This window comes from Pseudarthrobacter sp. NIBRBAC000502772 (genome assembly GCF_006517235.1).
Taxonomy (GTDB): domain Bacteria; phylum Actinomycetota; class Actinomycetes; order Actinomycetales; family Micrococcaceae; genus Arthrobacter.
Map to the genome: position 1 here is coordinate 3,475,108 of NZ_CP041188.1, position 56,541 is coordinate 3,531,648.

The 56,541-nt window shown below is 65.3% G+C and carries 54 protein-coding genes and 1 tRNA gene (1 of these 55 only partly in view); 12 read left to right on the forward strand and 43 right to left on the reverse strand.

Translation table 11 applies throughout. The annotated features are described in order from the left end of the window. On the reverse strand, positions 1-912 hold the 5' portion of the coding sequence (locus NIBR502772_RS16070) for an exonuclease domain-containing protein (protein WP_141140945.1). The gene continues 81 nt to the left of window position 1, outside the view; the window shows 912 of its 993 coding nt (coding positions 1-912); its start codon is at positions 910-912; its stop codon lies beyond the left edge, outside the window. A gap of 127 nt (positions 913-1,039) precedes the next feature. Here NIBR502772_RS16070 and NIBR502772_RS16075 point away from each other — a divergent pair, with 127 nt between their 5' ends. Next, positions 1,040-1,816 (forward strand): DedA family protein, encoded by a 777-nt coding sequence (locus NIBR502772_RS16075; protein WP_141142108.1) that lies wholly within the window; start codon positions 1,040-1,042, stop codon positions 1,814-1,816. Positions 1,817-1,872: 56 nt separating this feature from the next. Here the strand turns inward: NIBR502772_RS16075 and NIBR502772_RS16080 are convergent, their stop codons facing one another. The 7 genes from NIBR502772_RS16080 to clpS form a co-directional block, all read right to left on the reverse strand. Then, positions 1,873-2,553: a VOC family protein gene (locus tag NIBR502772_RS16080; protein WP_141140946.1), complete on the reverse strand. Its 681-nt coding sequence runs from the start codon at positions 2,551-2,553 to the stop codon at positions 1,873-1,875. A gap of 154 nt (positions 2,554-2,707) precedes the next feature. After that, positions 2,708-3,364 carry an RdgB/HAM1 family non-canonical purine NTP pyrophosphatase gene (gene rdgB, locus NIBR502772_RS16085; protein WP_141140947.1) on the reverse strand — a complete coding sequence of 219 codons (657 nt, stop codon included), beginning with the start codon at positions 3,362-3,364 and terminating at the stop codon, positions 2,708-2,710. Between the two features lie 26 nt (positions 3,365-3,390). After that, a complete protein-coding gene (gene rph / locus NIBR502772_RS16090) occupies positions 3,391-4,149 on the reverse strand; it encodes a ribonuclease PH (protein WP_058932038.1) in 759 nt (252 codons plus the stop codon). 101 nt (positions 4,150-4,250) lie between these two features. Next, complete coding sequence (locus NIBR502772_RS16095; protein ID WP_141140948.1) at positions 4,251-5,048, reverse strand: MBL fold metallo-hydrolase; 798 nt, start codon at positions 5,046-5,048, stop codon at positions 4,251-4,253. Next, a complete protein-coding gene (murI, locus tag NIBR502772_RS16100) occupies positions 5,045-6,112 on the reverse strand; it encodes a glutamate racemase (RefSeq protein ID WP_141140949.1) in 1,068 nt (355 codons plus the stop codon). Before murI ends, NIBR502772_RS16095 begins: the two co-directional genes overlap by 4 nt. Positions 6,113-6,181: 69 nt before the next feature. Next, the gene (locus NIBR502772_RS16105) at positions 6,182-6,748 is read right to left on the reverse strand and encodes a DUF2017 domain-containing protein (protein WP_141140950.1); all 567 of its coding nucleotides are present in this window, start codon (positions 6,746-6,748) and stop codon (positions 6,182-6,184) included. Next, positions 6,741-7,133 carry an ATP-dependent Clp protease adapter ClpS gene (gene clpS, locus NIBR502772_RS16110; RefSeq protein WP_141140951.1) on the reverse strand — a complete coding sequence of 131 codons (393 nt, stop codon included), beginning with the start codon at positions 7,131-7,133 and terminating at the stop codon, positions 6,741-6,743. The genes NIBR502772_RS16105 and clpS overlap by 8 nt, the downstream gene beginning before the upstream one ends. A gap of 110 nt (positions 7,134-7,243) precedes the next feature. Here clpS and NIBR502772_RS16115 point away from each other — a divergent pair, with 110 nt between their 5' ends. After that, positions 7,244-8,572, forward strand: a complete 1,329-nt coding sequence (locus tag NIBR502772_RS16115; protein ID WP_141140952.1) for a nicotinate phosphoribosyltransferase — start codon at positions 7,244-7,246, stop codon at positions 8,570-8,572. Then, positions 8,572-9,204, forward strand: coding sequence for an isochorismatase family protein (locus tag NIBR502772_RS16120; protein WP_141140953.1), 633 nt, complete (start codon positions 8,572-8,574; stop codon positions 9,202-9,204). Before NIBR502772_RS16115 ends, NIBR502772_RS16120 begins: the two co-directional genes overlap by 1 nt. Before the next feature lie 3 nt (positions 9,205-9,207). On the opposite strand, the gene NIBR502772_RS16125 is transcribed toward NIBR502772_RS16120, so the two are convergent. The 8 genes from NIBR502772_RS16125 to NIBR502772_RS16160 form a co-directional block, all read right to left on the reverse strand. Further along, positions 9,208-10,992 (reverse strand): DEAD/DEAH box helicase, encoded by a 1,785-nt coding sequence (locus NIBR502772_RS16125; RefSeq protein ID WP_141140954.1) that lies wholly within the window; start codon positions 10,990-10,992, stop codon positions 9,208-9,210. Continuing rightward, positions 10,992-11,333: a DUF3039 domain-containing protein gene (locus tag NIBR502772_RS16130; protein WP_056349372.1), complete on the reverse strand. Its 342-nt coding sequence runs from the start codon at positions 11,331-11,333 to the stop codon at positions 10,992-10,994. The genes NIBR502772_RS16125 and NIBR502772_RS16130 overlap by 1 nt, the downstream gene beginning before the upstream one ends. Before the next feature lie 120 nt (positions 11,334-11,453). After that, a complete protein-coding gene (gene nagB, locus NIBR502772_RS16135; RefSeq protein WP_141140955.1) occupies positions 11,454-12,236 on the reverse strand; it encodes a glucosamine-6-phosphate deaminase in 783 nt (260 codons plus the stop codon). A 44-nt stretch (positions 12,237-12,280) separates the two neighbouring features. After that, the gene (locus NIBR502772_RS16140; RefSeq protein ID WP_141140956.1) at positions 12,281-13,852 is read right to left on the reverse strand and encodes a transporter; all 1,572 of its coding nucleotides are present in this window, start codon (positions 13,850-13,852) and stop codon (positions 12,281-12,283) included. Beyond that, complete coding sequence (locus NIBR502772_RS16145) at positions 13,834-14,640, reverse strand: ABC transporter ATP-binding protein (protein WP_141140957.1); 807 nt, start codon at positions 14,638-14,640, stop codon at positions 13,834-13,836. Before NIBR502772_RS16145 ends, NIBR502772_RS16140 begins: the two co-directional genes overlap by 19 nt. A 72-nt stretch (positions 14,641-14,712) precedes the next feature. Continuing rightward, complete coding sequence (locus NIBR502772_RS16150) at positions 14,713-15,810, reverse strand: NADH:flavin oxidoreductase/NADH oxidase (RefSeq protein ID WP_141140958.1); 1,098 nt, start codon at positions 15,808-15,810, stop codon at positions 14,713-14,715. Further along, positions 15,810-16,817, reverse strand: a complete 1,008-nt coding sequence (locus NIBR502772_RS16155; protein WP_141140959.1) for a tetratricopeptide repeat protein — start codon at positions 16,815-16,817, stop codon at positions 15,810-15,812. The genes NIBR502772_RS16150 and NIBR502772_RS16155 overlap by 1 nt, the downstream gene beginning before the upstream one ends. A 65-nt stretch (positions 16,818-16,882) precedes the next feature. Further along, positions 16,883-18,577 carry a hypothetical protein gene (locus NIBR502772_RS16160; protein WP_246848557.1) on the reverse strand — a complete coding sequence of 565 codons (1,695 nt, stop codon included), beginning with the start codon at positions 18,575-18,577 and terminating at the stop codon, positions 16,883-16,885. Positions 18,578-18,793: 216 nt separating this feature from the next. Between NIBR502772_RS16160 and NIBR502772_RS16165 the strand changes: the two genes are divergently transcribed. After that, positions 18,794-20,113: an AI-2E family transporter gene (locus NIBR502772_RS16165; protein ID WP_141140960.1), complete on the forward strand. Its 1,320-nt coding sequence runs from the start codon at positions 18,794-18,796 to the stop codon at positions 20,111-20,113. Positions 20,114-20,153: 40 nt separating this feature from the next. Here NIBR502772_RS16165 and NIBR502772_RS16170 read toward each other — a convergent pair whose 3' ends face one another. Both NIBR502772_RS16170 and NIBR502772_RS16175 read right to left on the reverse strand, forming a co-directional pair. Further along, positions 20,154-20,954: an alpha/beta hydrolase gene (locus tag NIBR502772_RS16170; protein WP_141140961.1), complete on the reverse strand. Its 801-nt coding sequence runs from the start codon at positions 20,952-20,954 to the stop codon at positions 20,154-20,156. Positions 20,955-21,052: 98 nt separating this feature from the next. Continuing rightward, positions 21,053-21,409 carry a hypothetical protein gene (locus NIBR502772_RS16175; RefSeq protein ID WP_058932022.1) on the reverse strand — a complete coding sequence of 119 codons (357 nt, stop codon included), beginning with the start codon at positions 21,407-21,409 and terminating at the stop codon, positions 21,053-21,055. Positions 21,410-21,446: 37 nt separating this feature from the next. On the opposite strand from NIBR502772_RS16175, the gene nucS reads away from it, so the two are divergent. Both nucS and NIBR502772_RS16185 read left to right on the forward strand, forming a co-directional pair. After that, the gene (gene nucS / locus NIBR502772_RS16180; protein WP_141140962.1) at positions 21,447-22,142 is read left to right on the forward strand and encodes an endonuclease NucS; all 696 of its coding nucleotides are present in this window, start codon (positions 21,447-21,449) and stop codon (positions 22,140-22,142) included. 337 nt (positions 22,143-22,479) lie between these two features. After that, a complete protein-coding gene (locus tag NIBR502772_RS16185) occupies positions 22,480-22,683 on the forward strand; it encodes a cold-shock protein (RefSeq protein WP_011692441.1) in 204 nt (67 codons plus the stop codon). A gap of 141 nt (positions 22,684-22,824) precedes the next feature. On the opposite strand, the gene NIBR502772_RS16190 is transcribed toward NIBR502772_RS16185, so the two are convergent. The 14 genes from NIBR502772_RS16190 to NIBR502772_RS16255 form a co-directional block, all read right to left on the reverse strand. Next, complete coding sequence (locus tag NIBR502772_RS16190) at positions 22,825-25,374, reverse strand: bifunctional lysylphosphatidylglycerol flippase/synthetase MprF (RefSeq protein ID WP_141140963.1); 2,550 nt, start codon at positions 25,372-25,374, stop codon at positions 22,825-22,827. After that, entirely contained in the window at positions 25,371-26,675 is a 1,305-nt protein-coding gene (locus NIBR502772_RS16195; protein WP_141140964.1) for an alpha/beta hydrolase family protein, read from the reverse strand. Before NIBR502772_RS16195 ends, NIBR502772_RS16190 begins: the two co-directional genes overlap by 4 nt. 4 nt (positions 26,676-26,679) lie before the next feature. Continuing rightward, entirely contained in the window at positions 26,680-27,111 is a 432-nt protein-coding gene (locus NIBR502772_RS16200; protein ID WP_056349397.1) for a DUF2550 domain-containing protein, read from the reverse strand. Positions 27,112-27,121: 10 nt separating this feature from the next. Continuing rightward, positions 27,122-27,406, reverse strand: a complete 285-nt coding sequence (locus tag NIBR502772_RS16205) for a F0F1 ATP synthase subunit epsilon (protein WP_056349400.1) — start codon at positions 27,404-27,406, stop codon at positions 27,122-27,124. A gap of 1 nt (position 27,407) precedes the next feature. Further along, positions 27,408-28,862, reverse strand: coding sequence for a F0F1 ATP synthase subunit beta (atpD, locus tag NIBR502772_RS16210; protein ID WP_141140965.1), 1,455 nt, complete (start codon positions 28,860-28,862; stop codon positions 27,408-27,410). An 80-nt stretch (positions 28,863-28,942) separates the two neighbouring features. Continuing rightward, positions 28,943-29,836 carry a F0F1 ATP synthase subunit gamma gene (locus tag NIBR502772_RS16215; protein WP_141140966.1) on the reverse strand — a complete coding sequence of 298 codons (894 nt, stop codon included), beginning with the start codon at positions 29,834-29,836 and terminating at the stop codon, positions 28,943-28,945. Between the two features lie 74 nt (positions 29,837-29,910). Continuing rightward, the gene (gene atpA / locus NIBR502772_RS16220; RefSeq protein WP_141142110.1) at positions 29,911-31,548 is read right to left on the reverse strand and encodes a F0F1 ATP synthase subunit alpha; all 1,638 of its coding nucleotides are present in this window, start codon (positions 31,546-31,548) and stop codon (positions 29,911-29,913) included. Between the two features lie 83 nt (positions 31,549-31,631). Further along, positions 31,632-32,459 (reverse strand): F0F1 ATP synthase subunit delta, encoded by an 828-nt coding sequence (locus tag NIBR502772_RS16225; protein ID WP_104061170.1) that lies wholly within the window; start codon positions 32,457-32,459, stop codon positions 31,632-31,634. Continuing rightward, positions 32,459-33,010, reverse strand: a complete 552-nt coding sequence (locus tag NIBR502772_RS16230) for a F0F1 ATP synthase subunit B (RefSeq protein ID WP_056349412.1) — start codon at positions 33,008-33,010, stop codon at positions 32,459-32,461. The genes NIBR502772_RS16225 and NIBR502772_RS16230 overlap by 1 nt, the downstream gene beginning before the upstream one ends. A 52-nt stretch (positions 33,011-33,062) precedes the next feature. Further along, positions 33,063-33,281 carry an ATP synthase F0 subunit C gene (gene atpE, locus NIBR502772_RS16235; protein ID WP_011775261.1) on the reverse strand — a complete coding sequence of 73 codons (219 nt, stop codon included), beginning with the start codon at positions 33,279-33,281 and terminating at the stop codon, positions 33,063-33,065. Between the two features lie 79 nt (positions 33,282-33,360). Beyond that, the gene (gene atpB, locus NIBR502772_RS16240) at positions 33,361-34,161 is read right to left on the reverse strand and encodes a F0F1 ATP synthase subunit A (protein ID WP_141140967.1); all 801 of its coding nucleotides are present in this window, start codon (positions 34,159-34,161) and stop codon (positions 33,361-33,363) included. A gap of 81 nt (positions 34,162-34,242) precedes the next feature. Further along, positions 34,243-34,581: a hypothetical protein gene (locus NIBR502772_RS16245; protein ID WP_227008120.1), complete on the reverse strand. Its 339-nt coding sequence runs from the start codon at positions 34,579-34,581 to the stop codon at positions 34,243-34,245. Then, on the reverse strand, positions 34,574-35,056 hold the full coding sequence (locus tag NIBR502772_RS16250) for a hypothetical protein (protein WP_141140968.1): 483 nt from the start codon (positions 35,054-35,056) through the stop codon (positions 34,574-34,576). The genes NIBR502772_RS16245 and NIBR502772_RS16250 overlap by 8 nt, the downstream gene beginning before the upstream one ends. A 93-nt stretch (positions 35,057-35,149) precedes the next feature. Next, positions 35,150-36,262, reverse strand: coding sequence for an MraY family glycosyltransferase (locus NIBR502772_RS16255; RefSeq protein ID WP_141140969.1), 1,113 nt, complete (start codon positions 36,260-36,262; stop codon positions 35,150-35,152). A 293-nt stretch (positions 36,263-36,555) separates the two neighbouring features. On the opposite strand from NIBR502772_RS16255, the gene NIBR502772_RS16260 reads away from it, so the two are divergent. After that, on the forward strand, positions 36,556-37,452 hold the full coding sequence (locus NIBR502772_RS16260) for a glycosyltransferase (RefSeq protein WP_141140970.1): 897 nt from the start codon (positions 36,556-36,558) through the stop codon (positions 37,450-37,452). On the opposite strand, the gene NIBR502772_RS16265 is transcribed toward NIBR502772_RS16260, so the two are convergent. From NIBR502772_RS16265 to argS, 10 genes are all read right to left on the reverse strand, one after another. Beyond that, positions 37,449-38,207, reverse strand: coding sequence for a WecB/TagA/CpsF family glycosyltransferase (locus tag NIBR502772_RS16265; protein ID WP_141140971.1), 759 nt, complete (start codon positions 38,205-38,207; stop codon positions 37,449-37,451). The genes NIBR502772_RS16260 and NIBR502772_RS16265 overlap by 4 nt on opposite strands. After that, complete coding sequence (locus tag NIBR502772_RS16270; protein WP_141140972.1) at positions 38,204-39,007, reverse strand: L-threonylcarbamoyladenylate synthase; 804 nt, start codon at positions 39,005-39,007, stop codon at positions 38,204-38,206. Before NIBR502772_RS16270 ends, NIBR502772_RS16265 begins: the two co-directional genes overlap by 4 nt. A gap of 15 nt (positions 39,008-39,022) precedes the next feature. Next, positions 39,023-39,892 carry a peptide chain release factor N(5)-glutamine methyltransferase gene (gene prmC / locus NIBR502772_RS16275; protein ID WP_141140973.1) on the reverse strand — a complete coding sequence of 290 codons (870 nt, stop codon included), beginning with the start codon at positions 39,890-39,892 and terminating at the stop codon, positions 39,023-39,025. Between the two features lie 12 nt (positions 39,893-39,904). After that, the gene (gene prfA, locus NIBR502772_RS16280; RefSeq protein WP_058932004.1) at positions 39,905-40,978 is read right to left on the reverse strand and encodes a peptide chain release factor 1; all 1,074 of its coding nucleotides are present in this window, start codon (positions 40,976-40,978) and stop codon (positions 39,905-39,907) included. A 107-nt stretch (positions 40,979-41,085) separates the two neighbouring features. Further along, complete coding sequence (gene rho / locus NIBR502772_RS16285; RefSeq protein WP_141140974.1) at positions 41,086-43,368, reverse strand: transcription termination factor Rho; 2,283 nt, start codon at positions 43,366-43,368, stop codon at positions 41,086-41,088. Positions 43,369-43,664: 296 nt separating this feature from the next. Continuing rightward, entirely contained in the window at positions 43,665-44,639 is a 975-nt protein-coding gene (gene thrB / locus NIBR502772_RS16290; protein WP_141140975.1) for a homoserine kinase, read from the reverse strand. Positions 44,640-44,641: 2 nt separating this feature from the next. Beyond that, positions 44,642-45,748, reverse strand: a complete 1,107-nt coding sequence (gene thrC / locus NIBR502772_RS16295) for a threonine synthase (protein ID WP_141140976.1) — start codon at positions 45,746-45,748, stop codon at positions 44,642-44,644. Then, positions 45,749-47,065: a homoserine dehydrogenase gene (locus NIBR502772_RS16300; RefSeq protein ID WP_141140977.1), complete on the reverse strand. Its 1,317-nt coding sequence runs from the start codon at positions 47,063-47,065 to the stop codon at positions 45,749-45,751. Next, positions 47,058-48,563 (reverse strand): diaminopimelate decarboxylase, encoded by a 1,506-nt coding sequence (gene lysA / locus NIBR502772_RS16305; RefSeq protein WP_141140978.1) that lies wholly within the window; start codon positions 48,561-48,563, stop codon positions 47,058-47,060. The genes NIBR502772_RS16300 and lysA overlap by 8 nt, the downstream gene beginning before the upstream one ends. Before the next feature lie 5 nt (positions 48,564-48,568). After that, positions 48,569-50,218, reverse strand: a complete 1,650-nt coding sequence (argS, locus tag NIBR502772_RS16310; RefSeq protein WP_141140979.1) for an arginine--tRNA ligase — start codon at positions 50,216-50,218, stop codon at positions 48,569-48,571. Between the two features lie 169 nt (positions 50,219-50,387). Here argS and NIBR502772_RS16315 point away from each other — a divergent pair, with 169 nt between their 5' ends. The 4 genes from NIBR502772_RS16315 (at position 50,388) to NIBR502772_RS16330 (ending at position 53,441) form a co-directional block, all read left to right on the forward strand. Continuing rightward, positions 50,388-50,861 (forward strand): hypothetical protein, encoded by a 474-nt coding sequence (locus NIBR502772_RS16315; RefSeq protein ID WP_058931999.1) that lies wholly within the window; start codon positions 50,388-50,390, stop codon positions 50,859-50,861. A gap of 3 nt (positions 50,862-50,864) precedes the next feature. Further along, positions 50,865-51,731: an FAD:protein FMN transferase gene (locus tag NIBR502772_RS16320; RefSeq protein ID WP_141140980.1), complete on the forward strand. Its 867-nt coding sequence runs from the start codon at positions 50,865-50,867 to the stop codon at positions 51,729-51,731. After that, complete coding sequence (locus NIBR502772_RS16325) at positions 51,728-53,290, forward strand: ferredoxin--NADP reductase (RefSeq protein WP_141140981.1); 1,563 nt, start codon at positions 51,728-51,730, stop codon at positions 53,288-53,290. Before NIBR502772_RS16320 ends, NIBR502772_RS16325 begins: the two co-directional genes overlap by 4 nt. Positions 53,291-53,368: 78 nt before the next feature. After that, positions 53,369-53,441 (forward strand) — tRNA-Arg (locus NIBR502772_RS16330). A gap of 383 nt (positions 53,442-53,824) precedes the next feature. Here NIBR502772_RS16330 and NIBR502772_RS16335 read toward each other — a convergent pair. Next, on the reverse strand, positions 53,825-55,228 hold the full coding sequence (locus NIBR502772_RS16335; RefSeq protein ID WP_141140982.1) for an HNH endonuclease signature motif containing protein: 1,404 nt from the start codon (positions 55,226-55,228) through the stop codon (positions 53,825-53,827). 234 nt (positions 55,229-55,462) lie between these two features. On the opposite strand from NIBR502772_RS16335, the gene NIBR502772_RS16340 reads away from it, so the two are divergent. Further along, complete coding sequence (locus NIBR502772_RS16340; RefSeq protein ID WP_141140983.1) at positions 55,463-56,521, forward strand: M4 family metallopeptidase; 1,059 nt, start codon at positions 55,463-55,465, stop codon at positions 56,519-56,521. Positions 56,522-56,541: the final 20 nt, after the last annotated feature.

Consider the following 56,541-nt stretch of genomic DNA (forward strand, 5'->3'; position numbering starts at 1 on the left):
CCGGGCCTTGCCGGTCAGCCTGCCGGACCGCAGGTCCGCGGCCACAAAACCGTCACCCACCACCAGCACCGTGGTGCGGGCGGTTACCCGGCTTTCCGGCCGGGCACCCAGCTCGGCCGAACGCACCTTCGCTTCCGGCCGGGCCATGGAGAGCTCGCCGGTGAAGACGACGGTCTGGCCGTACAGCGGGTGGGAGGGTTCGGCGTCGGCGTTGGGGACGGGGTTGTCGCCCTCCTCCGGCCATCCGGACAGGAACGGGCGCACCAGCGTGGCGCTGTTTCCGCCAGCGGCGCCGGCAAGGGCGGTAAGGCTGGCTTTGGACAGGACGTCGCGCGCAGGGTCAAACGCCTCCTGATGCGGCAGGACCAGGCCCAGCGACAGGTAGAGCTCGGCAATGCTGTTGGCGTTGTTCCGGGCCGCGATGTCGATCAGGATGCCGGCGCAGGCGCGGGCGTCTTCTGCGGCGTCGTGGTGGTTGACCAGCGGCACGCCGGCTTCCTCCGCGGCGAACGGCAAGGAATTGGAGACCAGTGCGTAGCAGCGCCGGGCCAGCATCACGGTGCAGACGTAGTCGTAGGCAGGGCCGGGCAGGCCGGAGACCTCAAGCCCTGACCGGATCACTCCCAGGTCAAAGGCCGCGTTGTGCGCCGCCAGGATGTCGTCCCCGATGAAGGCGCCAATCTCCGGGAACAGTTCACCGAAGCGCGGGCGGCCAGCCACGTCCGTGGCCTTTATGCCGTGAACCCTGACGTTGTGGTACTCGAAGTGGTCGTGGTTGACCGGAGGCCGCATCAGCCACGACGCCTCATCCACCACGCGCCCGCCGCGCACTTTCGTCAGGCCAACCGCGCATGGTGAACCCCGGAAGCCATTGGCCGTCTCGAAGTCGATCGCCGTAAAGTCCAAACCCACGGCCCATACTTTACCGCCGGACAGGCCCGTTCCGGTGTCACCGGGGCGGCCCTGTCGTGGAAATCACCCGTCCGACGCCGGGCAGCGAGAGTGCGTCAAGTACCCTGAGTAGGTGAACTTTCTTGCGATCAGCGACCTTGCCGTGCCCATGCTGGGTGGTGCAGGACCGGTCCAGCCCCAGCTGGCATCCTTCCTGCCCGACTGGCTGAACCCCCAGATTTTCTTGGCCGATCCAGCACTTGCGCCCTGGGTGGTGCTGCTCGTCTGCGGAATTGTCTTCGCCGAAACGGGCCTGCTGGTGGGATTCTTCCTTCCCGGCGATTCGATGCTGTTCACGGCGGGGCTGCTGGTTGCAACGGACACCATCCACTTCAATGTCTGGCTCCTGGCGCTCCTGATCACCATATCCGCCATCATCGGCAACCAAACCGGCTACCTGATCGGTTCCAAGGCCGGCCCCGCCATCTTCAATAAGCCGAACTCCCGCCTCTTCAAGCGCGAAAACGTGGAGAACGCACACGCTTTCTTCGAAAAGCACGGCGGCAAGGCACTGATCCTCGCCCGCTTCGTGCCGATCATCCGGACCTTCGTGCCCGTAATCGTTGGCGTGGCCCAGATGGACAAGAAGAAGTTCTTCCTCTTCAACGTGATCGGCGCGGTCCTGTGGGGCAGTGGTGTCACATTGTTGGGCTACTTACTGGGTGACAGGGTCCCGTGGGTCCGGGAGAACCTGGACATCATCTTCATCGTCATCGTGCTGGTTTCCGTGATTCCGATCGGCATCGAAGTACTCCGCGGATTCTCGGCCAAGCGCCAGGCTGCCAAGTTCGGCACGGACGCCGTCGAGGAATTCATTGAGGAACACGAACCCGAGGCCGAGCGGAAGACCCACCGGGACCACTGAGCCCTCACCGCGCAGCCTGTCACTACTCCCCGGCCACTCCGTTGCCCGCCGACGGTTCAGTCCTCGGCGTGCCAGGCATCGATTATCACGGTGCCGCGCGGCGAGTTCAGTGTGGCGCTGAGCGGCGCGGCGTGGGCAAGCCCCATGGGGGTCGCTCGCACTTCTGGCAGCTTCAACACGTCAAGCGCCTCCTGCGGCACCCCATGCAATACCAGCTCCTGCAACGCCAAGGGCGTCGGCGGGAGGTGATCACAGGGATGTGCTCCCGTCCATTCGATCAAAGTCGGCAACGCGCCAGCGCATTGGGTGCGGCCATCGTCGCGTACTGTAATGCGCCACTTCAACAGGCCCTGCGGCGTATCGCGCTGCGCTGCCAGTGGTACGCCGGGGTCGAGGTCGACGTTGACCAGGCGCTGCCGCAGCATTTCCATCATGTCCGTCCGCGCGACTGCGTGCACCAGTAGGGGACATTGGCGCACCGCCTCGCGCAACGTTGGCTGGTCCAGCCCGAACCAACGCGGCCGACTCGGGGCCGGCGCTTCAGGGTCAATCGCGATGATCTCCAGATAGCACTGCGGGAAGCGCACCGTGCTGATGTCCAACACTCGATTGTGCGTGCCCATCAAGGCGTGTTTGCCTCCACCGGAGGGCTGAACGCCGAATGTGGCCTCGCACCAGGCGACGCCCTGTTCGAGCGAATCTGCGGCGATGACCAAGTGATCTATGCGCGCGTTCACAGCAACATTGTATCGGCCCGCCCCAAAATGCTGCCTCCGCGGCCCTGCGGGGAATGCCGGCGGAAATGACGAATGTCTCCCCAGGCGTTTTTGTCCAGATATCGCCCGTTCGAGCCTCATTTGGTCGCGATATCTGGACAAATCTCCCGTACGGTCACGGGCCGGCGAGTGCCTCGACAATGGCCGGCAGGAGTGCCCGGAAGGCCTTCGCCCGGTGGCTGATCGCGTTCTTTTCCGCCTCTGACAATTCAGCACAGCTGCGGTCCTCGCCGGCCGGTTGCAGCACGGGGTCGTAGCCGAAGCCGCCATTGCCGCGGGGTTCGCGCAGGAGGGTCCCCTCAAGCTGGCCGTACTCCACCACGTCGCGGCTCCCAGCGCCCGGTCCCGGGACAGCCAGGGCCGCAGCGCAGACAAACGCGGCTCCACGGTGCCCGTCAGGGACATCGGAGAGTTGGTCCAGCAGAAGCTTCAGGTTGGCGGCATCGTCACCGTGCCGGCCGGACCAGCGCGCGGAAAAGATTCCAGGCGCCCCGCCCAGTACGTCCACGGCCAGCCCCGAATCGTCGGCGATGGCCACGAGCCCAGTGGCCTCCGCAACGGCCCGCGCCTTCAACAGCGAGTTTTCAGCGAACGTCACGCCGGTTTCGACGACGTCTGGCGCACCCACCGCCGCGGCGTCCACCAGCTGCGTGTCGACGTCGAGCCCGGGGACCTGTCCGCGCAGCAGCTCCCGGAGCTCCCTGAGCTTGCCCTTGTTGTGCGTGGCCAGGACGAGGCGCGGTACGGGCGCGCTACCGGATTCAGCGTTCACGGCGTTCGGGTTCCCTGCGCTGGTGTTCACAGAGCGTCGGCGAGGGTTTCGCGCTGGATCGCCGCCAGGGCGGTGGTGCCCAGGAGGGCCAGGTCCAGCAGCTGGTTCAGCTCGTCCCGGTCGAAGGGAGCACCCTCTGCGGTGCCCTGGACTTCCACGAACTTCCCGGATCCGGTGACCACCACGTTCATGTCGGTTTCGGCGCGGACGTCCTCAACGTAGGGCAGGTCCAGCATTGGCACCCCGTCGATGATGCCCACCGAAACGGCAGCGATCGTGTCGATCAGGGGCTGGGCGTTCTTGGCGATCAGCTTGTTGTCGCGGGCGAAACGGATGGCGTCGGCCAGCGCCACGTAGGCGCCGGTGATGGCCGCGGTGCGGGTTCCGCCGTCGGCCTGGAGGACATCGCAGTCCAGGACGATCGTGTTTTCGCCCAGGGCCTTGGTGTCAATGATGGAACGCAGCGAGCGTCCGATCAGCCGGGAAATCTCGTGGGTCCGCCCGCCGATTTTCCCCTTGACAGATTCGCGGTCGGAACGGGTGTTCGTGGCCCGGGGAAGCATGGCGTACTCCGCCGTGACCCAGCCGCGGCCTTCGCCCTTGAGCCAGCGCGGCACGCCCGCCGTCAGAGACGCCGTGCACAGGACCCTGGTGTTGCCGAACTCGATGAGGGCCGATCCCTCGGCCTGCTTGGACCATCCGCGGGTGATGCTGATGGGGCGGAGCTGGTCGGGGGCGCGGCCATCGGCGCGCACTACGGGCACTGCGGTTGCTTCAGAAGTCATACCTTTAGCTTATCGACTCACGGCGAGCCGTCCCGCCGGGCGTTCAGTGGACGAGGCGGCCCAGCTGACCCGGCCGGCCATGAGCAGACGAGGGAACCGGCTTAGACGGTGTAGTGCACACCGGCCACGGCAACGGCCACGTCGCCGCCGAACACCGGGCGCGCTTCGGCCATAACGGTAGTGGGCGATGTCCAGACGGGGATGTGCGTGAGCAACAGCCGGCGTGCGCCCGCGCTCTCCGCGGCCTCGCCGGCACGCTTTCCGGTCAGGTGGACATCCTTGATGTCGTCGTCGCGGCCTTCCTCAAAGGCGGCCTCGCACAGGAACAGGTCAGCGTCCTTTGCCGCTTCCTCCAGCCCGGCGCAGGAATCGGTGTCCCCGGAATACGTCAGGATCCGGCTGACATCGTTGCCCTGCTTGTCCGGTTCGGTCACTTCCACCCGCAGGGCGTAGGCCTCTTCCACGGGGTGGTTCACCGCGAACGGCGTCACCGTGAACGGCCCCACCGTGACGGATTCCCGTTCGGTCCAGTTCGTGAAGTCGAATTCCTCGTGCATCCCCGGATCGAGTTCCAGGCCGTAGGCGGTGGCCATCCGGTCCGCCGTCGCGGCGGGGCCCCACACTGGAATCCTGCCGCGCCCCCAGCCGCCGGGCTTCCAGCGGACGGCCACGTGCAGGCCGCACAAGTCCATGCAGTGGTCCGGGTGCAGGTGGGTGAGGAAGATCGCGTCGATGTCCTCAAGGTCCGTGTAGCGCTGGATGGCGCCCAGGGCTCCGCTGCCAAGGTCCATCACGATCTTCCACGTCCGCTCGCCGTCGCTGGCGGTCAGGAGGTAGCAGGACGCCGGGGAGCTCGGGCCGGGAAACGAGCCGGTGCAGCCGACGATGGTGAGCTTCACAGGGCAGGTCCTCCGGCCCGGTGGGCGCCCACAAAGTTCGAAGTCCGAGGTCCCGACGACGACTGCCGGGCGCTGGCGGTCTGCGCAGCCGCGATCATCTCGGGCGTGATCCGCGCCAGGCTGCCGGTGGGGTACTGGGCCGCCACATGGTCCACGTGCCGGACGGACAGGACCTCCGGCCCCAGGAAACGGCGGGCCAGCGTTTCGAACTGGCCGGCGTCACCGGTGGCGATGAAGTGGTGTTCCGGCGGTGCTACAGCAGTGCGCTGAAGGTCGTGGGTGACGAGGGCCCGGTACACGTCCTTCGCCGTTTCCTCCGCGCTGGACACGAGCGTCACGGCGTCGCCCATCACGAACGAGATGACGCCGGTCAGCAGCGGATAGTGCGTGCAGCCCAGCACCACGGTGTCCACGCCTGCCGCCTTCAGCGGCGCCAGGTACTCTTCGGCAATAGCCAGCAGGGCGGGTCCGGTGGTGATCCCGGCCTCCACGTAGCTTACGAACTCGGGGCAGGCCACGGACGTGATCGCCAGGTCCGGCGCGGCGGCGAACGTGTCTTCGTAAGCCCGTGAACCAACGGTGGCGGAGGTTCCGATGACGCCGATACGCCCGCTGCGGGTGGCAGCGACAGCCCGCCGGACGGCCGGCTGGATCACCTCGATGACAGGGATGCCGTATTTCGCCGTGTACCGCTCACGGGCGTCCCTCAGGACAGCGGCCGACGCCGAGTTGCAGGCAATGGTCAGCAGCTTGACGCCGGAGTCCACCAGTTCGTCCATCACGCCCAGGGCGTTGGCGCGGACTTCGGCAATGGGCAATGGCCCGTAGGGCCCGTTGGCGGTATCCCCCACATAGAGGATGGACTCGTTGGGGAGCTGGTCGATGATGGACCGCGCCACGGTCAGTCCGCCGACACCGGAATCAAAGATGCCGATGGGGCGGGAACCCACCTGGGCCGTGGTGCTGCTGGCTGGGGAGTCCGATGCGGCTGCGCCTGACGGATCCATGCTCGAGGCTGTAGTCATGATTATTCGAGGATAGGTCTTCCCCGGGGCCGCAGCCATCACATTGTGGCGCCCGACTCATGTCAAATTTGTCACATTGGCGGTCGAATCCCGGAACAGGACAGCAGTTCAGGCCCGTGAGTCCAGGGACTGGAGCATCGCCTGGACCAGTGATTCCTGCAGCCACGTGGTGAAGTTGTACACCAGGGCGAGGTAACTTTCCACGTCCTCGGCCTGGGACCAGTCCTGCATCAGGTGCACGTGTTCGGCGTCCTCTTCATCCCGGATATCCAGGCGTTCCGCCAGCACCAGGCGCACATCGTTCAGGGCCATGGACCAAAACCTTGCCCCTTCGGCGGTGAGGACCACTTCGTCCCTGTCCAGGTCCAGCGCGGCGGCGCGCAGCGCGCCGATCTTGGTTTCCCGCAGCGAGCGCTCGGTGAGCTGGCGGAACTCCAGGGACGCGCCGTCGTCGTTCTTCATCACGTTGGGCAGCAACCGCTTAACGGCACGGTCCGTCGGTTCCTGGACGTCCATATCCAGTCCGATCAGGGCGGCCAGCGGATCCTGGCTGGTGTGTTCGGCCGGCTGGAGCATGGAGATGACGTCATCGATCAGGCTGCGGAGCAGTTCCCGTTCGGCGGGTTCCAGGAACCCGGTGATGCCCTTGAGCCCGTATTTGAATGCCTTAGCCACGTTTCCCCTTGCCCTGCCCGGACCCTCCGGATTTTCCTGAGTTTTTGGAGCTTCCACCATTCCCGCCGGAGGCCCTCTCCACCGTGGCCCAGAGGCCGAAGCCGTGCATGGCCACGGCATGCCGCTCAACCTGTTCCTTGCTGCCGTGGGCAACGATGGACCGGCCCTTTTTGTGGACTTCCATCATCAGCTTGTTGGCTTTGGACTCGGTGTAGCCGAAGTAGCTTTGGAAGACGTAGCTGACGTAACTCATCAGGTTGACGGGATCGTTCCAGATCACCAGGTTCCAAGGGATGTCCGGGGCGGTCAGGGAGTCGGTGGACGCCTCTGTCCCGGTCCGGGTGCCCTCCTGTGTATCGGGGCCGAGCGCAACGCTTAAGGTCATCTGTCCATTCTATGGGGAGCATGGGCCCACGCTGGCGAGGGCCCCGCGGCGAGGGCCCCGCGGCGAAGCGAAGCGAGACGGGGGAGCCGGTGGGGACTAGAGTAAATTTTGTGAGTACCTCCGCCAGCTGGGACCATCCCCGCACGTCCTTTTACACAGACCACTACGAGCTGACCATGCTGCAGGCGTCCCTGCACTCGGGCGCCGCACACCGCAGGTCGGTCTTCGAGGCTTTTGCCCGGCGCCTGCCGGACGGCCGGCGGTACGGGATTGTGGCGGGAACGGGCCGCCTGCTGGAGGGCATCGCCGACTTCCGGTTCGGTGAAGCCGAGCTGGACTTCCTGGGGCGGACCGGCGTGGTCAACCAGGACACCCTGGACTACCTGGCGAGCTACCGCTTTTCCGGTGACATCTGGGGCTACCCGGAAGGCGAGGCGTACTTCCCCAACTCCCCCATCCTGATTGTCGAATCAACGTTTGCCGAAGCCTGCATGCTGGAGACCTACCTGCTCTCGGTCCTGAACCATGACAGTGCCATCGCCTCCGCCGCGTCCCGCATGATCACCGCGGCCGGCAACCGGCCCTGCATCGAAATGGGATCCCGGCGCACGCACGAGGAATCGGCAGTCGCGGCAGCCCGCGCCGCCGTCATTGCCGGGTTCGCCAGCACCTCCAACCTCGAGGCCGGCTTCCGGTACGGAATCAAAACGGTAGGGACCGCCGCGCACTCCTTCACGCTCCTCCACGACACCGAGCGCGAAGCCTTTGAGGCGCAGATCGCCTCCCTCGGACCCGGCACCTCGCTGCTCGTGGACACGTACGACGTCGAAGCAGCGGTGCGTGCCGCCGTCGAGTTGGCGGGGCCCAAACTGGGGGGCGTCCGGCTGGACTCCGGCGACCTCGTGGCCCAGGCCCAGTGGGTCCGGCGCCTCCTGGACGAGCTCGGCAACGTGAACACCAAGATCGTGGTCACCTCGGACCTGGACGAGTTCGCCATCGCCGCGCTGCAGTCCGCCCCGGTGGATTCCTACGGTGTGGGCACCTCGCTGGTCACCGGTTCCGGTGCACCCACAGCGAGCATGGTCTACAAGCTCGTCAGCCGCACCGACGACGCCGGCAATTTCGTCTCCGTGGCGAAGACCGCCAAGAACAAAACCAGCATGGGCGGCCGGAAGTACGCGCTGCGCAAGCTCAACGAGCGGGGGATGGCCACCCAGGAGATTGTGGGCATCGGCCACCGCCCCGAAGACGACGGCAACGACCGGCCGCTGCTTCAGCAGTTTATGAAGAACGGCGAGGTGCTGCCGGGCTGGACCGGACACGAGGGTGTGGTCCGCGCCCGCCAACGGCACGCGGACACCATGGCCGAACTGCCCGGCGTCGTCAACCGCCTGCAGCGCGGCGAGCCTGCCATCCCCACCATCTACGAGGAGAACTGATGTCCCGCGCCCTGATCATCGTTGACGTCCAGAACGACTTCTGCGAGGGCGGCTCCCTTGCCGTGGCCGGCGGGGCGGACGTAGCAGCAGCCATCAGCGAATACGTTGATGCCCACCACCTCGAGTTTGACCACATCGTTGCCACCCAGGACTGGCACATCGATCCCGGCGCGCATTTTTCCGACACTCCCGATCACAAGGACAGCTGGCCGCGGCACTGCGTGGCCGGCACTCGCGGCGCAGAACTCCATCCGGACCTGGACAGCGAATACATCCAGGCCTACTTCCAGAAGGGACAGTTCGCCGCGGCGTACTCCGGCTTTGAGGGCCTGCTGGCACCTGAGGATGCCGTCCCCACCGGGGAACGCCAGCCGGGCGCCATGCCCGCTGACGCAGAAGCCTACGCACCCGCGGACAACGCCATCGGACTGGACGACTGGCTGCAAAGCCACGACGTGGAGGACGTTGTAGTGGTGGGGATCGCCACGGACTACTGCGTGATGGCCACCTCGCTGGACGCGGTCCAGGCAGGCTACTCCGTCACGGTCATCCGCTCACTCACCGCCGGCATCGCCGAGGACCTGGAGGACGCTGTGGCCGAAATGGAGCTGGGCGGCGTCGAAGTCGCCTGAGCCTTACTTCCGGCCGATGAACCAGTCCTGGAGCTTGCGCAGCCTGGACTGAAGCTGTTCCTCGTTCGCCTGCGCCACTGGAGGGCCGCCGCAGACGGTCCGCAGCTTCGTGTGCACCACGCCGTGCGGGGTTCCGGTCCGCGCCGACCAGGCCGCCACGTTCTTGGCCAGTTCGTTGCGCAGGTCCATCAGCATCCGGTGGTCCGGTATGGCCGGCGCCGCGGCGGCCGGCTCGGCTGCCGGTGCGCGCCGGTTCTTGCGGTTGAGCTGTTCGTGCTGGCGCTGCCGCAGCAGCGTCCCCACCTGCTCGGCATCCAGCAGTCCGGGGATGCCCAGGAAGTCCAGTTCGTCCTCCGAGCCCACTTCTCCCCCGGTGCCGAACTCGCCGCCGTCGAACAATACGCGGTCGAAGGACGCCTGTGAGTCGAGGGCCTCGAACTTGCCCTTGGTGAGGCTGTCGGACGCCTTGTCCTCCCGGTTGGCCTCTTCCATCAGCGAGTCCTCGGGATTGAACAGGCCGTCGCTGTCCTCTTTCTCGGGGCGGTCCAGCGCGTGGTCGCGTTCGGCCTCCATCGAGTTGGCCAGGGCCATCAGCATCGGCACGGACGGCAGGAAGACCGAGGCCGTTTCGCCGCGTTTCCGGGCGCGCACAAAGCGGCCCACAGCCTGGGCGAAGAACAGCGGCGTCGAGGTGGACGTCGCATAGACGCCGACGGAGAGCCGGGGCACGTCCACGCCTTCTGACACCATGCGGACGGCCACCATCCACCGTTTCTCGCTCACGGTGAATTCCTCGATCTTGCTGGAGGCCTTGGCGTCGTCGGAAAGGATCACCGTGGGCGATTCGCCGGTGATCCTTTTTAGCTGCCCGGCATAGGCCCTGGCATCCTCGTGGTCCGTGGCGATGACCAGCCCGCCGGCGTCCGGAACCGTGCGGCGCACTTCGCTGAGGCGTTTGTCCGCCCCCGCCAGGACAGCGGGAATCCATTCCCCGGCCGGGTTCAGCGCCGTCCGCCACGCCTGCGACGTGATGTCCTTGGTGACCGCGGACTCGCCCAGGGAGGCCGCCATTTCCTCGCCGGCGCTGGTGCGCCACCGCATCTGGCCTGAGTAGGCCATGAACATGACCGGGCGCACCACGTGGTCACGCAGGGCATTGCCGTAGCCGTAGGTGTAGTCCGCTTTCGAGCGCCGGATGCCGTCCTTGTCCTGCGCGTATTCAACGAACGGGATGGGCGAGGTGTCGGAGCGGAACGGCGTACCGGTCAGGGAGAGCCGCCGTGCCGCAGGGTCAAACGCTTCGCGGAGGCCGTCGCCCCAGGACAGGGCTTCGCCGCCGTGGTGGATCTCGTCAAGGATCACCAGGGTGCGGGCTGCCTCGGTTTTGGCGCGGTGCAGCATGGGTTTGCTGGCCACCTGCGCGTAGGTGACAGCGACGCCAACGAAACCGCGGCCGTGCTGGCCGTCGGAGTTCTTGAAGTTGGGGTCGATGGCGATGCCCACCTTGGCAGCGGCGTCCGCCCACTGCCGTTTCAGGTGGTCCGTGGGTGCCACGATGGTGACGCGGTTGACCGCCCCTGATTCGATGAGCATGGAGGCCACGCGCAACGCGAAGGTGGTCTTGCCGGCGCCGGGAGTTGCTACGGCCAGGAAGTCGCGGGGATCGGTCCTGAAGTAGAGGTCAAGTGCTTGCTGCTGCCAGGCACGGAGTTTTTGGGCGGTTCCCCAGGCTGCGCGTTCCGGATAAGCCGGTGGCAGGGTGGGGCCGCCAAAGAGCGTCTCCGTCACTACTTGTTGTTGCCCGAGTCCCCTCCGGGACCCTTGCCGCCGTCGTTGCCCGGGCGGAGGCCGTCATAAACCTCTTTGCACATGGGGCACACCGGGAACTTCTGCGGATCCCGGCCCGGCGTCCACACTTTGCCGCAGAGGGCAATGACAGGATCACCCGTCAGCGCGGATTCCATGATTTTTTCCTTGCGCACGTAGTGCGAGAAGCGTTCCCGGTCACCGGGCTCCACTTCCTGGCGCAGCTCTTCGCGCTCGATGGTTGCCGTGGACGTTCCAGCCCCGGAAAGCTCACGCATCGGGTCGTTTTCGAGAGGGTCCGTCATGCTAGTCATGGCATCCATCTTAGCGTCCCGGGACGGAGGACGTTCGACGGCGGGAGGACCGTTTTGCACACACCGCACCCGCCGCCGTCGGCCGTTCCGCGCAACGCCGCTACGCACCCGCGTGGTGTGTGGCCGGAATTACAGCGCCTGCCAGGCAGGCTTGTGATCGTACGTGTGCCGGTAGAAGTCGGCGAGCTTCAGCGACGATGCCGCGGCCTCATCCACCAGGATGGTGGCGTGCGGGTGGAACTGGAGGACCGAGGCCGGGCAGATGGCGGCGACGGGCCCTTCCACGAAGTCGCGGACGGCCGGTGCCTTCTGTGCCCCGGTAGCGATGAGGACAACGTGCCGGGCCTCGAGGATAGTGCCCAGCCCCTGGGTCACCACATGGTGCGGCACCTCTGCCAGGCTGCCAAAGAATCTGGCGTTGTCCCGGCGCGTCTGCTCGATCAGCGTTTTGATGCGCGTCCGGGATGCGAGCGAGGAACCGGGTTCGTTGAAGCCGATGTGGCCATCCGTACCCACGCCCAGGAGCTGCAGGTCCACGCCGCCCGCTACCCGCATGGCCTCCTCGTAGGCGGAACAGGCCGCAGGCAGGTCCGCGGCCGCCCCGTCAGGCGTATGGACGTTGCCTTCGGCGATGTTGACCCGGCTGGTGAATTCCCGCCGGATGACTTCCCGGTAGGACTCCGGATGACCATGGTCCAGCCCCACGTATTCATCCAGGGCAAAGGCATGGGCCTTGCTGAAGTCCAGCCCGTCACGCTGGTGGCGCGCTGCCAGCTCGTCGTACACCGGCAGCGGCGATGACCCGGTGGCAAGGCCCAGTACAGCGGTGGGCTTGCGCCGGAGCAGGGCCTCGATGGCATCGGCGACGAGCTGTCCGATCAGCTTGCTGCCCTGGAGGATCACAACTTCCATGTCCGGCCGCCTTTCTGGTGCATTACGTCTGGTCCTTTACGGAGTCAGCGGTTGACGGTCAGTTGGGCCAGCAGTTCGGGTCCGCGGGCATCAAGCCACTTTCCACCCAGCCGAATGCCCGCACCAAACAGCGCCAGTCCCAGCATCAGGCCGACGGCCAGGTTGGCCCACCCGAACATGGCATTCCCCGTGACCAGCTGCGCGATGAGCAGGCCCACTTCGGGCAGGACCAGCAGGCTCAGGACGCCCATGCCGGCAAACTGCACCACCAGGGTCTGCCCTACGTTGCCCGGGGGCTTCTTGAACGGGCTGTCCCCGGGCAACGGGACGGCCACCGTGTAGCGTGCCGACACCACGGACGACAAGCCAAGCCCGGTGAAAAGGATGCCCAGGCTCAAGCCCAGCTGGCCGGGCAGTTCTGACCAGCTGCCGGTAAAGAAGTACTGGCCCACTGCAAAGATCAGCACCACGGGCAGGGCAAAAGCCAGGCAGGCCAACGCCCTGCCCAGCCGGTCGTCCACACCGCGGACGCCCGTGGCCACATGCAGTGCGAATGCCGTGTTGTCATAGGAGACGTCCGCTGAGATGGACCAGGCAAGAAGGAAGGCAGCCAGCGGTGCAGCCACCGCCAGTACTCCGTAGTCACCGGACTGGCTGCCCTGGAACACCAGCAGGATGGGGAGCAGCGGGACCACCACCAGGGATCCGGAATAGCGGGGATCGCGCAGCCAGTAGGTCAGCGCGCGCGCTGTTACTGCCCCGGCCGGTGTGGCCGGCAGAAGATCGAACAGCCCCAGTTTGCCACCCTTGCGGCTGCCGCTGCCGGCGTAGGGCGGGTTGACCAGGGCCCGTTCAAGGAGCAGTTTCCAGCACCAGGACAGGACTGCGAGGGATGCAGCGGCGATCACGAGCTTCAGTGCGGCCGCTCCCGGGCGGCCAGCCGCAACATCACCACCGAGGGACCACGCGGCACCAAGCGGTGTCCACGACAAGGTGCCGGCCAACTCCGGCAGGAAACCCGTCGAGGCGGAAACACCCCGGCCCACACCGGCGACGATCGGGCCCATCAGGACCAGCGGGACCATAAATGCGATGGCGCTGACATCCTTGAACCGGCGCGACGACGCCAGGCTCGCGGTTGCCGTGGTCACCACCCGGGAGAGCACGATGCAGCTCAGGACTCCCACGGCGGCACCCACCAGGGCCGCAATGGCCGGAAGGGGGCCACGGGCCCAGGTCCACACGGTGGCGAGCGCCACGAGCGCCGTAGCGATGCCGGGAATGCCGATCAGCCCGCCAAGGGCCAGCCCCGTCAGGAGCTGCCGCATGGGAATGGCGGAGGTGGTGAAACGCGCAGGGTCCAATGTCAGGTCCACAGCGGATGCTGCCACGGGGACGATGCCCCAGCCCAGGAGGGCCGCAGAACCGCCGAGCACCACCGCCGTCTGCGCCAGTTCAGGGTCCGCGCGGCGCAAGAGGACCAGGGCCACGACCAGTGCCCCCACGACGCCAAGCGCGTACAGCCCGCCGAACGCCAGGCCGACGAGCTGCCAGGGGCTGCGGCGAAGGCCGTTCCGCAGCAGGGTCAGTTTGAGCCTTAGGAGGTGCGCAACCATTCCAGGCCTTCCGTGTGGTTGCGCCCGCCGACCAGCTGGACAAACCTTTGTTCCAGCGTTGCGCCCGCCCGGACTTCGTCCACGGTCCCGGTGGCGAGGAGCCTGCCGGCCGCCACCACGGCGACGTGGTCACACATGCGCTGGACCAGGTCCATAACGTGGCTCGAGACGATCACCGTCCCGCCGGAGGCTACATAACTGTCCAGGATGGACCGGATGTTGGCCGCCGAGACGGGATCCACGGACTCGAAGGGTTCATCGAGCACCAGCAGCCGCGGGGCGTGGATCAGGGCGGAGGCGAGGGCGATCTTTTTTGTCATGCCGGCCGAATAGTCCACCACGAGGGTCCCGGCGTCCTCGTAGAGGTCCAGGGCAGACAACAGCTCCCCCACGCGGGAGGCCACCACGTCTTTGTCCATGCCACGCAACAGCCCCGCGTACGTGACCAGCTGTTCGCCGGTCAGGCGGTCAAAGAGGCGGACACCGTCAGGGAGGATGCCCATCAGCTTCTTGGCCTCCAGCGGCCGGGCCCAGACGTCCACCCCATGGACAACGGCTGTGCCGAAGTCGGGCCGCAGCAGGCCGGTGGCCATGGACAGCGTGGTGGTCTTGCCGGCGCCGTTGGGGCCCACGATGCCAAAGAATGAACCTGCCGGGACGTCGAGGCTGATGCCGTCCACGGCGATTTTTCCGCCGAAACGCTTGGCGAGGCCGCGGATGGAGAGGGCAGGAACGGGCCCGGCGTGCACCACCGGATCGGGGTGGGGATCAGGATGCGCAGCAGTCATGATGCCAGCCTAGACCCAGGGCCCTGCCGAGGGGGTCCTCCCGCGGGAGTAGTGCCAAAGGCGTAGGGAACCCTAGAACGAATGCCGCGGCATGGCCCGTTCGTACTGCGGTGCCCAGGGGAGGTCGTGCCCCAATTCAAATGCCGCCCGGAGCCACCAGTGCGGATCCCGGAGCGCGGCCCGGGCAATAAACACGCCGTCGGCCTGCCCGGTGGCCACGGCATGCTCGGCCTGGCCTGCGGAAGTCAGCAGGCCCACGGTGCCTGTGTGGACACCGGCTTCCCGGCGGATGCGTGCGGAGAACTCCGTCTGGTAGCCCGGACCCGGCCTGATGTCCTGATGGGCCACGGCCCCGCCGCTGGAGACGTCGATGAGGTCCACTCCGTGCTCCGCCGCCTGGGCGGCCAGCCGGACCGAAGCCTGGACATCGACGCCTCCCGGCGCCCAGTCGGTGGCTGAAATCCGCAGCAGCAGGGGCATGGATTCGGGGATGACGTTGCGGACGGCATCAACGACGGCGAGCATCAGCCGGTTCCGTCCGGCCTCATCCCCGCCCCAGGAATCGGTCCGGGTATTGATCAGCGGGCTTTGGAACTGGTGCAGGAGGTAGCCGTGCGCGCCATGGATCTCCACGGTGTCGAAGCCGGCGTCCACGGCACGCGTTGCGGCGGCCGCGAAATCGGAAATGACGTCCTGGATCTGCGCCCCGGTCATCGCGGCGGGTTCGGCAAGACCGTCGAAGGCAAGCAGTGACGGCCCCACCGTGGGCCAGCCGCCGTCGGACTCCGGGACGCTCCCCCGCTGCCCGGCGAACGGCCAGTAGGTGGACGCTTTCCGGCCGGCGTGGGCAAGCTGGGCGCCGATCTTCGCTTCCGCGGCACCGTGCCGGTGCACAAAGGACGTGATCCGCTGCCAGGCCTCTGCCTGTTCGTCGTTGTACAGCCCGGCGTCGCGGGGGCTGATCCTGCCGGCCGCGTTCACGGCAGCCGCCTCGGTGAGGATCAACGCCGCGCCGCCCGCGGCGAAGGAGCCCAGGTGCATCAGATGCCAGTCGTTCGGAACCCCCGGGGCGCCGTCGGGACCGCAACTGTACTGGCACATGGGTGATACCCAGCCGCGGTGCGTGAGCTCCAGGGAGCGGAGCTTGAGCGGCTGGAACAGGGCCGGCACTAGAACAGGACCCTGGCGAGTCCTTGGCGTGCCTTGGCAACACGGGGGTCGGACGTGCCCACCACGTCAAAGAGCTCCAGGAGGCGTACGCGGGCGGTCTCCCGTTCCGGGCCGAAGTTCCGGCCGATGAAGCTGACCACGCGGTTCAGCGCGTCCTCCACGTGGCCACCGGACACGTCCAGGTCCGCCACGCCCAGCTGGGCGGCCAGATTGTCAGGTTCGTTGGCGGCGAGGGTACGCAAGGCTTCCGAGTCCTCGGCGGAGAGCGGATGGAGCCGGGCCATCAGCTCCACCTGGGCCAGGCCGGCCTTGGCCTCGGCGTCGGCGGGCATTTCCAGCAGGGCCTGCCGGTAGGCCACGGCCGCGGCCTCAAAGTCGCCCGCCTCAATGGCGTCGAACGCGGCCTGGTGCAGCGGCGGAAGAGGTGCTGGTTCAGTCTCCATGGGCGCACTGCCCCCGCCGAGGCTGCCCGTAACCCCATTGGCGGCCGCGACTTTCAGCAGCTCATCCAAGAGGGGCCGGATCTGGGATTCGTCGGCGCCGCCTTGGAAGAGCGGTACGGGCTGGCCTTTGAGGACGGCAACGGCCGTGGGTACGGCCTGGACCTGGAAGGCCTGTGCCAGCTGCGGGAAGGCTTCGATGTCCGCCGCCCCCAAGACCAGGCGGCCGCCGTAGCTGTTGATGACACGCTCCAGCGAGTCGAGCATCGCGGCGGATTCCGGCGAGTACGCGGCCCACAGCGCGAAGACCACCGGAACCTGGGCGGAAAGCTCCACGAGTTCCTGGAAATTGCCTTCGGTGACAGTGACCCGCAGCGGTGCCGCGCCGTCGTCGGGCGTTACCGCACCGGCTTCTGCGCTGGCACCCGCATCCCCGGAAACAGGGGGAATGCCGGGAGCCGCAGGCGGCGCCTGGCGCTGTTTCAGGGATGAAAGGTCGACGGCGCCACGCAGGTTAAGCAGGCTGGCAGCGGCTGGAGGGACTGGGCGGGAAGCTGGCGAACTCATGCTTTCCACTCTAGCCACTCCGGCCGCTGCCGGGGGTACTGCATCTGGGACTGGACCCTGCGGGCCTATTTGAAGCTTGCGCCTACCAGCCCGCGCGTTGCGGCCACCAGCTTGATGGGATCCGTAGAACCTGCCGGCGGAACGTAGACCGCCATTGATTCAGCAAAGTCCAGGACCATGCCGGTGGTGGTTTCCTTGCCGCCGGCGAGCGCGGCTGCGTCGTCGCCGATGGTGAGCTTGTCACCGGAGGCCTTGGGCGTGCCATCAAAGCCGAAGTTGATCCGGCCCAGCACCAGCGCCCCGCCGTCGGCCGTCCGGAACACCACAGTGCTTTCCGGTACTACCTTGTGGGTGAAGGTGAAGTTGCCGTTTTCGCCGGACTTGACTACCTCGGCCTGGTAGGAGAGCGTATCGGCGATGTACGGCGAGGATGCGCCTTCCACCAGCTTGTCCTTGAAGCTCGACTCCGAATTCGTCAGGCGGTCGGCCAGCCCGGCCAGGGCTTCTTCGCCGCTGTACAGCAGGCCGGATTTGTCGTTGGCGGCCAGCGTGTCGGTGCCGTTCCGGCCGATGGCGGGGAACGTGGTTCCCGGCTGCAGCGGGGTGGTCTCGGTCAGCTTGTAGTTCTCCCGCGGGGAGGGCTGGACCAGGGTGAGCAGCTGCGGGACGACGTTGCCGTCACCCTGCGTAACGGCGAGGACTGAACGCGGCCAGCTGCGGTCGGTGGTGACCACCGTGGTGAGGAGCTTGGTGGAACGGACGGGCATCCGGGCTTCATAAGTGCCCACCTGGGAACGGATCTTGTAGTTCTGCGTACGGACCTCAAGCTCCGTTCCGGCTACGCGCTCTGCGAGCTTGGCCGCGTCCTTTGCGGCGTCACCGGCGTCGGCGGTGCTGGAGACCTGCTCCAGGATCCTGCGGAACTGGGCGTCCAGGAGGACCGGCGCGGCCGCCTGGGCGGCCTCCGGCGATGCCGATCCGGGAGCCGGCGCGGGCGTGGTGGCAGCGTTCGCAGCAACACCAGTTCCGGCCACAACGAGGGCGGTCACTGCGGCGGTGACCATGCCGCCGGACACCATGCCGAGCCGTGAGGCGGACCTTGCCTCGGCCTTGGCCCGGGCGCGCCGGGCGAACAGGCTTCCCGTGCCGTTGCCTTCGCCGTCCCGCTTGCGTGCGGACAGGACAACCAGGGCAATGCCGGCGAAGATCAGCAGGCCGCCTATCACCATGAGCGGTATGGCCCACGGCGTGGAGGTGTCATTCGGGAACGTCATGGAGATCGACGACGGGGCGGGCTTGGTGCCATCGGACGCCAGCAGCAGTGACCATTCGCCGTCAGCGGGCGGCGTCCACGAGTACTCCAGCTCACCGCTGGCGTTCTCAGTGGAAACCCAGAGGTCGGATCCGGACGGATTCGGCGCCGTGGCGTCGCCGTCGGCGTGCTCAACCTGCAGGGATTTGTTGTCCTCGGAAACCCCGGTGATGGTGTTGTGGGCCGTCGGGCCCACCCAGGCGTCCACGTCATCAGGACGGCCGGCCGCGAGCATGAAGTTGCCGTCGCCTTCGATCTTGATCTTCACCGTTCCGCCCTGCGCGGTGCGCAGGTTCTGGTCGATGACAGTTAGTGGGGCCTCCGCGGCATCTGCCGGGGCGGAAGCCGTAAAGGTCTCGGAGGGAGCCCAGATTGTCTTCTGGCCAATACCGGCCAGAAGTGTCAGGAGGCCGAGCAGCACGAGTGCAACTGCAGTCTTGAAGCGCAAAGGAAACACCTATCATTCGCGGGGGTTTACTTTCAATAGTAACCGTTTTGTTACCAGAACCCCCGTTTGGCCGCCAGCGGGGTCCGGAATCGGCGGTGCCCGGGAGGCCCGGCGGGGGCCCTCGCTCCTGTTGGCAAGGCTGCTGATAGTGTTTGCGATGATCATCACACCGGCCCGCAAATGCGGCGCCACGCACGGAACAGGCCCCAGAATCCAGTGACTGACAAGACGGAAGAGTCCTCCACGGGACACGAAAATCAACCGGCCGCTGGCGCTGTGGAATCCTCGCCGGACACGCCTGCGACGGCGAAGCGACGGGGCTCCGCAGCTGCGGCCCTTGGCCAGCTTGTTCGGCGCCTGCGCCAGCCGCTGCCGGGCGCCCAGCCCAGGCTCCGGTTTGAGATCCCGCCGGAATACAACCACACCGAAGTTCCTGCCGCCACCGAAGACGGCGAGACTGGCGGGAAAGCCGCGCAGTTTGGCCGCCCGGGTCCCCGGATGTCGATGCAACATCCCCTTTATATGGGCTTCATGGGCACTGTTGGAGTGGGCCTTGCCCTGCTGGTCTACTGGATCGGCTCCAACACCACACAGCTGCTGCTGTGGATTGTGGCTGCCCTGTTTATAGCCCTTGGCCTGGAACCCGTGGTCGGCTGGCTGGAGAACCGCCGGATTCCCCGCCCGGTCGGCATTCTCGTGGCCGTCCTGGTCCTGGTGGTGGCTGTGGGAGGGTTCTTCGCTACCCTCATCCCCACCATCGTGGAACAGGTCACCCAAATTGTGGTGCAGGCACCCACATGGGTACGGGACTTCATCGACTCGGAGTTCTTCCGCAACGTGGATGACCAGTTTGGTGTGCGCGACCGCATCAACGAGGAACTCGACAAGTTCGTCAACAACCCCGAGGCGATGGGCGGGATCTTCGGTGGCGTGGTTGGCTTCGGTTCCACCCTGGCCAACGGTCTCTTCGGCACATTGATCGTCCTGGTACTGAGCCTCTACTTCCTGGCAGCCCTCCCGGCCATGAAGAAGTGGGGCTACCGGCTGGCGCCGCGGTCCCGCCGGGCCCGGGTTGAAGCCCTCTCCGAGGAGATCACCCGGTCCGTCGGCAACTACGTGATCGGGCAGGCCTGCGTGGCATTGCTCAATGCCACGTTCGCGTTCATCGTGATGTCCATTGTGGGTGTCCCGTTCGCCCTCTTGCTGGCCTTCGTGGTGGCACTGCTGGCATTCATCCCCCTGGTGGGCGGCATGATCGCCGGCGTTGTGGTCCTGCTGATCGCCTTGACGGTCGGGTGGCAGACTGCCGCCGTCTACGGCATCTGCTACTTCGCCTACCTCCAGTTCGAGGCCTACTTCATCTCGCCGCGCATCATGCAGAAAGCCGTGGCCGTGCCGGGCGCCGTCGCCGTGATCTCCGTGATTGCCGGCGGCAGCCTGCTGGGAGTTCTGGGGGCGCTGATCGCCATCCCGACGGCGGCCGCCATCCTGTTGCTGGTCAAGGAGATCTACATCGTCCGCCAGGACAAGCACTAGCGGACAGCCGCCAGCGGACAGGCACTAGTAGCGGCAGCCGCTAGGCGGCCGCAGTGGCCACCGGGCCGTTCCACACCTGCGGCAGGCCTTCGGGTCCGGAGCCTGCCTCCGTCACCTCATCCACAATTTCGTTGAGCACGCGGGAAGCGTATTTCTCCCCCACCCAAAGGTGCTTGGCGCCGTCGACACCCACCACCCGGGCCTGCGGCACCAAGCTGAAACGTTCAGCGGCGGCGGCGGGCTGGAGGTAGTCGTCATGCTCCGGAACGAGGACGGTGAGCGGCTTGGCGGAGTCCGCCCAGAGACGCAGGTGGGCGTCCGTGGCGCGGTGCAGCGGAGGCGACAGCAGGACGGCACCTTCAATCTGGCTCGCCACCGGCTCAACGGCACCGTACATCAGCGCCAGTTCGGTGCCGAAGGACCAGCCCACCAGCCAGCGGTTGGGCAGTTGGCGTTCGACGGCGAAACGTACCGCCGCCTCAACGTCCTGCCGCTCGCCGATCCCCTCTTCGAAGGAACCGGCGCTGGTTCCCCGCGGCGACTCCGTCCCGCGCGTGTTAAAACGAAGCACAGCCACGCCGGCCAGGGCCGGAAGCCGGTAGGACGCCTTGCGGTACACGTGCGAGTCCATAAAACCGCCGTGCGTCGGAAGCGGATGCAGGGTGATCAACGTCGCTGTGACCTGGCCGGACTCGGGCAGCGCCAGTTCCCCCACCAGCGTGTGGCCATCCTCCGTGCGGAGCTCGATGTTCTCGCGCCGGGCCGGCAGCACCGTTGACGCGCGGATGGGTGCGGGCCCTGTTGGCTGGCTGAATTCGTACGACGCGGGATCAAAAGTCATGCCTGCCAGCTTAGCGACTCCCGGCGTCCGCAGGCGCAGTGCGCTGGCTCTTAACGCGGCTTCTCCGGGGCGGAGCCGTTCGCCGGAGCTATTCCGAGTCAGCGGTAACGGTACGTCCGGGACAGCCAGCAGTTGGTGTGCCAGTGGCGGCGCTCAGCCAGGCCTGCGGCCGCACCAAATATGTGATCGTCCTTCCAGACCACCAGGTGGGCGATGCCGGGGACCACGGCGGTGGAACAGCCGGGGCAAATGTAGGTCTTTTCCGCGTTCCTGGCGGTCATGGTCCTGACCGTCCACTCGCCGTCGGGCGCGCTTTCCCGGCGGGCGATTCCAGCCCGCGCCCGCTCCAAATCCAACTCCGGAACATCGCCGTTGCCCTTCTTGCCTACCGGCTTTCCGCCAGCTATGCCCGGCTTTCCGGAGGCAGGGCGGCGGGGACGGTTGGAACGCGGCATGCCTCCATTCTGCCCCAGCCCCGGTAGTGTGTACGGCGTGCGACTTGTCATAGCCCGATGTTCAGTTGATTATGTTGGCCGGCTCAAAGCCCATCTTCCCCTTGCCACCAGGCTCCTGGTGGTCAAGGCCGACGGCTCGGTGCTGGTTCATTCCGACGGCGGCTCCTACAAGCCGCTGAACTGGATGAGCCCGCCCGCCACCCTGCGGGTGTCCTCGCCGGAGGACATTGACCTGGAGCTTGGCGTCACGGAACAGTGGACCGTCCAGTCCGCCAAGACCGATGACCGCCTGATCATCAACATCCACGAGCAGCTGCACGAGTCCGCCCACGACCTTGGAGTGGACCCCGGTCTCATCAAGGACGGCGTCGAAGCAGACCTCCAGCGCCTGCTTGCCGATCAGATCGAGACTCTGGGTTCAGGCTTTTCGCTCATTCGCCGCGAGTACTTCACCGCCATCGGCCCGGTGGACATCCTGGCCCGTGACGCCAGCGGGGCCACCGTGGCCATCGAGCTGAAGCGGCGGGGCGACATTGACGGCGTGGAGCAGCTCACGCGCTACCTTGAACTCCTGAACCGCGATCCGCTGCTGGCCCCGGTCCGTGGCATCTTCGCTGCCCAGCAGATCAAGCCGCAGGCCAAGGTGCTGGCCAACGACCGCGGCATCGACTGCATCACGCTGGACTACGACGCCATGCGCGGCGTGGACGACAGCGACTCCCGGCTTTTCTGAGGCCCGCTATCCGCTTTTTATGACGCCGAGTTCCGCTTTTCTGGCGCCGGATATCTGCACCGGTGACGCCTTCGGCCCCCTGACAAGGGGATTCATCCTTCTTATACGCAAAATTTGCCGTATTGGCCGTTCAGACCGTTGACCTGACGGAATCGGCGTGAAATTCTTAGACCAGTCTTTGTGTAGGTGTTTTTCATGCTCGCAAGACATGTTGCGAGCGCGAAGCTCCTGCAGCGCAGGTTCCCAGGAACGGCATTGAAGGATTCTTCTCGCGGAGTGACCGAGTCCGGCACGAGGTGTGCCGAACTTAGACAAGTTCCATAATGAGGAGAAATAAATGGCACAGGGAACCGTCAAGTGGTTCAACGCTGAAAAGGGCTTCGGCTTCATCACCCCGGATGACTCCGATGGCGATGTCTTCGTTCACTACTCGGAAATCCAGACCGGTGGCTTCAAGACCCTCGACGAGAACCAGCGCGTTCAGTTCGAAATCGGTCAGGGTGCCAAGGGCCCCCAGGCTACCGGCGTAACGCTGGTCTAGTCCCCCGCCCGGCGGCCGCCATCTGCGTGGCCTCCAGCGAAGAAAAGATCCCCGGCATCCGTGCCGGGGATCTTTTCTTTGTCCGCGATGTCATCGTCATCCGTGACTTCCAGTCGCAAATCGTTCGCGCCGCTGTGAGGATCAGCTTCCCTGGCCCACCAGGCCCCGGACCAGCCGTGCCCCCTGCCGCAGCGAAAGGCCGGGCAAATAGGCCCGGGTGAGCGCCCGTCCGATCGCCGGCAACTGCAGCGGATCCTGGTAATACAGGTAAAGGGTTCGGTACTCGGGTTTGAAGCGTGATTTAAAAGCCGCCAGGGACCGGAATCCGTAGACCGGTTCGAGCGCGTGGCCCACCACATCGAGGATGCGGACGAGGTTCTCTGCCGGCACCGGCTTCCCCGGCGTTTCGTCGCCGGGCCGGCTGGCGAGCGGGGACCCGGAGAGCGAGATCACCTCCACGGATTCGCGCAACTCCAAGACCGCCGAAGCAATGAGGAACTCCATCACCCCGGGGAATCCGTCAGCACCCCGGCGCATAACGTCCAGTGTGCGGCTGACCAGCGTCCCGCCGTCGTAAACGGGCAACCAACTGGTGACCCCGTGCACGTGGCCGTCGCCATCCACGGCCAGGCAGCACAGCACTTCTTCGTCCATCAGCTCATCCATGCCGCCCAGCGTGAATCCCATTTCCGGAACCGATTTTCCTGCCGCCCATTCCTCCGACACTTCGCTGAGCCGGGCACGCAGGGCGGACGGAAGCCCGTGGTATGTACCCCAGACGGCTTTGACGCCCATCTTGGCGGCGCGGTTGCGGGCAGTCCTGACGTTCTGCCATTCCTTGCCCGTGAATTCAAGTTGCCGGACGGACAGCCTGGTCTCCTGCGCCACCGACACGCGCTGGAAGCCCCGGTCCTGCAGCAGGGGCCACAGCGTGTCATCGCACGAGTAGAAGGCCGGGATGAGCGCGCGGTTGCCGCAGTAGGAAAGAAACCCTTCGGCAGTCCGCTGACGGGAGTCGGCCGCACCGAAGGGGCCGGCCAGCGTCAGGGCAACACTGCCGTGCAGCTGGTAGGCGACCGCGCCGCGTGCATCCGGGCTGAACCAGTACCGGTTGGGCTCCCAGAGGGCCATCCACGACAGTGAATCGCCGCCCTCACGCAACAGCTTCCGGGCCGCGGCCCTGTCGTCGTGGCCCGAATCGCTGCCATGATGCCGGCCCAGGAGCACGGACCAGACGCCGGCCAACGCAACGAGCCAGAAGACCGGTCCGGAATAACCAAAAATCAGGGACTCGAGGCCGTCCCGTTCGGCAAAGACCCGGTGGTAGAGATTCGGCAACGGAACCGGCAGATACTGCCTGGACAGTTCAGCCAGCAAGCCCAGCAGGCCGCCGTCGCGCGTCATTCCCCCCGCGGCAAACCAGGCCAGGGCGTAGCTCCCGGCCAGGAGGAGCCAGACGCCACCCACTACCGCCATGAGCCGACGACGGGCGGCAGGAATCGTCTCGACGCGGAACTGGCGGCGGTTAACCCAGAGCAGGACCGCCAGCAGCAGCGGGACGATCACCAAAGGCAGGATGTGGGCAAAACCCGAACCCATGGCGGCCGTATGCGGCCGCGCGGGATAGTGCGGGATCAGCGCGAACAGGGCCAGGTAGACGGCGGCCATCGCCGTGACCGCCAACTGAAGGGCCAACGTGATGCGCAGTGCCATGCGGCGGCCGCGGCGCATTCCGTCAGCACAGATGAGGAGCAGAACCACCGGCACTACTGCCAGGGCGAGGCCAAAGGGTCCCGCGAAGCCCGTCCGCCCCACCTCCAGGCAGGATGCCTCCACTGTTGCTCCGCAGTTTGCTTCAAGCTGGCCCAGTGTGGGCATGGGATTCAGCACCACGTCCCGGAGCAACGCCAGCGGGCCGGTGGGCGTCCGGGCAACGGCGGTAAGGATAGGCCCCACGGCGAACACGGCAACCGTCAGGGCGAGCAGGTTCCTGGTTTCCCTGCCACTCGAACGGGGCGGGTGAAGCTGGCCGTGGTCGCCCTGGTTCCACCAGCTGGCCGCGAGTCCTACCGCTGCACCAACCAGGCCGATGACGGTCTCGGCATGCCCCACATACAGGACCAGCAGCAGCGACACCGAGAGCAGCCCCGTCCGCAACCGGCGCCGCCACAGGACCGGAATCCTGCCGCTCGCTGCCAGCGAAGCCGCCAGGACGGCGGCGTAGGGTCCGATCAGGCTGTAGTCCGCCATCAGTCCCAGCCAGCCGTCTCCCGCATACCTCGCCACCTGGGTCAGGAGCAGAAAGACTGTAACGGCAGCAAACTGGCCACCGAGGAAAAACGCTGCGGCCTGAAGCGGCCCAAGATGCCTCTCGGCCAGGCCCAGCAGCAATAGGATCATCAGGGACGCCACCAGATAGGCCAGCGGGTTGGTGGCAAAGAACAGTGACGTCACCAGGGACCACCAGTTGCCGGCCTTCAGACCCGGGGCGCTGACGCCTGCGACAGATAGAAGGTCCTCCGGCGGCCCGCTGAGGAAGCTGCCGGTTGCCGCCCCGACCAACAGGAAAATACCGAGGATACTGAGGGTCAGTGGCACCGACCGCAGGTAGCCCCACATTCTTCGGACAGCCGGAAGCAGAACGGCTGACCAGAGCAGGGCCGGCGCACGGGATGCGCCAGCTTCCCTCATTTGGCCCACCCCCATTGTGCGGCCAGCAGCTCAAGCCCATTGTCCATGCCGGGAGTCAGCACGTCCCACGAATGGCCGGTGTGTGCCACCACGTCCGAGCCCACGGTGAAACCTGCCCCGCGGGCCGCCGCCTCAAGGGTCCGCAGATTTGCCACGAACTCCGGATCTGTGGCCCCGGCCGCGAAATACGCCACGCTGCCAGGATATTTGCGCTCCTTCAACAGCGTCAGCGGTATCTGGGCATCAAAGGCAGCGGTGTCGCCGCGGAAGGCCGCATCAACAGTTTTCTGGCGTTCCTTGGCCAGCGCAGGCTCGTTCTCGCTGGAAAAGGCGAGAACACCCGTGTACAGCTCCGGGTGGCGGGTGGCCATCTGGACTGCGCAGGTTGCACCAAAACTGAAACCGCCGATGGCCCATTGCCGGTGGTCGGAGTCCACGTCCAACGTTCCCGAGATCCATGCCGGCACATCGACAGCGAGGTAAGTGTCTGCCTGGGCGATGGCGCTGTCCATGCAGAGATTGTTCGCCGACTGGCTGCCGTTGGGATCAACCACCACAACAACAGGCGCCACTCCCCCATGCCGGGCGGCGAAACTGTCCATGCGTGCCGGGAGCGACCCGCCGGTCAACCAGTCGGCAGGGCCGCCGGGCTGGCCGGGCACCAGAACCAGGACCGGAAGGCTGGGACGATTCGAAGCAAAGTAGGCCGGCGGCAGGTAGATGTATGAGTCGCGTGCCTGGAGGCCCGAGGACGTTCCTGGGATGGATGCGGTGCGGAGAGCGCCATCGGCAGGGAGCTCACTGGCCGGTTTCCATCCGTCCAGAGACGTTGCCGGGCTGTTCGGCTGGCGCATCAGCTCCTGTTCCAGGGCCGGGACGCGGCTCAGCGCCGTTCCCGTCAAGTCCGCAACTGTCCGGTTGAGGCCGAAATAAGCGTTGATCTGCACCACGGCCAGCAGCACCACGGCGAGGAGGGCAAGCACATCCAGCGCACGGCGACGCCACGACGCCGTGCGAAGCCGGAGCAACACCAGCAGGAGGGCGGCCACGGCGGAAAACACCCACGCCAGGACGTCGAACGGCAGTTCTTCGGGGAAGGTTGAGGCCCAATAGATGAGGACCCAATGGACCAGGAGCACCACGACGGCTGCGGCGGCAACTGCGGCGGCAACACTGAGGAACCAGCGGCGGCCAAGGGCGCGCGGACGCCAGACCAGGGAAAGTGCGGCGGTGGAACCAAGAACCCAGGCGGCCCAGTACACCGGTCCGTCGGTCAACCGGATATCAGCGATCCAGTCCACGTGGCTAGCGCCAGGTACCCACGCCGATGACCGGCCCGGCTTCCAGCCAGGAGGACAGTCCCGTGTAGGCATCGAATTTCATGGCCAGCCGCAGATCCTGGCCTTCGTACCGCAGCTCGACAATCACGACGTCGGGCTGCACCTTTACGGCTTCGGCCTCGGTGGGCTTGCGGCGGCCCAGCAGCTCCAGGGAGCTGCGCTTGAACTTATGTTTGGGACGCACGCTCAGGGACAGCAGGCGGAACCATTCAAGGTCGTTGTCCTGGTAACGACAAACCCCCATCTGCCAGCTGTTTCCAGCAACGCAAATGGAGGCGTCCACTGTGCCAAGGGCGCGCCGCAGATTGAAGCGGCGCACCCCCGAAAGGCACAGTGCGAAAATCAGCAATCCGAAAACGATTGCCAAGGAGATGAACGTAAAAGTCGGAGCGTCCATCAAGGTCGTGCTAGCGGATCCCAGCAGTAGCCGCGTCACCCAGTTGGGCGTTGTCAGCAACAATCACCACGCGGTTGTTGTCGACGGAGAAGAATCCGCCGTCAACAGCCACGGCAATGCGGTTCCCGGAAACCGGCTCAATGGCCAGTTCACCTTCGGCCAGGATCGCCAGCAGGGGCGAGTGGCCGGGCAGGATTCCGATCTCACCATCGCTGGTGCGGGCCTTGACCATCTTGGCCGCTCCGGACCACACGAAGTGATCCGCTGCGACAATCTCAACCTCAAGCTCAGCCATATTACTTGGTCTGTTCCTGGATCTTGGCCCACTGGCGCTCAACATCGTCCAGGCCGCCGACGTTGAAGAACGCCTGCTCTGCAACGTGGTCAAGTTCGCCGTCGCAGATAGCGGTGAAGCCTTCAACTGTGTCCTTGATGGTCACGGTGGAGCCCTCGACGCCGGTGAACTGCTTGGCGGTGTAGGTGTTCTGGGAGAGGAACTGCTGGATACGGCGTGCACGCGACACGACGATCTTGTCCTCTTCCGACAGTTCGTCAACACCAAGGATGGCGATGATGTCCTGGAGTTCCTTGTTCTTCTGCAGGATCTGCTTCACACGGACAGCCGTGTTGTAGTGGTCCTGACCGATGTACTGCGGGTCCAGGATGCGGGACGTCGACGTCAGCGGGTCAACGGCCGGGTACAGACCACGGGAAGCAATTTCACGGGAAAGTTCCGTGGTTGCGTCGAGGTGTGCGAAGGTCGTGGCCGGGGCCGGGTCGGTGTAGTCATCTGCGGGAACGTAGATGGCCTGCATCGAGGTGATCGAGTGGCCCTTGGTGGACGTGATGCGCTCCTGGAGGAGACCCATCTCGTCAGCCAGGTTGGGCTGGTAGCCCACGGCCGACGGCATGCGGCCGAGAAGGGTGGAAACCTCGGAGCCTGCCTGGGTGAAGCGGAAGATGTTGTCGATGAAGAGCAGCACGTCCTGGTTCTGCACATCGCGGAAGTACTCCGCCATGGTCAGGGCGGACAGTGCAACGCGCAGACGCGTTCCCGGCGGCTCATCCATCTGGCCGAATACAAGGGCGGTGTCCTTGAGGACGCCTGCCTCTTCCATTTCAACCCAGAGGTCGTTACCTTCACGGGTACGCTCGCCAACACCGGCGAATACCGAGGTACCACCGAAGTTACGGGCCACACGGGTGATCATTTCCTGGATCAGAACCGTCTTGCCCACGCCGGCGCCGCCGAAGAGGCCGATCTTTCCACCCTTGATGTACGGGGTGAGAAGGTCAATGACCTTGATGCCGGTTTCCAGCATCTCGGTGGAGCCTTCGAGCGTTGCGAAGGCCGGGGCCTTGCGGTGGATCGGCCAGTAGTCCGCAGCCTGGATCTCGGACTCGTCAACATCCAGCGGCTTGCCGAGGACGTTGAAGATGTGGCCCTTGACGCCGTCGCCGACGGGCACGGTGATCGGAGAACCGGTGTCCACTACGTTGGTGCCGCGGACGAGTCCGTCGGTAGCCTGCAGGGCGATGGCGCGGATGAGGTTGTCGCCCAAGTGCAGGGCAACCTCGAACGTGATGGTCTTGGTCTCACCGTTGAGGGTAATCTCCGTGGTGAGGGCGTTGTAAATCGAGGGGATTGCGTCAGCCGGGAATTCGACGTCGACAACCGGGCCAATAACACGTGCAATACGGCCGGTCGCACCGGACGTTGCGGCTACGTGTTCGGTAGCAGTGGCAGTCATCTCTCTCACTTCACTCAGTAGATGGCGTGGGGTTTAAGTTTGTTCTTTAGTGCAGGTACAGCTGGACCGGACCGTGCAGGCTAGGACGCGTTCAAGGCGTCAGCACCGGCAACAATTTCGGAAAGCTCCTGCGTAATTTCAGCCTGACGGGCAGTGTTGCGCAGACGCGTGTACTTCTTGATGAGGTCCGTGGCATTGTCACCGGCGGACTTCATCGCCCGCTGGCGGGCTGCGAGCTCGGAAGCTGCTGCCTGCAACATGGCGGCGAAAATGCGTGACTCGATGTAGCGCGGGAGCAGGGCATCAAGAACCTGCTCCGCTTCCGGCTCGAATTCGTAGAGCGGCAGGAGGTCCGACTCGGACGCCGCCTGCTCTTCGACAACCTCAAGCGGAAGAAGACGGATGACCGTCGGCTCCTGCGTCACCATGGACTTGAAGCGGGTGTAAACAACATGGATCTCGTCCACGCCGCCCTCTTCGTAGTCTGCAGCGAAGGCTTCGAGCAATGCCGCGCGGACCTCACGTGCAGTTCCAAACTCCGGCGCGTCAGTGTTGCCGGTCCACACGCGCTCGTAAGAAAGGTTGCGGAAGTCGAAGTACGCCTGGGCCTTGCGGCCCATCACGTACGTCTTGACTTCTTTGCCCTCCTCGTGGAGCAGCTCGGTGAGACCGACCGCCTGCTTAAGCACTGTCGCCGAGTAGGATCCTGCAAGGCCGCGGTCTGCACTGATAACCAGGACAGCTGCCCGGCGGATTTGCGTCGGCTCGGTGACCAGCGGGTGGTCGATTTCGCTCTGGCTTGCGACAGCAGAAACGGCACGCGTAATCGCGTTTGCGTAAGGCAGTGAAGCCGCTACGCGTGCGCGGGCCTTGCCAATGCGCGAGGTAGCGATCAGTTCCATCGCCTTGAAGATCTTGCGCATCGACGTGGTCGAGCTGATCTTCTGGCGGTAGACCCGAATCTGGGCTCCCATACTTTTCCTTTCCTAAGATCCCGGTGGCCGGGACTGCCGGAACCTCGGGGTTCCGACAGTCCCTGCCAGCGAAACTAGCGCTTCTGCTTGACGATCTTTTCCTGGTCTACATCGGCTTCCGAGATAGCTTCGTGCTCCTCGTGGCCGGCGCCTACCAGGCGGTTGTCACCTTCACCGAAGAAGCCCTTTTTGAAGGCCACAATCGCGGTCTTCAGTGCTTCAGCGGTGTCATCGTCCATAACGTTGGTCTGCGCCAGCGTGGTCAGGATGGAGGACTTGTGCTTGAGGTGCTCCAGGAATTCGGTCTCGAAGCGGTTGATGTCCTCAACCGGAACCTCGTCGAGGTGGCCGTTGGTACCTGCCCAGATGGACACAACCTGGTTCTCGATCGGGAACGGTGAGTACTGGCCCTGCTTGAGCAGTTCCATCAGGCGGGCGCCGCGGGTCAGCTGCTGGCGCGATGCGGCATCGAGGTCCGACGCGAACATGGCGAAAGCCTGCATGTCGCGGTACTGGGCCAGTTCCAGCTTCAAAGTACCGGAGACCTTCTTCATGGACTTGACCTGCGCAGCACCACCCACGCGGGACACAGAGACACCCACGTCGACGGCCGGACGCTGGTTGGCGTTGAAGAGGTCCGACTGCAGGAAGATCTGGCCATCGGTAATGGAGATCACGTTGGTCGGGATGTAGGCAGAGACGTCGTTTGCCTTGGTTTCGATGAGCGGCAGGCCGGTCATCGAGCCGGCACCGAGCTCGTCGGAGAGCTTGGCACAACGCTCCAGCAGGCGGGAGTGCAAGTAGAAGACGTCGCCCGGGTAGGCTTCGCGTCCCGGCGGGCGGCGCAGCAGCAGCGAAACTGCACGGTAGGCCTCGGCCTGCTTGGAGAGGTCATCGAACACGATGAGGACGTGCTTGCCGCCGTACATCCAGTGCTGGCCGATGGCCGAACCGGCGTACGGTGCCAAGTACTTGAAGCCTGCGGGGTCAGACGCGGGGGAAGCCACAATGGTGGTGTATTCCAGTGCGCCGTTGTCCTCGAGGGTCTGGCGGACAGCCGCGATGGTGGATGCCTTCTGACCGATTGCCACGTAGATGCAACGCACCTGCTTGGTCACATCGCCGGAAGCCCAGTTGGCCTTCTGGTTGATGATGGTGTCGATGGCGATAGCCGACTTGCCGGTCTGGCGGTCACCGATGATCAGCTGACGCTGACCGCGGCCGATCGGGATCATGGCGTCGATAGCCTTCAGACCGGTCTGCATCGGTTCGTGGACCGACTTACGCTGGGTCACGCCGGGCGCCTGGAGTTCCAGTGCACGGGTTTCGGTGGTCTTGATTTCGCCGAGGTCGTCGATGGGCTGGCCCAAGGGGTCAACCACGCGGCCGAGGAAGGCGTCGCCTACCGGTACGGACAGAACCTGCCCGGTGCGGTGGACTTCCTGGCCCTCTTCGATGCCGGTGAAGTCACCGAGTACGATGACACCGATCTCGCGGACGTCAAGGTTCTGGGCCAGGCCCAGGGTGCCGTCTTCGAAGCGAAGCAGCTCGTTCGCCATGACCGAGGGAAGGCCCTCAACACGGGCGATGCCGTCACCTGCGGTTGTTACACGGCCAACCTCTACGCGCTCAGCGTTTCCGGGTTCGTAGGACGCCGCGAACTCGTTCAACGCAATACGGACGTCGTCGGCGTTGATGGTCAATTCGGCCATCTGCAGTCCCTGCTCTCCTGTTTTCGTGATCATCGTTGCTCACGATGACCGGGGTTTCGTTTCGTTAAGTTGTGCTTGTCCGGCTATCCGGCCAGTTGGCGGTGAAGCTGTCCCAGCCGGGTGATAACCGAAGCGTCGAGCACTTCGTCACCCACCTGGACACGGATTCCGCCGATCAGTTCAGGATCAACGGTGAGGTTGATCTTGAGCTCGCGACCGTACAGGGAATTAAGCCCTGCCTGGAGGCGGGCGAACTGCGTCTCCGTCAAGGGACGGGTGACGCTGACCGTTGCAATCCAGCGCTGCTGCCGTTTGGCTGCCAGCTCGGCGAACCGGGCTACGAGCCGAGTCGCCTTGATGCCGCGGGGCTGGGAAACTGCCTGCGCGATGAGGACTTTTGCTTCCTCGCCTGCGCCGGGATGCAGCTTCTGCGCCAACGCGGTCTTCGCTGCAGCACTGGCCTGCGGCTCCGACAGAGCACGTTGTACCTCGTGGTTGGAGGCAACGGCCTGGTTGAAGGAGAACAGATCGTTCTCCAGCTCTTCCAGCCCAGAGATCCCGGAGGCAGAAACGGCCGACTTGTTTTCAGCAACAGCGATAACCACCGTTGCGGCAAGCGTCTCGAGTGCATCGCCGATATCTCGGGCCGATGCCCAGCGTGAACTGGCCAGTCCGCCCGCGATGTCCGCAGCCTCAGCGGAGACTTTTCCGCCAACAAGCTGCCTGACAAGCGCCGACTTTTCGTCACCGGTGCGGGACGGATCAGTCAGGGCGCGGCGCAAGCCAGCCGAGCTGTCCACCGTTCCCAGGATTCCGAAGAGTTCCTTAGCCAACTGCAGCGAGGCCAACGGAAGCTTTGCTTCCAGTTGGGTCAGCGCCGTGGTCAGCGATTCGCTCGATACACCTGACATTACTTAGCTGCACCTGCGTTCTGGTTCTCCAGATCTGCCAGGAAGCGGTCAACAACACGGGCGGAACGCTCGTCATCGTTGAGTGCTTCGCCAACGATGCGGCCTGCCAGCGTGGTGGCCAGCGTGCCTACCTCGGAGCGCAGGGACACAACTGCGGCCTGGCGCTCCGATTCGATCTGCACGTGTGCCTGTGCCGTGATGCGGGCAGACTCAGCGGCAGCCTTTTCCTTCAGATCTGCAAGGATCTGGGCGCCTTCAGCACGGGCTTCCTCGCGGATGCGGTTAGCTTCCGCGCGGGCGTCCGTAAGCTGCTGCTTGTATTCTTCGAGGGCGGCTGATGCTTCTGCCTGGGCCTTCTCGGCCTTGGCAATACCGCCTTCGATTGCCTCAGCGCGCTCTGCAAACGTCTTCTCGAACATCGGGACAACGAACTTGACCACGATGAACATGAGGACAGCAAAGCCGGCGAGGACAACGCCCATTTCCCAGACGTTGGGTACCAGTGGGTTAGTCTCGCCCGCAGTGGCGGCTGAGATGATCACCTGGTTCATAATTCACCCGTCCTTATCTACTCGGTTCTGGATGTTCGCTTGGTTCTGAGGACTAGCTCAGGACGAAGGCGAAGACCAGGCCGAGGATGGCGAGGGCTTCAGTCAGCGCGAGGCCGAGGAACGCGATCGGCTGCAGGACGCGCTGGGCTTCCGGCTGACGTGCTACGCCGTTGATGTAAGCAGCGAACACGAGACCAACACCGATACCACCGCCGATTGCGGACAGTCCGTAGCCGATGAGGTTGAGGGAGCCGTTGATGGTGCCTTCCATTTTTCTTCCTTTCAAGATGCCACCCATGTGGCAGGTTGTTTGGGTTGCTTCATCCCCGTGAGGGGAAGTTTGTGGGTGCCTAGTGGCTGTCCGCGTGCAGGGCGCCTTCGATGTAGATGGCGGTCAGCAGCGTGAAGACGTAGGCCTGAAGGGCCATGATCAGTGCTTCCAGCATGTACATGGCAACTGCGCCGGCGATGACCAGAAGGGAGGTTCCCTTGAGCAGGATGTTCTCCTGCATCACCAGGTACTCAATACCGGAACCGGCGATCATGACGATCAGGTGTCCTGCCAGCATGGTGGCGAAAAGACGGAGGCTGTGTGTGACCGGCCGGACCAGGAAGTTCGAGATGATCTCGATCGGGATGACAATCGGGAGAATGTACACCGGGACGCCGGACGGTACGGTGGCCAGCTTGAAGTACCTCAGGCCGTTCTTCTTGATGCCGATGGCAATCCAGGTGACGTATACAATGCCCGCGAGGACGTAGGCGCCGCCAACGTGCGAGAAGCTCGGGAGCTGGATCACGGGAATGGCGCCGTAGATGTTGTTCACCAGAATGAAGAAGAAAAGGCTGAACAACAGCGGGACATACTTCATGAAGTCTTTGCCGCCGATAATGTCTTTTGCAATGCCGTTTCGGACAAAGCCATAAGCCATTTCACCAGCGAACTGGAGCTTGCCGGGAACAAGCTGCTGCTTCCGCGCAGCTAGCAGAAAGAATGTGGCGATAATGACGACCGACAGGATTACCAGCAGCATCTGCTTGGAGAATCCGTCAGCCACCCCCCACGGCAGGATTGCCGGCAGGTGCATTTCTTCAATTCCAGGAGGATTGAACTCTCCTGAATCTTGGGCCGGGAGCGCAAGCGCGATCAACGCGTTTCCTCTCTGCAGTGTCCATCATTGGGCGTTGGTCGAGGACCCGCGGAATTGTGCTCCGCAGCTCCCCCTGTGAAATTATTTGGCATTTGTGTTTCCGTCCGCGGACGGGCCGCTGTCTGCGCCGCTCTTACCTGCCGTGGTTCTGGAACTGGTAAGGCCATGCATGTGGGAAAGATAGAAACCTCCGAGAGCTCCAAGCAGAGCGCCTGCGAGCACGATCCAGCGGGTTCCCCACAGATAATCCAGACCCCACCCTATCAAACTCCAGACGATGATTCCGCCAATAATGTAGCTAAAGACGGCCATTCCGGCGTTGTATCCGCCGTCGTTGTTTTCGGCCGACACCCCCGGCGTGGGCGCAGCGTTCTTGGGCACGGAGGAACCGTTTTTCGCTGTTCGTTTCCGATCAGGCATCGTTCGGCTCCTTGGGCTCGGGGTCGTTGTAAATCTGCAGGCGCGCCTTGCTGAAGCCATAGATTTCGGCAGCCTGCCAGAAGACAACAGTGGCAACGGCACCAATCAGGAACCATCGGTCGTGAAGCCAGGCAGGTGCTCCGATCACAAACAGGACAACCGCGAAACCCACGACCTTGACAAAGTAGGTGGCCGCGAACATCCCGATGGCACCGGAGGGGTTGTTGCGCCCCATGAAGTGGCCGACGAGAAGACTGATGGCGAAGAAGAGCATCACCAGGAGGCCGCCCAAAGTACTGGACAGGACGCCGCTGGGGCCGTTCAGGATCACAGCCGGGATGCCTGCCAGAATCAGCGCGCCTGCACCGGCAACTGAACTGAGTGCGAGGAGGCGAAGCCACAGCGAGCGCGTGGGACCGGAAACACCAACGGGTCCGCTGCCGGACGAACGTCCGGGTTCGGCGTTGGAGGTCATAAGATCCCAATCGTCGGCGCCCTGGGGCTGGGTGGAGGGGCAGCTTGGGCTGCCCTTGAATTCTACACGAGATAGAAATATATCCGAACGCCGTTACGCCGGCGACTGGTCACTGTGGCGGCGCAGGTAAGGCCAGGCCGTAATCAGGCCCGTAACCAGCGTGGCGAAGATGTCGGCGGCCAATACTACTTGCCAGGGGAAGACTGCAAAGGCCAATCCCCCGAAGGACAGGACGGCGGTCCAGAGGTACATCAGGATCACGGCCGTCCGGTGCGAGTAACCGATATCCAGCAGCTTGTGGTGGAGGTGGCCGCGGTCTGCGGACCATGGCGAACGTCCCCGCGCTGTCCGGCGGACGACGGCGAGGCCCAGGTCAAGCAGTGGCAGGAACAGCACGGCGAAGGGCAGCAGAATCGGTATGACTGTGGAGATACCGTTGGCGCGGTCGTACAGCCCCGACGTGATCTGGCCTGTGGAGACGATGCCGGCGGCCGCCATCAGCAGGCCGATCAGCATGGCACCGGAATCGCCCATAAAGATCTTGGACGGGAACCAGTTGTGCGGCAGGAAGCCGATGCAACTGCCAACGACGACGGCGGTGAGCAGGGTGGCCAGGTCCGAATAGTCCAACAGGACGGCGTTCCGGTGCACCCAGTACGCCGTGAAGAAGAAGGCAGTTCCGCCGATGATGGCAACGCCAGCGGCCAGCCCGTCGAGGCCGTCAATGAAGTTGAAGGCGTTCATGGTGGTGACGATCAGCCCTGCCGTCAGCACCACCCGGAGCAGTTCGTTCTCCAGATAGATCGGCTCCGGAACCCACGGGACTATGGTCATCCGGACGCCCCAGATGGCCACCACCAGGGCTGCGGCGCTCTGGCCGATGAGCTTCACCCACCAACGGATGTCCAGGAGGTCATCCGCGATCCCCACGAGCACGATCAGTGCCGCGCCCGCCAGGACGCCCCATGGCGAGAAGTTGTTCCGGTAGATGTCCTTGACGAAGAAGGACTGGCTGGCGACGATGAGGGCCACCAGCACGCCGAGGAAGATGGCCACACCTCCCAGCCGGGACACCGGCGTCGTATGCATGTCACGGCTGCGGATGGGGGCGTGGAGTTCAAGCCGGTGCCCGATGACGCGGGCACCCCAGGTGGCTCCGTAGGACACGACGGCAGCCGTCAGCCCCATAAGCAGGTACATAATCATGCGATAGCGGCCGTTTCGTCGGTGTGCGGCGCAACCCTGCGGGTGCGCACGGGCATGGACAGCGGCCCGAACAGGTGGTCCTCGATCGATGGGCTCACTGGCGGGAAATCTGACTTTCGATAAATGAAACTTCTCCGTCGCCGGGCGCGCAGCAGGCAGTGCTTGGTGCCTTACAGGGCTGTATTACAGTGGACTCTAGTCAAGATACTAGCGCCAACGGCTCCATGGCTTCGCGCCACACTGGCGCATTGCGAGCGGGGAATCCCCTGAAGGCCATGCTGAAAGGAATCCCCATGACCGTCCGGGTTGCAGTTGCCGCCGTGACATTTAACCGTCATAAAGAGCTGTCCGTCCTGCTGGACGCCATTAATGCGCAGTCCGCGGCAGTGAACACCATCTGCCTTGTCGACAGCGGCACCGACCCCGCACGCGAAGTTGCCGGGCGGCACACAAATGTTGATTACGTCCGTTCCGAAGCGAACCTCGGCGGAGCAGGCGGCTTTGCCCTCGCCGCGCTGAAGGCGGTGGCCAGCGGTGCCAAATGGGTCTGGATGATGGACGACGACGCCGAGCCGGCAGATCCCGAATGCCTCGCGACGCTGCTGCGTGAGGCTGAGGCCCGCGACCTTGAAGCCGTGGTCCCGCTGGTGGTTGCCCCGGGCCATCCCGACCGGCTGTCCTTCTTCTTCCGGCTGGACGGGAAAGTCACCCACGACCGGGCCGAACTGGAAAAAGTAGGTTTCCTACCCAACGACGGACACTTCTTCAACGGTGCCCTGATCAGGTCCGACGTGTTTTTCAAGGTGGGCCTGCCGGACATGCGCCTCTTCATCCGCGGCGACGAGGTGGACTTCACCATCCGCCTCCGCAAGGCGGGCATCCGGTTCGGCACGGTGACCACCACCGCCATCACCCACCCGCATGCGTTTTCCGAGACGAAGCACGTCTTTGGTGCACGATGGCATGTGATCGTGCCGGATTCGGCGTTCAAACGCTACTACTACTACCGCAACCGCGGGTACCTGATCCGTCGCTATTTCCGGGTTAAGTCGCTGGTGGCCGACGTCGGCGGCTATCTTGGCTATTTTGCGCAGCGCCGTGACCTGAAGGGACTGCTTGCCTGGGCAAGTTCCTTCTCGAAGGGACTGCGTGCCAAGGGCTTCGCGCCGCTGGAGGACCAGAAGTTCTAGGACACGCGCCGCAGCCGGCGCCGCGCCAGCAGCCACAGCAGCACCCACGGCTCGCCAAACACGCGGTACGCCACGCGGCGGGGATGCAGCAGCAGGCGCCATGCCCATTCCAGCCCGAGCCTCCCGAGCCATCGAGGTGCAAGTTTCTGGATTCCGGCCAGCTGTTCGATCGCGCCGCCCACGGTGCAGTAGATGGCCGGCGGGAGCGCGCCGAGCCGGCGCTGCAGCACTGATTCCTGCAGCGGCATGCCCAACCCGAGCAGGACTAGCTGGGGTTGCTGCTCTGCGAGCCAGCGCACAGCGGCCGTTTCGACGTCGTCGTTCCAGCCCTCGCCGGGCAGGCCCGCTACGGTTGCACCGGGAACAAGGCTCCGGAGCTTTTCGACAGCCAACGCGTTCGCCTCGGCGCCGGCGCCAACCACCGCCATCCGCTTCAGGCCGGTAACCCTGCCCAGGGACGGCAACCAGTCCGTGGAACCCAGCCGGTACTCCATGACCGGCCCCACGGCATTCCCCGTCCGGCTCCACAGCCAGAGCACCGGCGCCCCATCGAGGAGCACCACGTCGCTCTCCTCATAGACGGAACGAAACCCCGCGTCGGAATGTGTCAGCGTGACACTGTGCAGGTTATGTCCGACGACGGTCCGCTTGGTCCCGTCGGCGACGAACCCCGCCAGCACCTCAATCAGGTCGTCAACCTTGAGCGGCGTGGCGTCCACGCCCAGGACGGGGATGTGCTGGCGTGCCAGGCTCACCCGTTAGTCTCCCGAACCGGCGCGGACGGCTCGTCGGCAGCTTTTTCGGCTGCCGGCTCTTCAGCGGCCGGCTCTTCGTCTGCTGATTCGGCCGGCAGAGCGACTGGTTCAGATTCTTCCTCGGGCTCAGCCATCGGGATCTCGCCCAGGCCCAAGACGCCCGGAACGTGCTCCCGGAGTTGCTCCAGGGACACAGCGCCATTGCGCACGACGCGCAGGAGAGGACCGGTGGCATCCACGATTGTGGAGGGCACGGCGTCGGTTCCTTCCACCGGCCGGAAACCGCCTTCGAGGTAGACCTCCACGGATTCCGCGAGCTGGGCTCGTGCCTCCGCGGCGGTCTGCGCCGGCGGCTGGCCGGTCCGGTTGGCGGAGGACACGGCCAGCGGACCGGTCAGCGTCAGGAGTTCCTGGGCCACCTCGTCGGCGGGCATACGCAGGGCCACCGTTCCCTGGGTCTCGCCCAGGTCCCAGTCCAGCGACGGCTGGGCGTGCAGGATCAGGGTCAGTCCCCCCGGCCAGAACGCCTCGGCGAGCTTGCGGGCATCAGCGGAAACATCTGTGGCCAGGCCGTCCAGCGCGTTGATCCGGGGAATCAGTACCGGCGGCGGCATGGTGCGGCTGCGCCCTTTGGAGGCCAACAGCATGGTGACCGCCTGCGGCGAAAAGGCGTCGGCGGCAATTCCGTAGACCGTGTCCGTGGGGAACACCACGCACTTCTTTTCGCTGATGGCACGCTGGGCATGCTCCAGGCCAAGGGCGCGCTGGTCCTCGGACGTACAGTTGTAGGTTGTGGTCACTGGCCTATTCTTTCATCACTCGTGGTGCGGACCGGCAAGGACGGCGCTGGTGGCGCGTTCCTTGCCGTTGAGGTCCAGATGCGTGGTGATCTCCCGCCAGGCACCCGTCCGCTGCATCATGCCGGCGATCCAGCCGGCCTGGACTTCCGCGTGTTCCATCACGAAGTAGCCGCCGGGAACCAGCAGCCGGGCAGCAGAGGCGGCCGCCGCCGTCGGAAGTTCCATGCCGTCCGCTCCCCCGCCGTACAGGGCTTCGGGAGGGTCGTGCAGGGCAACTTCGGGTTCATTCGGGATGGCTTCGGCGGGAATGTAGGGCGGGTTGGAGATTACGACGTCGAAGGTTCCGTTTAGTTCCGGCAGCGCGTCGCGGAAGTCCCCCAGCACCAGCTTGACGCCCAGGGGCGCCAGGTTCCGGGCCGCCCACGCGTGCGCGAACGGACTGTATTCCACGGCGTGGACTTCCGCGCCGGGCACCTCATAGGCGATGGAGCCGGCGATCGCGCCGGACCCCGTGCCCAGGTCCACAATCCGCGGGTGCGCCATCCCCTTGACGTGGTCGATGACCAGTTGCACCACGGACTCTGTTTCCGGCCGGGGGATAAAAACCCCCGGCCCGACGGCGAGCTCCAGGTACCTGAAGTGCGCCACCCCGGTGATGTGCTGCAGCGGGATCCGTTGGGCCCGTTCAGCGACAAGTTCGGCGTAGCCAACAGGTGCCGGAGTGTCCCCCAGCATCATCGCCCGGAGCCTGCCGAGCCCCACACCGAGCAGGTGGTCCGCCAGGAGTTCCGCGTCGACGCGGGGGCTGGGGACCCCGGCGTCCCGGAGGATCACCGTGGCCTCGCTGACGGCAGCCGCGAGGGACTGCCCAGACCCGAGTGTCATGGGTGCCGGCGGCTAGTCGCCGATGGCGTCCAGGCGCGCCTGTTCGTCCATCTCGATGGCGGACTGGATGACCGGTTCCAGGTCCCCGTTCATGACCTGGTCCAGGTTGTAGGCCTTGTAGCCGGTGCGGTGGTCCGCGATCCGGTTCTCCGGGTAGTTGTACGTGCGGATACGCTCCGAACGGTCCATGGTGCGGATCTGGGATTTACGCTGGGCCGAGTTCTCGGCGTCGATGATTTCCTGCTGGTGCGCCAGGATGCGGGCGCGGAGCACGCGCATGCCTGCTTCGCGGTTCTGCAGCTGGGATTTCTCGTTCTGCATGGCCACCACGATGCCGGTGGGAAGGTGCGTGATACGGACAGCAGAGTCCGTGGTGTTCACGGACTGGCCACCGGGACCCGACGAGCGGTAGACGTCGATCTTGAGGTCGTTCTGGTTGATGTCCAGCTCTTCGGGCTCGTCAACTTCGGGGAGGACCAGGACGCCGGCGGCGGAGGTGTGGATGCGGCCCTGGGATTCGGTGACGGGCACACGCTGCACGCGGTGGACGCCGCCTTCGAACTTGAGCCGTGCGTAGACGCCCTCGGCGGGATCGTTCGAGTTGCCTTTGACGGCCATCTGGACGTCCTTGTAGCCACCGAGATCGGATTCGTTGGCCGAGATGAGTTCGGTCTTCCAGCCGCGGGATTCCGCGTACCGGGTGTACATCCGCAGGAGGTCGCCGGCGAAGAGCGCGGCTTCGTCGCCGCCTTCGCCGCCCTTGACCTCAAGGATCACGTTGCGGGCGTCGTCGGGGTCCCGCGGAATGAGGAGCCTGCGCAGCTTCGCCGAAGCCTGCTCCAGCGCTTCCTCCAGCACGGGAACCTCGGCAGCGAACTCAGGGTCCTCCGAGGCCATTTCCTTCGCAGCGGCGAGGTCGTCCTCCAGGGCATGCCACTTGTTGTATGCCTCCACGATGCCGTTGAGCTGCGCAGAACGCCGCCCCAGCTTCCGGGCCAGCCGCTGGTCAGCATAGACAGCAGGATCACCAAGCTGCGCCTGGATAGCATCATGCTCATCAAGCAGGCCCTGTACGGACTCAAACATTTCAAAACCTCTTTCGACTCTTACAAGTCTAGTTTCACGGGACTTAACGACGAACCGCCCAAAACATGCCAGCCATCAGGCCGGCATGTTTTGAGCGGTGAGCGCAGCTACTTGTCGTTATCCGACTTCGCGCCAAGCGTTGTCTTCTGGACCTGCATGAGGAACTCGACGTTGCTCTGGGTCTCCCGGATCTTGTTGGTCAGCAGCTCAAGGCTCTGCTGCGTTTCGAGTCCGGAAAGGACGCGGCGCAGCTTCCACATGATCTTGACTTCCTCGGGGGAAAGCAGGTTCTCTTCGCGGCGGGTACCGGACGCGTTGACGTCCACGGCCGGGAAGATGCGCTTGTCCGCCAGCTGGCGGGACAGGCGGAGCTCCATGTTGCCGGTGCCCTTGAACTCTTCGAAGATGACCTCGTCCATCTTGGAACCGGTCTCCACGAGCGCGGTTGCCAGGATGGTCAGCGAGCCACCGTTTTCGATGTTGCGGGCTGCACCGAAGAAGCGCTTCGGCGGGTACAGCGCGGCAGAGTCGACACCACCGGACAGGATACGGCCGGAGGCCGGTGCTGCCAGGTTGTAGGCGCGGCCCAGGCGGGTCATGGAGTCCAGGAGGACCACCACGTCCATACCCATTTCCACGAGGCGCTTGGCGCGTTCGATGGAGAGCTCGGCCACCGTGGTGTGGTCATCGGCGGGACGGTCGAAGGTGGAGGCAATGACCTCACCCTTGACGGTGCGCTGCATGTCCGTCACTTCTTCGGGGCGTTCGTCAACAAGCACCATCATGAGGTGGACCTCAGGATTGTTGGTGGTGATGGCGTTGGCGATGGACTGCAGGATGAGCGTCTTGCCGGCCTTCGGCGGCGAGACGATCAGGCCGCGCTGGCCCTTGCCGATCGGGGCAACCAGGTCGATGACGCGGGGGCCGATCTTCTTGGGATCCGTCTCCAGGCGCAGGCGCTCGGACGGGTACAACGGAACCAGCTTGGCGAATTCGACGCGGTCCTTGAGCTCTTCCGGCGTCTTGCCATTGACCGAGGTGACGCGGACCAGGGCGTTGAACTTCTGCCGTGCGGTCTGCTGGCTGCGGTCTTCGCCTTCACGCGGTGCACGGATGGCACCCACGCAGGCGTCGCCCTTGCGCAGGTTGTACTTCTTGACCTGGGCCAGGGAGACGTAAACGTCGTTCGGACCCGGCAGGTAACCGGAGGTGCGGATGAACGCGTAGTTCTCCAGCACGTCCAGGATGCCGGCGACGGGCAGCAAGACGTCGTCCTCGGTGACCTCGACGTCGTCGACGTCCGGTCCCTGGGCGCGTCCCCGACGGCGGTCGTTGCGGTCGCGGAAGCGGTCGTTACGCGAGTTGTCCCGGCTGTCCTGGCCGCCACCGGAGCGGTCGCTCCGGTCATTGCGGTCGTTCCGGTCGCGGCGGTTGCGGCGGTTGCGGCGGCTGCCGCCGTCGGAATCGTCGTTATCGCGGCTGTCATCGCGACGGGCGCCGTCACGCTGGCCGGCGTCACGGCTGCCTGCGTTGTCGCGGCCACCATCGGTGGTCTCACGGGCCGTGGTTTCACGGGCGGTGGTCTCACGGGCCGTGGTTTCACGGGCGGTGGTGTCACGGGCCGTGGTTTCACGGGCAGTGGTGTCACGAGCCGTGGTTTCACGGGCTGCGGTGTCGCGGGCGCCACGGGTGCGGCCGCTCTCGCGGCGGTCAGCACGCTGGCCGTCGCCGGTTTCGGCGCCCTGGGTTTCTGTGCGCTGGGAATCAGCACGCTGGGTTTCGGTACGGTCAGCCTGGCGCTGTTCAGCGGCGGGCTGCTCGGCCGGAGCCTCAGTGGCTTCTGCCTGCGTTGACGTGGCGGCCGCATCGCCGCGGCGGCGGTTACGGGTACGCGGCTGGCGGCGTTCGCCCTCAGCTGCTGCGCCGGCCTCAACGGGCGCTGACGCCGGAGCCTCAACGGGTGCGGCGGCCGGAGCTTCAGTGGCCGTTGCCGCGGCGGGGGCCGCAACTACTCCGTCACTGACAGCACGGCGGCTGCGTCCACGGCCACGGGCACGGGTCCCCTCAGCGGCCGGGGCCTCCGAGGTTTCGCTTGCGGCAGCCACCGGTACGGCAGCGGCCGGGGCTACGTGGTTTTCGGACGCCTTCTCGGCAGCCTTGGCCGGGGCCTTGCTGGCTGACGTGCCTGCGCGATGGGCGGAAATGGCGGTCACCAGATCCCCCTTACGCATGCGGGATCCACCGGAAATCCCCAGCTGGCTGGCAAGTGCCTGCAGCTGGGCGAGCTTGAGGCCGGCGAGGCCACTGCTCTTGGCGGGTGCGGCCGTTGACGATCCGGCAGCAGAAGTTGATGGTTCCACAGCTGAAGACAGCTCAGTGGTTTCGGTCACGAAGGATCCTTCCCCCTCGACGGCGTCCAGACTGGGAGCTGGACGCGATGATTTGATCTGGGCTGCAGTTCAGATCTGCAGCCGCATTTTCGGTCTTGCCGGTTGGATTTCGGCCAGCAGGGCCGGATACTGATTCACCTCACGCACCGATTAATGGCGGGGCGCTGGGCTGACGATTCAGGGGCAGACAATTCAGCTGCAGATTCCTGCGACAGACCAAGCAGGCGGCACCGGAAAATATTGCGCAGTAGGAGATCACTAACAACTGAATGCAGCTGCCGATCAGATAGGCGGAATTACCGCCGGTGCAAGTCCACCTTAGCACCTTCGACGTCCACTGCCAGCTTCAGCACGCGCCAGCCGATACCCGGCGTGTTCGCCTCTGTAAAGGACTCAATAAACCCAAGGACCTCGGCGGCTTCGGCTTCGCCGTCGGCGAGAACCAGGACCGTAGGTCCTGCACCCGAAACCACTGCCGCGTGGCCCGCGTTGCGCAGTGCCCTGATGAGGGACGCGCTGGGCCGCATCGCCTCGGCCCGGTAACTCTGGTGCAGGTAATCCTCGGTGCCGGCATGCAGAAACTCGGGCTTCTGGGTCAGCGCATGGATCAGCAGCGCAGCCCGTCCGGAGTTCATGGCCGCCGCATGATGGCCCACAGACGCCGGCAGCAGGGCGCGCGCGGCTTCGGTGGACAATTCAAAATCGGGGACAGCCACGATGGGAATCACGGAACCGGCCACGGTAGCGCATGTGCTGCTGTATCGGTCACTGTCCTGCCATGACAGCGCCAGTCCGCCGAAAATCGCGGGCGCGACGTTGTCCGGATGGCCTTCCATCTCGCTGGTCAGCTGCAGGATCCAGTCCCGCCCGCGACGCGCCGCTTCGGGCACCATGGCATTGGCGGCCGAGACGGCCGCCACCACTGCCGACGCCGATGATCCCAGACCCCGGCCATGGGGGTTGACGTTCGTCGCCGTGATCCTGAGGCCGCCGTGCCGGTAACCAAGCCGGGAAAAGGCAGCCTCCATCGCCCTGACCACCAGGTGGCTGGCGTCCTGCGGCAGCGTGTCCGCCCCCTCGCCGCTGAGCTCGAAGACGAGCTCAGCGGATTCGAGGCTTTCCACCGTCAGGGTGTCGTGCAGCGCCAGGGCGAGGCCCAGGCTGTCGTAACCCGGTCCGAGGTTGGCGCTTGTGGCCGGGACCCTGACGGTGACGCGCTGGCCTGCTTCGATGACGGGCAGGTCAACGGCGGTGGGCGAGGTGGTTTCCAAGGCTACTTTTCTTCCAGTCCCAGTTCAGCTGCGACTGTCACGACGTCGTTCGAGACCTTGACCGGCTGGACTTCACTGCCATCCTCGGTCCGGAGAGCCCACTGGGGGTCCTTGAGGCCGTGGCCGGTAACGGTGATGACGATGGTCTTGCCGGTGGGAACTTCACCGGCGGCGTGCTTCTTGAGCAGGCCGGCCACACCGGCGGCGGAGCCGGGCTCCACAAAAACGCCTTCGCGGGCGGACAGCCAGCGGTGGGCATCGAGGATCTGTTCGTCAGTCACGGCGTCGATGAATCCGCCGGACTCGTCACGTGCAGCGATGGCACCGTCCCAGGACGCCGGGTTGCCGATCCGGATGGCAGTGGCGATGGTGTCCGGTTCCGTGATGGGGTGCCCTGCCACGAACGGTGCCGCGCCGGCGGCCTGGAAGCCCCACATCTGCGGGGTTTTGGTGGACACGGCGGGCAAGGTTCCGGCCGTGTCGGATTCGAACGGCGCCGAGTACTCCTTGTAGCCCTTCCAGTACGCCGTGATGTTGCCGGCGTTGCCTACGGGCAGGACGTGGATGTCCGGAGCATCGCCGAGCGAATCAACAATCTCAAACGCGCCCGTCTTCTGGCCCTGGATGCGGGCCGGGTTCACGGAGTTGACCAGGAACACCGGGTAGGACTCCCCCAGCTTCCGTGCAATGTCCAGGCAGTTATCGAAGTTGCCGTCCACCTGGAGCAGCGTGGCGCCGTGCGCGATGGCCTGGCTCAGCTTGCCCATAGAGATCTTGCCTTCGGGGACCAGTACAGCGCATTTCAGTCCCGCTGCCGTGGCGTAGGCCGCGGCGGACGCGGAGGTGTTGCCGGTTGACGCGCACACCACGGCCTTGGCGCCGGACGCGACGGCGGCCGTCATGGCCATGGTCATGCCGCGGTCCTTGAACGAACCGGTGGGGTTCATCCCCTCGACCTTCAGGTACACCGTGGAACCGGTGAGCTCGGAGAGCTTCTGCGCGTGGACCAGCGGCGTGCCGCCTTCGCCCAGCGTGATGACCCTGGTGGATTCCGTTACGGGCAGCCGGTCAGCGTATTCGCGGATAACGCCGCGCCATTGGTGAGCCACTTAGACTCCTTCTACCCGCAGAACGGATGTCACTGAATTGATGACGTCCAGGCCCTTGACGGCCTCGACGGTGGCTGCGAGGGCAGCCTCTGATGCGCGGTGGGTAACGATCCGCAGTTCGGCAGACTCCACGTTGGACTCTGCGTCCCGGTGGATGGTCTGCCGCATGATTTCGATGGACACGCCGTGCTCCGCAAAGAGCTGGGCGATCCGGGCCAGCACGCCGGGCTGGTCAGCGACGTCCAGGCCGATGTAGTAGCTGGTGATGGCTGAGGCGATGGGCAGGGCCGGGACGTGGCCGGTGGTGGTCTCCGTGCGTCCCGGGCCGCCCAGCACAATGCGGCGTGCGGCCGAGACAAGGTCGCCCAGGACGGCGGAGGCCGTCGGGGTTCCGCCGGCACCCTGGCCGTAGAACATCAGTTCGCCCGCGTTTTCCGCCTCGATGAAGACCGCATTGAACGCGCCACGAACGGCGGCCAGCGGGTGCTCGCGCGGCAGCAGCGTGGGGTGCACGCGCACGGAAACGCCTTCGCCGCCGTCGGCATCCGTGAGCTTTTCGGCAATGGCCAGCAGTTTGATGACAAATCCGGCGTCCTTGGCTGCAGCGATGTCCGCCGCGCTGACGGACGTGATGCCTTCGCAGTGGACGTTTTCCAGGGCGAAGCGGGTGTGGAAGGACAGCGACGCGAGAATGGCGGCCTTGGAGGCGGCGTCGTGGCCTTCGACGTCGGCGGTGGGGTCGGCTTCGGCGTAGCCAAGGCGCTGGGCCTCGGCGAGGGCGTCAGCGAACTGGGCGCCGGTGGAGTCCATCTGGTCCAGGATGAAGTTGGTGGTGCCGTTGACGATACCCAGCACGCGGGTAATGCGGTCGCCGGCCAGGCTGTCCCGGATGGGGCGCAGGATGGGGATGGCACCGGCGACGGCGGCCTCGTAGGACAGCTGCACGCCGGCCTTGTCGGCCTCTTCATAGAGGGTGGGTCCGTCCTGGGCGAGCAGGGCCTTGTTGCCGGTGACTACACAGGCGCCGTTGCGCAGCGCGGAGAGGATCAGCGTGCGGGCAGGCTCGATCCCGCCCATGAGCTCGATTACCAGGTCGGCGTCCTTGACCAGGGTGTCGGCGTCGGTGGTGAAGAGGTCCTGCGGCAGGTCCACATCCCGCTTGGCATTGACGTTGCGCACGGCGATGCCGCTGAGCTGCAGGCGGGCACCGGTACGGGCGGCAAGGGCGTCGGCGTCCTCAATGAGAATCCGCGCAACCTGGGCCCCAACGTTGCCACAGCCCAGCAGGGCTACTTTCAGGGTTCGCAATTCAGTCATTCGGCACTCCCATGTCGCGGTTAAGCAGATCTTCTTCGGTTTCCCCGCGGACAATCAGCCGGGCAGATCCGCCGCGCACCGCGACAACGCCCGGCCGGGCCAGATAGTTGTAGTTGCTTGACAGGGCCCAGCAGTAGGCGCCGGTCCCCGGTACAGCAAGCAGATCACCGGCTGCCACGTCCTCGGGCAGATATACATCTCTAACAACTATGTCGCCGCTCTCGCAATGTTTGCCCACTACGCGGGACAGCTGCGGGGACGCCGAGGACGTGCGGGAGGCCAGAATCGCCGAATAATCCGCGTCGTAGAGCACCGGGCGGGCGTTATCGCTCATGCCTCCGTCCACTGACACATAGCGGCGCGGATGCGTAACGTTCTTGTTGGCCTCTGAATCGCCCGGCGCGTCGACGCGGACAGTTTTCAGGGTACCCACCTCGTACAACGTGAAGGTGGTGCTGCCGACAATTGCGCGTCCGGGTTCGATCGAAATCCGGGGAGCAGTGATACCCAGCTCAGCACACGTGGAACGCACGACGGCGGCCATCGCCTGCGCGACGTCAGCTGCGGGGCGCGGGGTGTCCACCGGGGTATAGGCAATGCCGTAGCCGCCGCCGAGGTCCAGCTCGGGCATCACGATGGAGTACTTTTCCTGCATGGCAGCGTGGAAGCGCAGGAGCTTCTGCGCGGCGAGTTCAAAGCCGTCCGGCTCGAAGATCTGCGAGCCGATGTGGCAGTGCAGGCCCAGCAGTTCGATGCTGGCGTACCCTGTGGCCGCAGCCACGGCCTCCTCCGCTGCTGACAGTCCGGCCTGCTCGGTGGTATCCCCGGCCATGGAGAGACCGAATTTCTGGTCCTCGTGGGCGGTGGCGATGAACTCGTGGGTGTGCGCGTGGACGCCGGGAGTCAGGCGCAGCATAACGTTGGCAATTTCGCCGCGGTCCGAGGCGATTTTGGCAACGCGGTCCAACTCATCGAGGCTGTCCACCACGATTCGTCCCAGCTTCATATCCAGCGCCCGGTTGATCTCGGCGTCGGATTTGTTGTTGCCGTGCAGGCCCAGGTTTTCGCCCTTGATGCCGGCCCGGGCCGCCACCGCGAGCTCGCCGCCGGAACACGTGTCCAGCCGGAGTCCTTCGTCTGCCACCCAGGCGGCTACTGCTGTGCACAGGAAGGACTTGCCAGCATAGTAGACGTCCACTCCCCCGCAGATGTCGGCAAACGCGGCATCAAAGGCATCCTTGAAGGAACGTGCGCGGGCCCGGAAGTCTGTCTCGCTCATCACAAAGAGCGGCGTGCCGAACTGCGCCTTGAGCTCGCTGACGGCGATGCCATCGATGGCGAGCTCACCGGCGTCGTTCTTCCGCACATCCTGCGCCCACATGGGCTCGTGGAGCGCGTTCAGGTCCGCGGGAACGGCGAGCCACCCGGGAGCAAGCGGGGATCCGCTGTTGGTGTCCAGTGCTGACACCTTCTGCGTCGAGGTTTCCTGTGCCGACATCAGTTTCACATCCGTTCCGGCGCGGACACGCCCAGCAGGTCCAGGCCGTTGGCCAGCACCTGGCTGGTGGCGTCGTTCAGCCACAGGCGAGTGCGGTTGACGTCGGTCACCGGTTCGTCACCCAGGGGTGCGATGCGGCAGGCGTCGTACCAGCGGTGGTAGGCGCCGGCGATGACCTCAAGATGGCGGGCCACCCGGTGCGGCTCACGCAGTTCTGCGGCCTTGGCCACGATGGATGGGTAGCTGCCCAGGTAGGAGAGCAGTTCGTTTTCAGTGGCATGGTCCAGTAGGGAAGCGTCAAACGCGCTGCGGTCCACGCCTGCAGCCACGGCGTTGCGGGCCGCGCCGCGGGTGCGAGCATGGGCGTACTGGACGTAGAACACCGGGTTCTCGTTGCTGTGCTTCTTCAGCAGGTCAGGGTCAAGGGTCAGCGGCGAGTCTGCCGGGAAACGGGCCAGGGAGTAGCGCACCGCGTCCTTGCCCAGCCAGTCAATGAGGTCCTTGAGCTCGATGATGTTGCCGGCACGCTTGGACAGCTTGGCGCCGTTGACGGAGACCAGCTGGCCGATCAGCACCTCGATGTTGACCTCGGGGTCATCACCTGCGGCGGCCGCAATGGCCTTGAGCCGGTAGATGTAGCCGTGGTGGTCCGCGCCGAGCAGGTAGATTTTCTCGGTGTAGCCGCGGTCCTTCTTGGACAGGTAGTAGGCAGCGTCGGCAGCGAAGTAGGTGGGTTCGCCGTTCGCGCGGATCATGACGCGGTCCTTATCGTCACCGAAGTCCGTGGTCCGCAGCCAGACCGCACCGCCGTCGTCGAACACATGGCCCTGCTCGCGGAGGCGCGCTACGGCACTTTCAATAGCGCCGGCGTCGTGCAGTTCCTGCTCGGAGAAGAACACATCGAAATCGACGCCGAAATCGGCGAGCGTGGCTTTGATGTCCTTCATCTGGGCTTCGTATGCGGCGGCACGGATGACCGGAATGGCCGCCACTTCGGTCAGCTCGCGGATGTCCGGGTGCGCGGTAAGCACCTCGTGGCCCAGGTCCGCGATGTACTGGCCGGGGTAGCCGCCGTCCGGGACCGGAAGTCCGTGAAGCCGGTTGTAGACCGACTGCGCGAAGACGTTCATCTGTGTGCCGGCGTCGTTGATGTAGTACTCCGCGGTGACTTCAGCGCCGGACGCACGCAGCACCCGGGCGATGGCGTCGCCGAGAGCGGCCCAGCGGGTATGCCCGATGTGCAGCGGTCCGGTGGGATTGGCCGAGACGAACTCCATGTTCACGGTGTGTCCGGCGAGCGCCGAGTTCGTGCCGTACTGCGGGCCCGCTTCGACGATGGCCTTGGCGAGGGCGCCGGCGGCACCGGCATCCACGGTGATGTTAAGGAACCCGGGGCCGGCGATATCCACGGCAGCGACGCCGTTGATGGACTTCAGCCGGGCGCTCAGGACGGTGGCGAATTCGCGCGGGTTGGTGCCGGCCTGCTTGGACAGCTGGAGGGCGATGCTGGTGGCCCAGTCGCCGTGTTCCCGGTTCTTCGGTCGCTCCACGCGCACCTCATCAGGGACAGCTGATGCGGAAAGCGCGATTTCGCCAGCGGCGACGGCGTCTTTCAGGCAGGCGGATATGGCGAGGGAGAGTTCTTCGGGAGTCACCCCTCTAGCCTACCGGGGGCCGCCACTGGGACGAATTTGGGGTGGCTCGTGACTGGTTCCGCACAACTTTCCGCACAGCGGACGCACTGCTGATTCACAGCGTGAACCATTACGCTGAATCCGACGTTGAGTACAGCGTAAGCACCCAGCCCACGAAACGAGCCCCATCATGAGACCGTCAGTCCGCAAGAGTGTTTTCGTCGGCATCGCCGGCCTGTCCCTCGCTGGAACGGTAGCCGGCTGCGCGCCGTCGGCCACGCCCGCGGTGCCCGCTGCGACTTCCGACAGCACGTCCGGCGCCACAACTGCCCCTTCCGGCACGGCATCATCGCCGGCCAGTAGCGCCTCCCTCTACCAGGACGGCACCTACAGCGCTGACGGCACCTATGTTTCCCCCAACGGGACCGAAACCGTGGGGGTTGAGCTGACGCTCGCCGCGGGCACGGTCACGGCCGTGAACATCACCCAGCACCCCTCGAACCCCAACACCCGGAAATTCCAGGGCGAATTCGCGGGCGGGATCGCAGCGCAGGTTGTGGGCAAGAGCATCGACGAACTCAACGTCTCCAAGGTGGCGGGATCCTCGCTCACCAGCGGCGGCTTCAACCAGGCCCTGGACAAGATCAAGGCCGAGGCCCAGTAGGCCGTGCCGGACCCGGAGGACTTCCGCTTCGACGGGATCGGAACCCGTTGGGAAATCTCCACCCCCCGTCCGCTTGACGCCAGCGTCCGTGCCCGGCTGCTCGCCTTCGTGGAACGGTACGACGGCGACTGGTCCCGGTTTAGGTCCGATTCGACCGTGCGTGCCATGGCCCGGCAGCCCGGGCGGTATGAGCTGCCGCCGGAAGCGGCGGACCTTGGCCGGCTGTACCGCTCGCTGTATGAGATCACCGGCGGTGCAATGACGCCGCTGATCGGCGGCAGCCTGGAGCGCCTCGGGTACGACGCCGCCTATTCCCTGCGGCCGGCAGGAAACGCGCTTCCGGCACCCCGCTGGGAGGACGTCCTGACGTGGGACGGCAACGTGCTGACCACCACCGCTCCCCTGGTCCTGGACATCGGTGCCGCCGGCAAGGGGCAACTGGTGGACCTTCTCGCTATTGAGCTGCGCTCCTGCGGCGTGGACTCCTTCGTGATTGATGCCAGCGGCGACCTGCTGCACCGCGGGCCTGATCCGGTCTCCGTGGCATTGGAGCACCCGTACGATCCGGCAAGGGCCATCGGGACCGTGCCGCTGGCAGGCGGCGCCTTGTGCGCGTCAGCCTCAAACAGACGGGCGTGGGGCGACGGCCTGCACCATGTGCTCGATGCCACAACAGGCCTGCCCGTCAGTACGGCGGTAGCCACGTGGACCATGGCAGAAAGCACCATGGTGGCCGATGCCCTGGCCACCGCCCTGTTCTTTGTCCCCGGCCAAGAACTGGAACGGAGCTTCGACTTTTCCTGGCTGACAGTTTTTTCTGATGGAAGTGCTGCCTACTCGGCCGGATTTGAAGGGACACTGTTCTCATGAGCCCCGTTGACGCCCCCAAGGCAACCGCCGTTTTCACTGCCGGCCGGCTGGACACCCTGCTGGGCAAGTACACGATGTACCGGCTGATCCTGCTGGTGCTGGCAGCCCTTGCCGCGTACAGCCTCCTGCTCAATGCCCTTGGCTGGCTCACGTTCGGCATTCCGCAGATGCTCGTCCACTTAGTGCTGTGTCTTGGCCTGACGTACGTGTCCAACCGAGGGCTGGCTGCCCTTTTCCACGTCCGCCCGCATTCCGAATCGTCGCTGATCACCGGTCTGCTGCTGTACTTCCTCTTCTGGCCTACCTTTATGCCCCTGGATATGGCGGGAGTGGCCCTGGCGTGTGTGCTGGCCTCCGCTTCGAAATACGCGCTGGCCTGGCGTGGCCGGCACATCTTCAACCCAGCCGCCGCCGGGGCGTTTGTCACCGGGCTGACGGGGCTGAACATCGCGACATGGTGGGCCGCCACACCTGCCATGCTGTGGCTGCTGGTCCCGGGCGTCCTCCTGGTGCTCTACCGGACGCGTAAGTTGCCCATGGCGGCCGTGTTCCTTGTGGTTGCGACATCAATTGTGAGCGCTGAGCTGCTGCAGGCAGGGCTTACCCTGGGCAGCGCACTCTGGCAGGCCCTGGCGCAGCGGCCGCTGCTGTTCTTCGTCGGCTTTATGCTGACGGAGCCGCTCACCCTCGCGCCGCGCCGCTGGCAGCAGCTCGCGCTCGCCGCACTGGTTGGCGTGGTGTTCGCAGTGCCGTACAACCTCGGCTTCATCGCCAACTCGCCGGAACTGGCCCTGCTGGTCGGCAACCTGCTGGCGTTCCTTGTGGGCCAGCGCGGCGGGCTCAGGCTCCGGTTCGCTGGCTCCCGTCCCCTGACACCCAGCACCACAGAGTTCGCCTTTGAACCGTCCCGGCACGTCCGGTTTGTGCCGGGGCAGTACATGGAACTGGATCTGCCGCACGCCAAGTCTGACGGCAAAGGCCGACGCCGGGTGTTCAGTTTGACCAGCGCCCCGGGTTCGGAGACGGTGAAGTTTGGCGTCCGGACGGCTGAGCCCCTGTCCGCGGCGAAGAAAGTCCTGCTGGACCTGAAGCCTGGTGATGAGGTGGCCGCCACGTCCGTGGGCGGAGATTTTGTCCTGCCCCGCGATCCCCGGACCCCGGTCCTCCTGATCGCCGCGGGCATCGGTATCACGCCCTATCTTGCGCATCTGGCTTCCGGCGCCGCGCAGGACCGGGACGTGGTTCTCCTCCTGCTGGCACGCAACGCTGCCGAAATTGCCTACACCGCTGAGCTGCAGGCGTCCGGGGCACGCATCCTGGCACGCCTCGCTGACGGTTCGGTCCCGCCACCGTTCATCACCGATGCCGGGACGCTGGAATCCGGGGGCGCTGCAGCTGGCGCCCGGCTGGACGGAGATTTCCTGAAGGCCCTCGTTCCCGACATTGCCGGCCGCGCTGTCTACATCTCCGGGTCCCCTGCGAGCGTCGCATCGCTGCGCCGTGCAGCCCATAAGGCTGGCGCGCACCGGGTGCACGTGGACTCTTTTTCGGGCTACTGAACAGGGCCGTTTTTCCTTGCAGGCACCTTCCTGCTAAGCTCTAGGACGTCCCGCTGGCAACGGCAGGATCCCTGAATTGCCCTCGTAGCTCAGGGGATAGAGCGTCTGCCTCCGGAGCAGAAGGTCGTTGGTTCGATTCCAATCGAGGGCACAGATGTAACCCCCGCCGCTTACAAAAGCGGCGGGGGTTTCTGCGTTCCTCCCCCATAGGCGCGAGCGGACACTTGAGGCCCTGTCGAGCTGGGCAGCCGGACACTGGAGGCCCTGCCGAGCTGGGCAGCCGGACACATGAAGCCCTACCAAGCTGGCGCGGCCGGACACCGGCCGCATGTTTTTTGCGACGCGGCTGTGGCACCCCGGTTTATTGCGACGCGGCTGTGGCACCCCGGTTTTTTGCGACGCGGCTGTGGCACCCCGGTTTATTGCGGCGGGCTGTGGCACCCCGGTTTATTGCGGCGCGGCTGTGGCACGCCGGCTTGTCGGACTCCGCGGCTGACGCTGCGCCTCAATACCCAGCCCGCGACATGGCCCGCGCTAAGGCGGCGTGGTGCACAAGGCCCCAGTTGTTTCCGGCGCTGGCAACGTCGGTGGTTCCCAGTCGGGGTGTTCGCTGGCGTAGTGCCGTCCGGTGGGTGATATCCAGCCGGGTGGTTCGTTCTTGGTGGCGGTGGTGGGTTTCCACCCGGTGATGTGTCTGAGCCTGTGGTGCTTGCGGCACGGCTGGCCGAGATTGTGGATCCCGGTGGCGCCGCCGTGGGCCCAGGCGAGGAGGTGGTCGGCCTCGTTGTCGAGGGAGTGGTTGCTGCAGCCGGGGAACGGGCACTTCCCGTCGCGAAGTCTGAGCCATTGGCGTTGGGCTTTCGTGAGCCGGTAGCTGGTCCGCCCGATCTCGAGCGGTGCGCCGTCGCGGGGGTCGATGAGGACGCGGTGGAAGGATTCGGCGCCGTCGGCGATCAGGTGGCGGGCCATGGACGGCGGGATCGGGCCGTATCCGTCGAGCATGGCGGGTTCGTCGGTCTGGCCCAGCAGCGCCATGACCGGGACCGTGATCAACACCTGCGCCCGCGGTGACGGAACACCAGCAGCCACGCTGCCGCCGTCCATATCTGTCTGGTCACCGGTTCCGCCGAGGAGCCAGGTGGCGGCGGTGTCGGCGCGGAGCTGGCTGAGGTTCCGGTCCTCATGAGGCCCTTGGAGGGCACGGGCTGCGGTGGTGGTGCGGTTCCAGATCCCGGCCGCCTGGTCGGCGGGGAGGTAGGCGGAGAGCCAGGCCATGCCGTCCCGGTCCGGGGCGTATTCCAGGCGCCGGTCGGCTGCGCTCTTGATGTGGCGTTTTTCGATGCTGACCGGGTGGTGGCGTTCCCGCCAGGTCCGGGCCTTGTGCCGGAACCTGCCGGGGATGAGCTCACCGGCGAAGCCGCGTGCCGGATTCACCACATGAGGGTCCAGGAAATGCGCCTCCAACGCCTGCGCCCCGGCGGGGTCAAGGTTGGTGGTTTCGTCGACCATGATCCGGGCGTGCTGCCACGAGATCGTCCCGGCCTGCAGCGCGGAGAATGTCAGTGGCAGGGCAGTGGTCAGGGAGTGCGCCTCGGCAAGGAGGGCGCCGGCGGCCCGTTCGCTGACCGTCAGCACACACGCGACCTCCGCGACCACGGCCATCTCCTGCCCGGTATTGTCCTCGGGCGACGCTGCAGGGCCCGCCAAAGCCTCGGCAGCGGCGGAGTAACCGGCGGCCAGCCAGGCCTTCAGGGCGGCACTTTTCGCGTCCAGCCGTGAGATCTCGGCCAGCCCGTCCAGGAAACCATCCGCCCGCCGACGCATAGGATCAGCGTCCCCGGAACAGCCGGAATCGGTCCCGTCCCGGAGCACAGAAGCAAGCTCAGCGAAGGACACCGAAAGGGCCTCCGCCGTCGCCACAGCCGCTCTGCTATCCATACCCAAATCATCCTGCGAGGGACTGACAATAACGGCGAGGCTGAACGGCTATGTGCATAACTCCGCGAAACAACGATCCGTGCCTCCAGCCGCCGCGGCAGTTCAGGGCCACAGCTGTCCTTTCGGCCCATGAAACGGGGCCTCAACTGTCCGTTCGCCCTGGGTTGAGTGAGCCTTCATCAGATTGTCAGCACCCCCTCGTAGGCTGATTCAACGTACTCGAGGGGGTAGGCCATGCACGTTCCAGCTACATTCTGTTCCATCATTCCGCCTTACATACTGCGGCGGTTGGCTCGCCTGGACGAGCCTCGGTTTTCTGCCGCCGCGCGGGCTGCCAAGGAAGCGCTAAGCCACGTCCGGTCAGTCCAGTCAGCCCGTACCCAGCCGGCTCCGGCCGCTCCCCCGGCACTGCGCGACGTCCGTCCCGGCCCACCCAACAGGAGCATCTACGATGCCGGCGGATCCGAGATCCTACCCGGAAAGCTCGTACGTAAGGAAAGCGAACCGGCTTCCGGCGATCAGTCCGCTGATGAGGCGTACGACGGCCTTGGGCACACGCATCGCCTGTTTGCCGACATCTTCGGCCGTAACTCCATCGACGGCGAAGGACTGCCGCTCGATGCCACGGTGCACTTTGGCAAGCTCTACGACAATGCTTTCTGGGACGGCCGCCAGATGGTCTTCGGTGACGGCGACGGCGAAGTCTTCGAACGATTTACGCGGTCGCTGAGCGTCATCGGGCACGAACTCACTCACGGCGTCACGCAGCACTCGGCGGGGTTGGCTTACCGCAACCAGGCCGGTGCCATCAACGAATCCATGTCCGACGTTTTCGGCGCGCTCGTGGAGCAGTACCTGAACAGCCAGTCCGTGACCGACGCCAGCTGGCTGATCGGCGAAGGACTCTTCACGCCCCAGGTTGAGGGATCGGCTCTCCGATCCCTCAAGGCCCCGGGCACAGCGTACGACGACGACGTGCTGGGTAAGGACCCCCAGCCCGATTCGATGGACTCGTACGTGCGAACCAGCGCGGACAACGGCGGCGTCCACATCAACTCCGGGATCCCCAACAGGGCCTTCTACCTCACGGCGGAGACCCTGGGCGGCAACGCCTGGGAGGCGCCGGGACGGATCTGGTACGACGCACTGACGGGCGGCTCGCTGCCTGCCACCGCCACCTTCCGCGTCTTCGCGAGGGCGACGGCGGCATCCGCCGTCGACCTGTTCGGCACCGATTCGCCGGAGCATGACGCCGTGCGGCAGGCGTGGGAAACTGTGAAGGTCAAGCTTTAGTTGAACGCCTGCCCGCCGCC

What these genes read in the sequence shown, in the direction of transcription:
- NIBR502772_RS16325 (WP_141140981.1), top strand. Translation starts at nt 51,728, where the DNA reads ATGAGCCCCGTTGACGCCCCCAAGGCAACCGCCGTTTTCACTGCCGGC.
- atpE (WP_011775261.1), bottom strand. Translation starts at nt 33,281, where the DNA reads ATGGAAGGCACCATCAACGGCTCCCTCAACCTCATCGGCTACGGACTG.
- NIBR502772_RS16335 (WP_141140982.1), bottom strand. Translation starts at nt 55,228, where the DNA reads ATGGATAGCAGAGCGGCTGTGGCGACGGCGGAGGCCCTTTCGGTGTCC.
- NIBR502772_RS16225 (WP_104061170.1), bottom strand. Translation starts at nt 32,459, where the DNA reads ATGTCAGGTGTATCGAGCGAATCGCTGACCACGGCGCTGACCCAACTG.
- rph (WP_058932038.1), bottom strand. Translation starts at nt 4,149, where the DNA reads ATGACTTCTGAAGCAACCGCAGTGCCCGTAGTGCGCGCCGATGGCCGC.
- nagB (WP_141140955.1), bottom strand. Translation starts at nt 12,236, where the DNA reads ATGGAAGTTGTGATCCTCCAGGGCAGCAAGCTGATCGGACAGCTCGTC.
- NIBR502772_RS16205 (WP_056349400.1), bottom strand. Translation starts at nt 27,406, where the DNA reads ATGGCTGAGCTTGAGGTTGAGATTGTCGCAGCGGATCACTTCGTGTGG.
- atpA (WP_141142110.1), bottom strand. Translation starts at nt 31,548, where the DNA reads ATGGCCGAATTGACCATCAACGCCGACGACGTCCGTATTGCGTTGAAC.
- NIBR502772_RS16250 (WP_141140968.1), bottom strand. Translation starts at nt 35,056, where the DNA reads ATGACCTCCAACGCCGAACCCGGACGTTCGTCCGGCAGCGGACCCGTT.
- NIBR502772_RS16185 (WP_011692441.1), top strand. Translation starts at nt 22,480, where the DNA reads ATGGCACAGGGAACCGTCAAGTGGTTCAACGCTGAAAAGGGCTTCGGC.
- NIBR502772_RS16175 (WP_058932022.1), bottom strand. Translation starts at nt 21,409, where the DNA reads ATGCCGCGTTCCAACCGTCCCCGCCGCCCTGCCTCCGGAAAGCCGGGC.
- NIBR502772_RS16315 (WP_058931999.1), top strand. Translation starts at nt 50,388, where the DNA reads ATGAGACCGTCAGTCCGCAAGAGTGTTTTCGTCGGCATCGCCGGCCTG.
- NIBR502772_RS16170 (WP_141140961.1), bottom strand. Translation starts at nt 20,954, where the DNA reads ATGACTTTTGATCCCGCGTCGTACGAATTCAGCCAGCCAACAGGGCCC.
- NIBR502772_RS16190 (WP_141140963.1), bottom strand. Translation starts at nt 25,374, where the DNA reads ATGAGGGAAGCTGGCGCATCCCGTGCGCCGGCCCTGCTCTGGTCAGCC.
- NIBR502772_RS16145 (WP_141140957.1), bottom strand. Translation starts at nt 14,640, where the DNA reads ATGACTGCTGCGCATCCTGATCCCCACCCCGATCCGGTGGTGCACGCC.
- NIBR502772_RS16215 (WP_141140966.1), bottom strand. Translation starts at nt 29,836, where the DNA reads ATGGGAGCCCAGATTCGGGTCTACCGCCAGAAGATCAGCTCGACCACG.
- NIBR502772_RS16200 (WP_056349397.1), bottom strand. Translation starts at nt 27,111, where the DNA reads ATGGACGCTCCGACTTTTACGTTCATCTCCTTGGCAATCGTTTTCGGA.
- NIBR502772_RS16300 (WP_141140977.1), bottom strand. Translation starts at nt 47,065, where the DNA reads ATGACTGAATTGCGAACCCTGAAAGTAGCCCTGCTGGGCTGTGGCAAC.
- prfA (WP_058932004.1), bottom strand. Translation starts at nt 40,978, where the DNA reads ATGTTTGAGTCCGTACAGGGCCTGCTTGATGAGCATGATGCTATCCAG.
- NIBR502772_RS16130 (WP_056349372.1), bottom strand. Translation starts at nt 11,333, where the DNA reads ATGGATGCCATGACTAGCATGACGGACCCTCTCGAAAACGACCCGATG.
- NIBR502772_RS16230 (WP_056349412.1), bottom strand. Translation starts at nt 33,010, where the DNA reads ATGAACCAGGTGATCATCTCAGCCGCCACTGCGGGCGAGACTAACCCA.
- prmC (WP_141140973.1), bottom strand. Translation starts at nt 39,892, where the DNA reads ATGACACTCGGGTCTGGGCAGTCCCTCGCGGCTGCCGTCAGCGAGGCC.
- clpS (WP_141140951.1), bottom strand. Translation starts at nt 7,133, where the DNA reads ATGACCTTAAGCGTTGCGCTCGGCCCCGATACACAGGAGGGCACCCGG.
- NIBR502772_RS16120 (WP_141140953.1), top strand. Translation starts at nt 8,572, where the DNA reads ATGTCCCGCGCCCTGATCATCGTTGACGTCCAGAACGACTTCTGCGAG.
- murI (WP_141140949.1), bottom strand. Translation starts at nt 6,112, where the DNA reads ATGGCTGCGGCCCCGGGGAAGACCTATCCTCGAATAATCATGACTACA.
- lysA (WP_141140978.1), bottom strand. Translation starts at nt 48,563, where the DNA reads ATGTCGGCACAGGAAACCTCGACGCAGAAGGTGTCAGCACTGGACACC.
- NIBR502772_RS16140 (WP_141140956.1), bottom strand. Translation starts at nt 13,852, where the DNA reads ATGGTTGCGCACCTCCTAAGGCTCAAACTGACCCTGCTGCGGAACGGC.
- NIBR502772_RS16255 (WP_141140969.1), bottom strand. Translation starts at nt 36,262, where the DNA reads ATGATTATGTACCTGCTTATGGGGCTGACGGCTGCCGTCGTGTCCTAC.
- NIBR502772_RS16245 (WP_227008120.1), bottom strand. Translation starts at nt 34,581, where the DNA reads ATGCCTGATCGGAAACGAACAGCGAAAAACGGTTCCTCCGTGCCCAAG.
- NIBR502772_RS16340 (WP_141140983.1), top strand. Translation starts at nt 55,463, where the DNA reads ATGCACGTTCCAGCTACATTCTGTTCCATCATTCCGCCTTACATACTG.
- NIBR502772_RS16155 (WP_141140959.1), bottom strand. Translation starts at nt 16,817, where the DNA reads ATGAGTTCGCCAGCTTCCCGCCCAGTCCCTCCAGCCGCTGCCAGCCTG.
- atpD (WP_141140965.1), bottom strand. Translation starts at nt 28,862, where the DNA reads ATGACTGCCACTGCTACCGAACACGTAGCCGCAACGTCCGGTGCGACC.
- NIBR502772_RS16260 (WP_141140970.1), top strand. Translation starts at nt 36,556, where the DNA reads ATGACCGTCCGGGTTGCAGTTGCCGCCGTGACATTTAACCGTCATAAA.